The sequence below is a fragment of the Flavobacterium arsenatis genome, assembly GCF_031456785.1.
Taxonomy (GTDB): Bacteria; Bacteroidota; Bacteroidia; order Flavobacteriales; family Flavobacteriaceae; genus Flavobacterium; species Flavobacterium arsenatis.
In genome coordinates this window covers 173,015-230,685 of sequence record NZ_JAVDVI010000006.1, presented here as the reverse complement: position 1 = coordinate 230,685, position 57,671 = coordinate 173,015, and the positions used below count along the sequence as shown (strand labels likewise).

Below are 57,671 nucleotides of genomic sequence, written 5' to 3'. Positions count from 1 at the left end.
TAATGCGACAATGACAAACAAAGAATTTGATATGCTTTTGGCTTATAGAATGTATTGTAAAATTGTTTGCTTTATTGCGAAAAATATAGAAGAAATAGAATTTAACAAATCGAATAAAATGGCACTTTTCTTTGAACGAAAATAAAACATCGCCTAACAGCCGTTTCTCGCAATTGCGAATTTTGTGGTAAGTTCACGTTTGCGTTTCGCAAGAATTTTTATCTTTAACAGAAAATAATTCGTTCCGAAGTTCGCAACTGACGAGAAGTGGCGGAACGTTAGCGGTAATTATAACGAACGACAACAATCAGAATGGATTTAAACATACATATCGACATTTTCTCAGTAATTGACAGACATCGTGATGAAATTCAACACTTGAATTCTTACGACCCAGTTACGACAATAATCAAGGATAAATTCCAGTTAGAAATTACGCAACATTTAGCGTCATTAAAAGCAGAAACCCGAACAGACACAAAGGAAGAAATTTTAAAATCGGCAACATCAAAAGGAACAACAATTGAAAATGCAACAGAAGTTCAAAAGGAGATTTATCTCGACATAGGACGAAAATATGCTTGCACACTGTTTATGTTTGATATGGTTAGCAAACCTATAAGCCCGACAGACATCAAACTTTTCTATGAAATACTTTTTTCGGAAACTGATTACAGAACAGAGGAAGTTCTAATTGTAAATCAAGACGGTGAAAAAATCCAATTCCCACCGCCTGGAAAAATAGAACAACTTCTTTCTGACCTAACAGATTGGTATGCAAAGGGGCAGTTTGACAAGAATATACATCCACTTGTTATAATAAGTTTGTATCATTTCAAATTTATTTCTACTCACCCATTTTTAGATGGCAATGGTAGAGTAGGAAGACTTTTAATGAACATACTTTTGATGAATTATGGTTATTTGCCAATACTCATAGAACCTAATGACAGAATAGAATATTATGAAGCGTTGCAAAGTGGAGATAAAGGAGAAATCAAACCATTAGTTGAATTTATATCCTCAAAACAATTAAGGACATTAGAGGATTTTAAAACAAGCCCTGAATATCTTTCTATTGTCGCAAAATTTGAATTAGAACAACAATTAAAACAAATAAAAGGGACTGAAAAGTGCTTTGTTCTAACAGAAGATAGCGGAACTGATAATTTACTAAAACTTGTCTTTGAAGCATCTGGATTTAATCTTGCTGAAACTTCTTTTATTTCGTACGAAGGTTGTTCTAAAATTGGCTCTGTAACTCTATTTTCAATTTTCGTAAAACAAAAACTTCCACACATGGAAATAGTTGTTCATAGAGACCGTGATTATTTGCCCGACAGTGAAATTGAAAAACAAAGAGAAACCTTTAATAAAATTGGAATACACTTTTTCGTTTCTAGAGGCACTGACATTGAAAGTCATTTAGCGAACGCTAAACATATCAATCTTTGCCATCCAAAACTATCAGAACAAGAAGCGGAAGAAATTATAAAAACGGGAATTGAAGAAGTCAAACCAAAGTCATTTGAACTATTAAGAAAACAAGAATTTGGAGAAAAACATAAAGACAAAGCGACACATTTAGATATTGCATTGAAAGAAATATTTGAAAAATCAGTTTTCAAATTTACACACGGTAAGACACTTTATAAATCTATCAAAAGGCAAATTCAAGAAAAGACAAAAGAAAATGCGAAAATTGAGGTAGTAACTAAGGAGCTATTCATTAAACAACTGAACGAAATTGCAGAGAAATTATGGGCAAAATAACTACCGCTAATCGAGTAGACTGCCCTGCCAGAAACTGACAGGGAGAGCCTCTCACACCACCGAGCATACGGGTCACTTACTCGGCGTTTCGCAAAGAGATGGGTTGGGTTGAATGTAGTTTTCCGTTAGTGAAATATATCCCTTTTGTTTCAGGCGTTTCAAGGTAATGGTCGTACCTAAAATGGGACTTTGGGTAATCGCCCAACACCCTTGAGTGCGAATAAAAGCATAGGCGTGGTCGTGGCCAAAACCCGATCACGCGGACATTCACAACACTTAGCGTGGATTTAAGGTGCAAATCCCTGCTATCGGGTTTATGATTAATCCACACTATATCAGCAGTAAACTTCGTTAATAAAAGATGAAACCTCTATATTTCCTTTTATTGATTCTGTACTGGTCTGTTACAGCACAGAAAATTGAAACCATTGATTTTGTAGGTGGCTGGATTGTTTCGGCGGAAGAAAATAGCTTTTCGTCAAAAGATAAGATAGTATTAATAAAAGCAGATGATCGGGATAAACAATATGAACTTAAAGAACATTTAAAAAGTCAAAATCCAGAAACGTCTGAAGTTCTTTTTTTACCCAACCGATTTTATTTTAATCCTAACATTATTAGCTGTGGATGCAGGAATCAAAATCAATTAACATGGAAATGGACAATCAATATAAAACTACAGACAATTAATATTGATGTTATGGGGAAAAAGAAGAATAGATTCAAAATTTTAAGCTTTGAGAAAAGTTTATTGATTAATGAAATTAGTGTAAAAAAATTAACTTTAGTGAAAGTATGACAGTAAATCTGCAAAGTATCGGAAGCCTTTGCTGGCGCGAGCTTCTAGCTCGTGCAAACAAAAATTATAAAACCCAAACCCATTCTATAATACTAAACCCCCATTCGACGTATGAAACAAAAAATCTTGACCCTATTCCTTTTGTTCTTATCGTGTTCCACGTATGCACAAATGACCGCAATCCCCAATATTCCTGCTATTGGTCTTGAGGATGCTGGCTTCAACAAAGATTCTATTAATGCTCTTACTGATACCATTTCCAAATTCAAGCAAAGAGATTATCTAGGACTGATTGTGATTAAAGACAATAAAATTGTATTGGAAAATTACTACAATACGTTTTGGCGTAATCACATACACGATATTCGGTCTGCTGGAAAGAGTATTACGGCTTTGCTTTTGGGTGTAGCTATCAAAGACGGATTGGTGAAAAATGTAGAGCAGGACGTTTACTCTTTTTTTCCTAAGGAAAAATACCCTTCTCTTCACGAAGATTATAAAAAGGTCAAACTCATCCATCTCCTGAATATGGTTTCGGGTTTAGATGCCGATTCGGACAACCCTAAAACACCGGGTAACGCAGGAAAATGGATAGCAAAGGATGAATGGGTCAGCTATTTGTTAAGCATCCCGCTATCAACCGAACCTGGAAAAAAATGGGTCTATGCAGACATCAATGCTGTTTTGATTGGGGCTATCATAGAAGAAAAATCGGGTATGAGCCTAAGAGATTATGCCAAGCAAAAAGTTTTTGACCCTTTGGGAATCAAAGAATTTTACTGGTACACCAATGCCGCTAATCAAACTGGTGCTGCTGGCAATCTTTATATTTCTACGCTTGACTTTGCAAAATTGGGTTTATTGGTTGCAAATAAAGGAAAATGGGGAAATAAACAGTTAGCCGATTATGCTTATATGAATAGGTTATTGAGCGAAAACTCATCTGCAATAGGGGATTATAATCCTTTGGCTGACGGATATGGCATGCTTTGGTACAGGTCAAAAAGAATGTTTGGTGGCAGCGAAATAAACTATCTATGGGCATCAGGAAATGGTGGCAATCATTTGGTGGTTGTTCCGGAAGAAAATATGGTCATTGCTATGACTTCTGGCGGATATGGAAATTGGTATCCCCATACAAGGGCATATTTTATACTTGGCAAAATAGTTCAAGCGTTGAAAAAAAATTGATTAAAGTGGCAGATAACAAGGTATTGCCAAAACGTTACTGGCAAGCTGTAAAAAACACATAGAAACCAATATGAAAAAACTACTTTTAATTTTCTTTTTACTTATAATTGTTCAAACTTTTGGGCAAAATCAAAAGATTGATTCTACAGAAGTTTCAACTTACAACGATTATGCAAATGCTTATTCAGTAGAAAAACCATCTTGGCTAAGTGTTATGGAATCGGGAAATACAAATGTTTGGGGTGGAGTTATGCCTGCTGTTCACGAAATAAAAAATGCAATTATGATTACTGCATTTGAGAAAGGTAAATTCAAGGATTTTGAAGATTTTGAAAGAATATATATTACAGGAAACAAGTTTGGACAAGAAACGCTCTTTAGTAAAAATCACATTTTTTATGGAAGAAACGAAAAAGACTTAAAGAATATAGAGCATGGAGTTTCTAGTAAACTGTATCTCTTTTTTAAAAATAAAATTTATCATTGCCAGTTTGTACTACTTGAAACTTCAAAGTCTTTTTTATTTATAAACTTCACTTCTACTCCAGAAACGTACGAAGAGAATATAGCTAAATTCAATGAGTTTTTGAAAGGGTTAAAAGTGGAATAAAGAGCCAGCCACTAAAAGCCCTGCTCTGAGGGGATTCTTAGGAAGGAATAGATAAAAACAGGAATTTTAGGGCTTGTTAAAAATACATCACAACATTCATATAAATCACTAATGATAAAAAGCTTAATCAAATATCGCATTTTACTAATAATCCTTGTGCTTATATGGTGTTTGATATTTGTTGATTCTCCCTATTATGGAAATAATTATGGAAATCCACCGGTTCATATATATTTCTTTGTCACCTTCATAAATCTTTTAATTTATTTAATTCCGACCGATAAATTAATTCTAGCAGAAAAGATTTTTTATGCTTTTTTAGTTTCAATCCTGACGCTTTTGGGTGGAGGATTATTCGTAGAAGCAATTTTGGGCAAAATTTATGGTTATGATCCATTTCATGATGAATTGCTATCACCGCCACTATTAGCTAATTTACTTTTTTATTTTGTTACTAATTTTAGCGGGATTTTAATATTTGTTTTATGGCTCAAATACAAGAAGCCTATTTATCAATGAAGTAATCCTTTTAGCATAATTTCATTATCTTTAAATCAAAGAATTGAAACCAACTTCACTACCATGAAAAAAATAGTCCTATCAATAATACTCGCAACCCTCCTATTCTCCTGCGAAAACAAACCCAAGACAAATGTATTACCGGAAGATGCAATAGTCATCAATCCGTCAGACAGCCTCCAAAAAGATTTTAGCAGTAGGTTGCGACTGAACGAAACCCTGACACTCGGAACCATTTATGCCGATACGGTAGAGTTTGTAGGTTTCAACGACCAAGGCGATGATTTCATCTTTAGTGTGGCCAAAAACAAGGACACCATCGGACTGATTTACAACACGGGAGAAGTCACTTTCGTGAGAGGCGACAAAATAGCCATTGAATGGAAAATGGACAGCCTTCGCCCTGCCGGAGACCCAGACTATCTGGATCATACAGAATTTTTGATTGGTAGTAAATTATTGAAACCGTTACAACTCACCAATAAGAAAATCAAATTCCTGTGGCGGAAAAATCTTTATAATGAAGAATTGAAGATGGAAGTGAACAGTATCGTACTCAACGAAAACTACATCAAAACTATTTCTGAACCCGAAAAAGCCGCTTTGGCCTATGTGGCAACCTTTATCGGAAATGAATGCGAATGGGACGGACAACCAACAGAAAGCAGAAGCAATTTGAGGTGCAAGATTCTCGAAGCTTTGGGTTTGGGCTACCAATGCTCGAATCCGCATCTGGACTTGTTGCGTTTTTGGTTCCGAAACGACAAGGACATATTAAAAGAGCTGGAAAATTGCCCAACGATTCCAGACGGTGCCACGATTCAGAATACGTTTGATGAAATTAATCTGGAAGTGGAGGGGAATCAGATTATTGTTTCTTTTAAGGTTCAAGGTATAAACATGCGGGAAAGCATCTCCAACCATTGGACTGAAAAACATGTTTATGAGTTTAAAGGAAATGAACTGCTGTTGCTTAAAAAGGATGTTTCGGCGGTGAAAAAGGAAAGTAGGTAATGATGAGAAATTATTTAATACTCCTATTGCTTTTGGGCTATTCCAGTAATGCTCAGGAAATTTCTTTGGTATTGGAAAGGAAACAAAATTTGATACAGTCAATTGCAAATCCAATCACCATATTTGACAAGAACTGTCGAAATTATGTGGTTACGACTGATAATGGAAAGATTGAACAAAACAATGCTGATTGTAAATTTGTTATTTTTCCAGACAGCATTGGAGTTGCAGAAATTAGAATCTACAACAAATCTGGAAAATTGATTGCCAAAGAAAACTATCGCGTTAAAGCACCTGAATTTTTCTTGAATATTAATGGTTTTGAAAAAATCATTAATGATGTTAATCGCTTTAGCAAATCGGCTCGATTAGAGTTGTTTTCTGATGATTTAGAATGTATAAATTTTTCGTGGGATGCAAGTTTTGAACTCGTTATCGTTGAAGAAAACAAAAAGACCAGAATACCTGCACATTCCCGAAATGGAAGTTTAGACAAATTGAAAGAACATTTTACTTCTTTGAAATCGGGAGATATTCTCTTTTTTCATACTATAAAGATTACTATCGATAATAAGGAATTTAAAGTGTCTGATATAGTCTTAGAAATTGAATGACAAAAGAATTAGTACAACTTATAAACCAAAAACCATGAAAACAATTGCACTCTACCTATTCTTGTTCTTTAAGCTAACATGTTTCCAAAATGCTCCTCAAAACCAAGACCCAATCCCGAAACACGATACTTTTAAAGTCGTTTCGAAAGCTGTGGCAGAAACAAGAACCATCAACGTTTGGACACCTGAAGAATATACAAAAACTAGCGAATCTCTTCCTGTTCTGTATATGCTGGACGGTGGAATAAAAGAGGATTTTCCGCATATTGCCAATACGCTTTCCGAACTTATAAAATCGAAAAAAATCAAACCGATCATTTTGGTTGGAATTGAAAATACCAAGAGAAGAAGAGATCTGACGGGACCAACAGAAGTGGCGAAAGACAAAGAAATTGCACCGATTGTGGGAGGTTCTGAAAAATTTAGGGCATTTGTGAACGATGAACTCTTTGCCGAAATCAACAAGCGTTACAGGACTAATCCTGAAAAAGGAATTATTGGTGAATCCTTAGCCGGACTTTTCGTAGTGGAAACGTTTCTGACACATCCTGAAATGTTCGATTTCTATATTGCCTTCGATCCTTCCCTTTGGTGGAACAACCAATATTTGGTGAAAACCGCAAAACAACAGCTGGCAAAATTTCCAACAGAAGAAAAGAGATTATGGTTTGCAGGTTCAGATGCCGAAGATATTCATATCAGTACCAGAATTCTTTCGAAAACACTAGAATCGGAAAATAGTAAAAACCTAAAATGGCACTATTCTGATGAGCCAAAGGAACAACACACTACTGTTTTTAGAGCAACAAAAGTAAAAGCGTTGGAATGGTCGCTGAATAGGTAAATGATGTTCCAAAAAAAAAAATCCCCTTCAATTGAAAGGGATTTTCCTATCTAACAACCAATTTATAATTACTCTGCAGTAACCATTTTCGTAATAAAAGTATTTTCACTGTCCTTAAATTTCAACGTATAAGTTCCCGATGCTGGAGGGATAAAACTATAAACCGCATCCCTCTGCTCTATTGCTTCCGTACAAATACAGCCTTCAAATTTGGCTATAAGTTTAATGGTAATCGTATTTCCATCAACCGTTTCTTCAAAAGAGCCGAAACCGCCACAACCATTACCAACAAAAAAATTAACTTTATACAGAAAGCCTGCCGCATCTGCGGTTTCTATTGACGCTACAGTATCAACATAGGCTTCTGAATACGAAAGGCAATTAGCAGCATTATCATCACTTGCACAAGAGCCTAAAAAAGTAAAAGCAATCAAGGCTAAAAATATATTTTTCATATTGTTTGTTTTAGTTTTTATATAAGACTTAAAATTACGAATAAGGTTGCGTGGAAAGATTCTAATAATGTCTTATTGGAAAACACTTCCCTCCAATCCGCCCTATTGTTGTTGGCTGTCGTGATAACCTTGATTGTGGTGATTGCTGTTAGCATTTTTCATTAGAAAATAAATTACGTGATTTATATTGCTAGACCTAACAGGTTTTGAAAACCTGTTAGGTCTTCAATTGATCACAAAGCCTGATATAGAAGTAATTATTTTTACAATCCTGTTTGAAAAGTTTCCAAAACGCAAATAGATTCCTCCCTAACCCTGATTGGAGTGGATCCCGATTTTTCATCGGGATGGAACGGAAAGCAGGAACACGTCCCGAAGCTTCGGGGATATAAGAGTTCCCCGAAACCCTGGTTATGGTTTGGATAAAGAAGCAATTCGCGTCTTAAAATCCTTAAAGATAAAATGGGAACCGGGAATGATTGGTGGAAAACCCGTGAGAACGGCCTACAATCTTCCAATAAATGTTCAATTGAGATAGTAATTATATTGAAATCTAAAACCGCAAAGGGATTAAAGCTTTTTGCGGTTTATTTTTTTAGTGTCAGATCTTTTTCCTTATCCAGTTTTGATCTTTTTTTTGATTTTACAGAAAATCATAAGGTGATTTGAAAAAGATGGTTTAAGTTTGGGAAATTATTAGATAGCTATTAATGTTGATTTAATAATTTTAAAGCCCTCTCATTTCTCAAGAATCAAAAAAACACTAATTAAAAATTCTCATATAAATGGATCTTTCAAATATAAAAGACATTGCTAGTATAATTACTCCATTAACAAAAATTGTTTTTGAAACCTTTTTGTTGCCCAAATTTCAAGAATTTCAAAAAAAAATGTCCCGTGAGGGAAAAGTAATTGACCAATATTTTGAAAACAAATTTATTGACTATCTTGATGAGTTGTATGAAAAATGTGCAATATTGAATACTGTCGCTTTTAAAAAACGTCAGGTTTGGCTTCATGATGTTTACATTCCTTTAAAATTAAGATGTGAAGAGACAAAAGAAGAACTAAAAATTGATGTTTTTTCAGATGACCTTTTCAAAAATTCAAATAAGATTTTGATTACAGACACAGCTGGTATGGGTAAATCAACTTTGTCTAAAAAACTATTACTTTCATGTATTGAAATGAACAAAGGAGTACCTATACTAATAGAATTAAGGCGTTTATCAAAAAACAAGGGGATAATCGAAGAAATTCTCGAACAATTAAATCCAATAAACGAAACTCTAGACAAACAGTTTATATTAGATTTAGTTAAACGAGGTGATTTCATTTTCTTTTTAGATGGATTTGATGAAATTCAGCTTAATGAAAGAGCTAAAGTTACATCCGAAATCCAACAATTTACAACCAAAGCAAATAAAAACAGATTTGTATTAACTTCTCGTCCTGAAAATGCATTGACATCTTTTGGTGATTTTTTAAAGTTTCAGATAAGGCCTTTAAACTCTTTAGAGGCATTTGACCTCCTTCGAAAATATGATCAAAGTGGGGAATTATCTGAACTTCTAATAAAAAAGTTAAAAGAGTCTTCTGTTTTTCCTAACATAAAAGAATATCTTACAACACCACTTCTCGTTTCTTTACTATATACAGCTTTTGAACATAAACAAACTATACCATTTAAAAAGCATATCTTTTATAGACAAGTTTTTGATGCATTATATGACTCCCACGACTTGTCAAAAGGAGATTCTTTTGAAAGAGATAAACACAGTGGATTAGGAATAGATGATTTTTTACGAATTTTACGAATTTTTGGCTATTTATGTCTTGTTAATGGAAATCAAATAGAATTTACACGTGACCAACTAGAAGACATTATTTCGAAAGCGATAAAATATTGTGGTGACATCAAAGTAAAACCATCAGACTTTATAAAGGATTTAATAATTACAGTTCCCATATTTTCTTTGGATGGGGTTTATTACAAATGGTCGCATAAATCATTACAAGAGTATTTTGCCTCACAATTTATTTATTTAGACGCCAAAGACAAACAAAATGAAATTCTTTTAAAAATCTGCTTTCATGAAAGTAATGAACTTTACCTAAATATAATTGACTTATATGAATCTATAGATCCTCGCGGATTTAAGAATATTGTCCTTTACAAGTTACTACAAGATTTTACTAAACATATGAAAGTTTCTTATAAAAATTTTCCAGATTCAAAATCTAAATTAGAAAGACAACAACTAGCTTTTATTTATGATTTATATTTAATAAATTTCCCTTTTGAACCTCGCACGAGAGAAAATAGCCCCTCGGAAATATTTGAGTTATTAAGAAACCTAAAAGGAAAAAAAAGAATGTCGATTGGCATGAATGTAGTTCCTGATGAAAATCAAATAAGTTGTATAAAGGTACCTAGAATCATTAATCCACAATTAATTTTACTCAACTTTTTAGATGATAAAGATTATAGTTTTGTGACAAGAATAAAAATGAAACCGTCTAGACATAAAATTGATTTAAAACTTAAGTCGAGACATCCCTATTCCGTTACCGACAGGAAAAACTCATATTTAAACACCTTGGATAATTTTGAAAAAACCAACGATATCATAAAACATTTTCTTGCAAGACATGAGGTACCTGTAATAAATCAAAAAAAAGCTTCAATTGCTTTATCAGAAATACAAGAATCAATTAAAAGCTCAAGTGATGAAAATTTTTTACTAACATTCTAAAATTTTAAGAATGAATACTAATAAAAATGTTTATCCTAACTTTTCTTAACATTCAAAAAATCCACTCCACTACTACTCCAGTATTATCTCGCTTTATTCTTACAAGAGTTTGGTAAACAAAAATTGTTTGGAGTGGATCCCGATTTTTCATCGGGATGGAACGGAAAGCAGGAATAAGGATTTCCAAAACACCCAAACGATTCGTTCCTGAAAAACATTAAGAAAACTTTAAACCTCCCACCCCCAAATCTAAAATCAGAAATCTGCAATCTAAAATCATTATTCCTTATCTTTGTGCCTTGAAAATTTTGATTATGGAAACTGTTTTAGAATCGAATGTATTGCCAACGGGAAAGCCAAAATGGCTGAAAGTGAAATTACCAATCGGACAAAAATATACCGAGCTTCGTGGTTTGGTTGACAAATATAAGCTCAACACCATCTGTACTTCAGGAAGTTGCCCAAATATGGGCGAATGCTGGGGTGAAGGAACGGCTACGTTTATGATTTTGGGTAATGTTTGTACGCGTTCGTGTGGTTTTTGTGGTGTAAAAACTGGAAGACCAGAAACAGTAGATTGGGACGAACCGGAAAAAGTGGCGCGTTCCATCAAGATCATGAACATCAAACATGCTGTGGTAACAAGTGTAGATCGTGACGATTTAAAAGACATGGGTTCCATCATTTGGTTGGAAACCGTTCGTGCCATCAGGAGGATGAATCCTAACACAACTTTGGAAACCTTAATCCCCGATTTTCAAGGAAATACAAGAAATTTAGATAGAATTGTAGAAGCCAATCCTGAGGTGGTTTCACACAATATGGAAACCGTTCGTCGTTTGACGCGTGAGGTAAGAATCCAAGCAAAATACGACAAAAGCCTAGAGGTTTTGCGTTATTTGAAAGAAAAAGGAGTAAACAGAACCAAATCAGGAATTATGCTTGGTTTAGGCGAAACCGAAGAGGAAGTAATCCAGACTTTGCACGATTTGCGTGATGCAAACGTAGATGTAGTAACGATTGGCCAATACTTGCAACCAAGCAAAAAACACCTTCCGGTGAAGGAATACATCACACCAGATCAGTTTGCGAAATACGAAAAAATTGGTTTGGAATTAGGATTCCGTCACGTTGAAAGTGGTGCTTTGGTAAGGTCTTCTTATAAAGCTCAGAAACATATACTTTAATTAATTTTAGATTGCAGATTTTAGTCCCGATTCTTCGGGATAGATTTTAAAAACTGTTGCCAAAATAAATGACAAAAACAAGAATCGCCATCAATGGTTTTGGAAGAATCGGACGAAATTTGTTCCGCCTTTTGCTCAACCATCCTTCCATAGAAATCGTTGCCATCAACGACATTGCCGATAACAGAACGATGTCGCATTTGATAAAATACGACAGCATCCATGGGGTTTTGCCTTATGAATGTTCGTTTGACGAAAATAACATCATTGTTGATGGAAAACCTTATTTATTTTTCCACGAAAAAAGCATTTCCAACCTCAACTGGGAATTGGCAAACGTAGATATCGTAGTAGAATCTACCGGAAAATATAAAACCTTCGATGAAATAAACGCCCATATTTTGGCGGGAGCCAAAAAGGTAATCTTGTCGGCTCCTGCAGAAGTCGACGGCATCAAGACCATTGTTATCGGTGTCAACGAAAACACTTTGGACGGTTCGGAAACCATTGTTTCCAACGCCAGTTGCACCACCAACAATGCCGCTCCGATGATCAAGGTCATCAGCGAACTTTGCGGTATCGAACAGGCCTATATCACAACGGTCCACTCCTACACTACCGACCAAAGCCTGCACGACCAGCCTCATAAAGATTTACGAAGAGCCCGAGGAGCAAGCCAATCCATCGTTCCAACAACAACCGGAGCCGCAAAAGCTTTGACCAAGATTTTCCCTGAATTTGAAGGCAAGATTGGAGGAAGTGGCATACGCGTTCCCGTTCCAGACGGTTCCTTGACCGATATAACTTGCTACGTAAAAAGAGAAGTGACCATCGAAGAAATCAATGCGAGATTTAAGCAAGTTGCCGAAAATGAACTAAAAGGCATTTTGGCCTACACCGAAGACCCAATTGTTTCAGTAGATATTATTGGTAACCAAAACTCCTGTCTTTTTGATGCCCAATTGACTTCCGTTATCGACAAGATGGTGAAAGTTGTGGGTTGGTATGACAACGAAATTGGATATTCGTCCAGAATAATCGATTTAATTCAACTGATTAAAAAGTAGGAGCGAATCGCTTGGCTTGTGTTTGGAAACCATATTCCTGCTTTCCACAATATCTTTTGTTCTGAACCCCAGAACAAAAGGATATTTGCTCCAATCAGGGCTATAAGAAAATCCATTTTAACTCTTTATACTTTTCAAAAACCATTCAATAATTAAGTAAATCTCTTAACTATAATATGGTTTTATTTACAATCTAAAACTGAACACTATTTCTCAATCTCACGAAGATTCTCCATTTTTTTATTGGCCAAGAAGCCTGCAATATCTTCAAAGTGTTCCTTCACCCTTTTGTTTCCGAATTCGAAGACTTTTGTTGCAAGTCCGTCTAAGAAATCACGATCGTGTGAAACAAGGATCAAAGTTCCGTCGAAATCGCGAAGAGCATCTTTAATAATGTCTTTTGTTTTCATATCCAAGTGGTTCGAAGGCTCATCCAAAATCAGCAAGTTTACTGGTTCCAGCAACAATTTAATCATCGCCAGACGTGTTTTTTCTCCACCCGAAAGCACCTTCACTTTTTTTGTCGTGTCGTCTCCATGAAACATAAAAGCGCCTAAAATATTTTTTATCTGTGTACGGATTTCTCCAACTGCAATATTATCGATGGTTTCAAAAATCGTAGCATTCTCGTCCAACAATGAAGCTTGATTTTGAGCAAAATAACCAATTTGAGCATTATGACCGATTTCTACAGAACCGCTATCGATTCCGATTTCCTTCATAATGGCCTTGATCATCGTTGATTTTCCTTCTCCATTCTTACCAACGAAAGCTACTTTTTCGCCTCTTTCAATCACAATATTCGCATCCTTGAACACCACATGATCGCCATAGGATTTCGATAAATCCTTCACCACAACCGGATATTGACCTGAACGAACCGCTGGCGGAAATTTTAGTCGCAAGGCAGAAGTATCTACCTCATCAACTTGAACAATCACCAGTTTTTCCAACATTTTCACTCTCGATTGAACGGCATCAGTTTTAGAAAAAGTTCCCTTGAAACGGTCGATAAACGTTTGGTTGTCGGCAATCATTTTTTGCTGTTCGTCATACGCTTTTTGCTGATGGATTCTTCTGTCTTTTCGAAGCTCTAGATAATGAGAATACTTGGCTTTGTAGTCATAGATTCTTCCCATTGTTACCTCGATAGTTCTGTTGGTAATATTATCAACAAACGCCCTATCGTGTGAAATTACTACAACCGCTTTGGCAGAATTGATCAAGAAGTCTTCCAGCCATTGGATACTTTCAATATCCATGTGGTTGGTTGGCTCATCCAGCAAAATCAAATCGGGTTTTTGCAGAAGGATCTTCGCCAATTCGATTCGCATTCTCCAACCACCCGAAAATTCAGAGGTCTGGCGTGTAAAATCTTCTCTTTCAAAACCTAAACCAACAAGAATTTTCTCGACTTCGGCTTCGTAATTTACTTCCTCAATGGCATAATATTTCTCGCTTAAATCCGAAACTCTTTCAATCAATTTCATATAAGCATCCGATTCATAATCAGTTCGAACGGTTAGTTGCTCGTTTATTTCATCAATCTCGGCTTTCATTTTGAATATTTCGCCAAATGCCTTTGATGCTTCTTCCATAACCGTCGAACCGTCTTTGGTTAGCAAATGCTGAGGCAAATAGGCAATTACAGCTTCTTTTGGAGCCGAAATACTTCCAGTTGATGGTTTGCTTTGTCCGGCAATTATCTTTAGAAGCGTAGATTTTCCCGCTCCATTTTTACCCATAAGGGCAATTTTATCATTTTCATTTATGGCAAAAGAAACATCGCTGAAAAGTGTTGTACCACCAAATTGTACTGAAATATCGTTAACTGTAATCATTTTGAAAAGTTAGAAGTTAGAAGCTGGAAGTCGGAAGACTCAAACTGCTGATTTTTTGAAGGTGCAAAGATAGAATAATAAGGGAATTGGGCAATTGTCTAGCAGGAAAATAGGCTTGTGTGGGATTGTTTTTCGTTTAAACACAGCTGACGGCATCTTTATTTAGGGAGATTGGAATACTAATACTAAAAACCTCTAGGAAATCTCCCAGAGGCTTTATAATGTTTCCTGCATCTTCAGATTATATCTTCCTGAATAATAGATTCTTTACTCTATCTGAAGACTGCTTGAATCCGGCAATAATACCGTTTGTGTCTCTCACAAATTCTACAACACCAAACTGATTGTCGAAGAAACCTTCCTTGAACGGTGTAAATTCAAAATCCCTCAAACGATAATGTTGTGCGAATAGTTTGCCTTCTTTAAGTACAAGTGCATACTGTGTGGAAAGCTCTTCGCTATAATAATTTCCTGTAAAATCTTTCAAGTTAACTGTTGATGCATCAAAGGCTTTTACACGAGGAGCATTCATTACATTTCCACCTTGTTTAAACGTAATGGAGTTGATTCTTCCTTCGGCATCCGGAACAAATGTCATGGTTGCATCAACATTATCAATTTTAAATTCGGCAGTAGTCAATGCCCTCAATGCAAATTGTGGTTGCAGTGTAGGTTGCACAAACAGTTTTCCTTCTGTATGGCTGACGTTTAGGATAAACCCTTGATTGAGTTCGTAATTACCCACATAACTTTCCAATACTTGCTTATCAATTGCGATTTCACTTCCCGATTCTTCCATGGTTTTTGGTTGGACTTCTTCTTTCTTTTCTTCCTTGATTTTGTCAGCCAAATAGATGTCCACAATTTTATGGGCGATACTTCCAGAATTAAATTCAGCCGTATTGCTCAATACCACAACGGCAAAGTGCTCATCAGGAAAACGGGTAAGGAAACTTCTAAAACCTGCATCGGCACCTCCATGCTGTATTTCATTAAGTCCTTTGTATTGACCTATAAATTGCCCCATGGCTCCTCCAGGCCTGTGTCCATTGCTCAAAGCAGTAGGAGTATTCATAGTTTCGATTATAGTTGAATCTCCCACTTTTAATGCTTCAAAATTCATCGCCCAAAGGCTTAAATCTTCGGCAGTTGTAAAAAGGCTTGTAGCCCCAACGGTTTCATAATTCAGTATCAGCTTTTTGTAGCCACCTTCATCTGTTGAATAGGAATAAGCCCTGTTCTTTACAATCTTTTCATGATTGTCATAAAATAACGTATGCGACATTTTCAAAGGCTTAAATATGTTTTCTTCTGTAAATTGTGCAAAGGTTTTCCCTGAAACTCTTGCTACAACTTCTGCCAATAATGTAAAACCAGTGTTACAATACACAAGTTCATCTCCCGGATTGAAATTCAGCTCTTTTTGTTTGCTGACCATTTTCAGGATTTGTTCGGTCGTAATAAGATCGTCCGCTTGCCATCCTGCCATGCTTACCAAACTCCATTGATCCCTTAATCCGCTGGTATGTGTCGCCAAATGCCTCAATGTGATGGTTTTCCCGAAATCAGGTACTTCGGGTATGTATTTCCGAATATCATCATCTAGTGAAAGCTTGCCTTCCTTCTGCAAGAGCAAAATAGAAAAAACAGTAAACTGTTTGGATATCGATGCAACGTGGAATACCGTAGTAGGATCGTTCTTGATGTCATATTCCAGATTCGACATTCCGTAACCTTTCTTGTAAATAATAGATCCGTTTTTTATAACTGCTACTGACGCTCCGGGAGTAGATGGTGTGTCCCAGATGGCGAAAAGCTCGTCTACCCTGTCGTTTGATTTGGTAGCTTTTGGTTTAATTTGTAGGATTTGCAAATCATAGCTTCCTATTGATTGCTTATCGTCTACAGGATAAATTTCCAACACATATTCGCCTTTGATGGTAGAAGTGATGATAACATTCTCTGCACCTTCTTTTCCGTTTGGACTATCGAAGTCGTCCAGTTTCATACCATTTGGATCATAAGTGGTAATGAATACGTCGATTCCTTTTTGCATCAGCTGGAAAGTCGCAAACTGATTTTTGTCTAAATGTACCTTGTAGCGGTGTTTTTCTCCATTTCCCATGGATGAAGTGATAGTCTTGTTTTTTACCAATTGTCCTTTTTGAGTTTGGGACTGAAGCAAGGTGATTTGAAAAATGGCCAATAGGCAAGCCATAGTAAACTTGAAATGTTTCATCGTTTTTTGATTTTTGATTATGATTTGATGATTGTAACGTCTGATTAACGTAATAACGAAATTAGTAAAAATTTTATTGTTGTGCGGAATCCTATAAGATTTAGCTGCAATCGCATAAACTTTTTGTGGGAATACCGTCTAAATTTGGATACAATTTACAGTACTAAACTACTGCAAATCAATATTCTAATTTTAAAGTTATGTTTCCAAACCTACTCCTCAACTTTTTTATAAAATCGCCTGAAGTTGCTGTTACTCATTTAGTGGCACAACTGAACGATAAACTTTCTCCAGCAGAGAAAGCTATTGTTTATACCCGTTCACTTTCGGCTTTTCTGGAGGAAAAAAGTTATGGAGAAGTTACCGGTGGCGGTACTGCAAAGGAAGAACCGGGAGAGATTGTTTTTTGCGATCTCCAGATTGAGCTTGAAAGTGAAAACATTGACTATACTGTTATCCATTCCATCATCGAACATCTTGAAAATTGTGGTGCACCAAAAGGCTCCAAATTGTTAGTTGATGCCACACAGGAAGAAATTCCGTTTGGAAAGATGGAAGGCATGGCGGTTTATCTGGATGCTGAAAACTTGCAAGAGCACAATTGTACTTCGGAGGATCTTGATTTTATTCAGAAGGAAATCTATCGACTTACCGGTGCGAGAGAAAATGCCGATCGCTATTGGGAAGACGAAACCACGACAGCCCTATACTTTTATGGTACTTCGTATGAAGAAATGAAGGCATCGGCTGAAGCTTTTATCAGTGGTTATCCTTTGTGTCAGCAGGCTAGGATTGTTCGGATTGCTTGATTTCTTTTTTAAAAAAACCTATTCAACCTTCTTGGTCCCATATAAAACACCAGCTTCCCTCCTGCCACGATTTCGTTATGCCGTAGAATAAAGTCCTTGATGGGTTTTCCGTTGAGGAGTACTTTCTGGACATAGACATTTTTATCGCTTTGGTTCTTTGCTTCGATGGTAAAGGTTTTTCCGTTTTCGAGTTGTAACACGGCCGATTTTAGGGCTGGGCTTCCGAGGGCATAATCAACCGAACCCGGGGCGACGGGATAGAAACCAAGTGACGAGAAAATGTACCAGGCACTCATTTGACCACAATCGTCGTTGCCTCCCAAGCCATCTGGTGCGTTTTTGTATTGCATCTTTAAAATCATCCTTACCCTTTCCTGTGTTTTCCAAGGCTGTCCGGCGGTATTGTAGAGGTAGGCCACGTGATGGGCTGGCTCGTTTCCATGAACGTATCCGCCAATGATTCCTTCCCTAGTAATATCTTCGGTATCGGAAAAAAAGGCGTCGGGCAATTGCATGGTGAACAATTTGTCGAGCCTTTCGGCGAATTTCTCCTTGCCCCCCATCTTCTGCATCAGCAGCTCTGGGGTGTGGGGTACGAAGAAACTGTAGTTCCAGGAATTCCCTTCGATGAATCCCTGACCGTGTGTGCTCATTACATCTGGGTTTGGCTTGAAGGTGCCGTCGGCTAGTTTCGCCCGCATGAACCCTGTTTCGGCATCGAAATTATTTTGCCAATTGCCTGAACGTTTGGTGTATTCTTCATAAACATCCTGTTTGTTCAGATGTTTCGCCAATTGGGCAATGCACCAGTCGTCGTAGGCATATTCTAACGTATTGGAGATGGAGGTTCCGCTCTTTTCGGCAGGAATGAATCCGTTATCAATATAGTAGCCAATTCCTTCATAGTCGCGGTGGTTGGAGGTGGAGATGCAGGCTTGGAGGGCTTCTTCGGGATTGCCTTTGTAGACGCCTTTGATTATTGCATCGACAATTACGGAAACGCTGTGGTAGCCACTCATGCACCAGTTGTCATTGGCATAATGCGACCAAATGGGCAACATTTTCAAAGCACTTTGGTCGTAATGAGCCATCATGGATTGCACCATATCGCTGTTGCGAGAAGGTTGCATGAGGTTGAAAAAGGGATGCAAGGCCCGGTAGGTATCCCAAAGCGAAAAGGTGGTGTAGTTGGTAAAACCATCGGCCTTATGAACGTCCTGACCCAAACCTTTGTATTCGCCGTTGACATCATTGTAGATGGTTGGTGTGATAAAAGTATGGTACATCGAGGTATAAAAATTGACCTTATCGTCTTCGGAAGCGTTGATCACAATCTTGTTCAGTTCCTTGTTCCATTCGGCTTGTGCTTCGTTCTTTACTTTTTCGAAATCCCAATGCGGTATTTCGGTTTGCATGTTTTCCAAGGCATTTTTCTGGCTTACGGGTGAAAGGGCGAATTTTATCTGGACCTTTTCCTGTTCATCGGTATCAAAATCAAAATACATCCTGATGTTCTTGCCTGCTATTTCTGGGAAGTTTTCCGTTTGGTTGAATTTACGCCAAAAGCCTCGGTAGGATTGCTTGTCGTCATAATTCTGCTGACCGTATTTTTTGAAGGGTTTTGAAAATGACATGGCGAAATAGACAGTCCGTGTTCTGGCCCAACCGTTGGTTTGACGGTAGCCTGTTAGCAAAGTGTCGTTGACTACTCGAACATACGTCCAGACATTCTTTTCGGGATACTGGTAGATGCCCGACATCAAGTCGAAAATGATGTGTGATTCGGGCGATTTAGGAAACGTATATTGATGCATTCCGACCCTTTGGGAAGTGGTTAGCTCTGCTAAGATGTTGTGGTCGTCGAGTTTGACTTTATAATATCCGGCTTCTGCCAATTCATTGTCGTGTGAGAAAGCCGAGCGGTAGCCATTCAAAGGATTGTCTGCCGTTCCGGGATTTAGTTGCAACTTTCCCTGTGTTGGCATGATAAGAAAATCACCAAGATCGGAATGGCCTGTTCCGCTGAAATGGGTGTGACTGAAACCGGTGATGGTCTTGTCCTCATAGCGATAGCCTGCACAATAGTTATAGACCTTGCCGTTGTATTTTCCGTTGAGTTCGTAGGAGATGGTATCGGTTTCGGGACTTAATTGTACGGCTCCGAAGGGAACTGTGGCTCCGGGATAGGTGTGTCCCATTTTCTCGGTTCCGATAATCGGACGTACGTATTTAAAGAGGTCTTTCTGTGCAAGGGATGCTAAAGGCAAAAGCAATAAAAGATGATACCAACTTTTCTTCATGGGGTTTGATTGAAGGTTATAGATGTTTTAGGATTCAAAAGTAGGGAAAAAGTGGGGAAGTTTTCAGTTGGAAGATGGAAGATGGAAGATGGAAGTTTGCCGTGAAGCCTTGGATTGGAATTAAAAAAATGATTTATTCTTGTATACTGTTTCCGGATGCGAAGCTGCCCCAGATTGTAATGGAAAGCCCGGAATTCAAAAAAGCTATTTTTTCCTGACCCAAAAGAGCGACCAACGGAAGCTCCTTTTGGGGCTTGGAAAAAAAGCTTTTTGAATGAGGACTTGTAATGGAAAGCTGGAAATTGGCCCAAAAATTAACGCTGAATTTTATAGGCTGCAATTCCTTTCCCGTTGATGTAAATTGTTAGATAACCGTTGGAATTATCAGGCAGGAAGACATCAAATTCTGTCAAATTCCCAGTATGTTTTACTTGTGGCAATTCGACTTTTTTCAAACGACTGAAGGCATAGGTTATCTGGTCTTCGGGGTTTAGATTTTGGATTTTAAACGAGATGGTGTTGTATTTTTTTCCAGTGAAAATTCCTGATTTTGGTGACAAAATGGTATAATTATCTCTAATATATTCGCCAAAATACAAAGGATAGGAAGCAAATTCCTGCTCGGTAAATTCGCCCAAAAGCCACTTTTTATCGTCTGGAAAATGGTTGAGAATGAAAATTTCTGGCGGCGTGAAAAAATAGGCATCGTTGAATTTGGGGATAAATGTGCGTTTTACAGGATCGACAACTCCTGATCCCCAAGTTGGCTCTACAAAATGCCATTTCCCGTTGATTTTTACAGCGTTCCAAGCGTGATCACTGGCTCCGGGAAGCTTGCCGATTTGCGTGACATTTGTCTTTGCTGTTCCAGTGATGGTAACGCTTTCGAGTCCAGTGAGTTCCGAAAGATAATCGAAAAGAGCCGTGTATCCTTGGCAAACAGCCTTTTTAGATTTTATTGCATTGTTGGCAAAATCGAGTTTGAATTGTCGTTGCTTGGCGATTTTTTCTTCTTGATTTCGAAACGAATAAGCTACCGGACGGTCGCTTCTTTGGGAATAATAGGCTTTTACATCGTATTTGATGTTGGTGGCAATCCAATAGAAAATGGCACGTGCTTTTTCATCTTCCTTGGTGAAATCCTTATTGATTTTTTCGGCCAGATCTTCGGCTTTGGAAAATTTTGGGTAAGTGCTCACGATTTGATCTACTTGGGAATAATCTTGAGCCGATAGGTTTGTTGTTATAAGAAAGACAGCCATTAATGCCGTCTTGTGTAGGTTTAGAATGAGGTTTTTCATACCCAAAATTAAGCAACTATCCTGCCATAGAAAACTGAAGAACAAATATTTAATAAAAAATTAGGCTTTTTAGTTTATTGATAGTGACAGAAAATTCCAGTGTCAGACGGTGTCCAAAGTGCGGCTTTTTGATTGGAAGCTTTGAGTGCATTATTTGCCCAAGTATTGCAGGTGTAAAACAAATGATACTTTCGATTGGCTTCATAAAAACTGTCGTTCTGACCGTAAGTTGTAGCGTTAATCAAGATTGGATTTCCATTTGCATCATGCTGAAAACTGTGTTCAATGTAGTCGATTAATTTTTCGTATTCGGCTTTGCTGATGTTGATTTTTACACAACTTTCACTTTCCCTTATCTGCTTATAGAAAGTGGCGTGCATGGCGGAAGTTCCGAGATAGAAGGCGGCGTTGAAGGCGGTGCTGAACTTCAAATCGGCCCATTCGGGTGTGTTGAGATAGAATCCCTTGTCGCCCCAGCCAAATCCTATATATTGCGTTGTGGAATCTTGGGATTTAATATGCGAAAATTGTACTTTCTCGCTCCAATCCTTGAATTCGGTTTTTATGGGCACGACAATATCGGTATGAACACCGTTGGTTTTGATGTAGATTGTTACGTCTTCGTTTTTGTCTTCGTCTTCTGAATTTACTGTGATTCGCGACAAAACAAAAGCAAATAATATATATACAATTACAAAACCAACGATTCCTAATAGTGTTTTACCGAGTATTTTGAATGCTTTTTTCACACCAACAAATCTATTTTAATAATTATCATCTTCTGGTTGAATCACTTCATATTTCTTCATTTCTTGTCTGCTTAACTTGTTTGTAATTTTAAATGTCTCGTTGTCCAAAATTTGGATCATAATTGGATAGTTCGCTTTTGAATTTACATTCTTTAATTTTCCTTCAATAAAATCATAAATATTGAAAAGCCAATAATTATGATTCTTATGGTTTTGGATTTTCATTGTGATGATTTCAAAATTACCGTCTCCATCAAAATCTCTTTCAAATCTATTAGTACCCATTTTATCATTATAGGCGATTTTAATAAATTTTCCATTTTCTTCTTGGAAAAAATAAATCACCCTTACATTCAAAGAAGCAAAACCATTCCCCATATAGTACGAAATGATTTTAATATCATTAAGTCCGTCTCCATTTACATCTGCAATTCTCAATGAATCTAAACCTATCGGTGTAAAAGGAATATCTTCTTGATAGATTGTTCCAGAGATATTAATTTCTGAATTCCTCGAAATTCCTGCGAAATATTTTATTTCTACTGACAAAGGTTTTGAATTATTGTAAAAATTAGGAACATCTATTTTATGAACAAACTTGTCTTCTAGCTCTGTAAAGTCCCATTGATAATCTTTAAATTTTATTTTAGGGTAATTTTCAAAATCATATTGAGCTTTAACAGAAACGATATTTACCAGAAAAAATATGAAACCTAATATAATTTTCATCAAATTTTAATTTGGGTTGAAGTTTTCAATAATCTCCTTCAATTCCTTATCCAATTCTGTGTTAGAAATTTTATTATTTTCTACATCAAAATTATCGTTGAAACTTGGCAAAGAAAACACAGCTTTAATATCTGCTCCGTAGCGAGGTAAATTACTTTTGGCAATTTCTAAAACACCCTTTCCTCCTCTTCCTCCTGGCGAAGTGGCCATTAAAAGCGTTGGTTTCTTTTGAAAAACATCTTTTTCAATTCGGGAACACCAATCGAAAATATTCTTGAAGGCAGTTGAATAATTTCCGTTGTTTTCTGCCAAGGAAATCAATAGTATATCGGCGGATTTTAGTTTTGCTAGGAAAGCGATTGCTTCTTTGGCTTGACCGATTTCCTTTTCGACATCTACACTGAAAAGTGGTGCCTGATAATCCCTTAAATCTAAAATTTCTACTTCTGCATCTTTGAAAAGGCTTGAAGCGTAGGTGGCTAATTTTTTATTGATTGATTTGGAGCTGTTGCTTCCAGCGAATGCGATGATTTTCATAGTTGTGCTTTTTTTTAAGATTTAAATATAAACAAAAAAGGAGCCAAAAATGCTCCTTTAATAGTTTATTCCAATATTTTTATTTTTATTAAACGGTTGAAAATATCATAAATCAAAAGAAATCTCTGTCAACAACATTATTGTATTGGATTTAATATTTCCTCTAAATTCTTCTACATTAATACCTTCTACCAAATTTGCAAGTCCTAAATTATTTCTTAACTCAATCGAAAGATTAAGTTCTGAACTTAACTTAAAAACCTTACCAACTCCTAAAGAAAAACCATAATCTGGTCCACTGATGCTACCTTCCAATGGAAAATTGTAGTTTCCGTTAGATTGAACTTCATAGCTGTAGCCTGTTGTGGTATTAGTAATTTTAGTAGTTTTCTTGTCTTTACCTCTTGGTCCAAAAAACACCCCTGCATTTGAAAAAAAAGATTTGCTTTTACCAAAATTATATTTTAACAGCAATGGAATTGTAAAATACTGATACTTATTTACGGTATTAATCTTAAGATTTTCATTTACCAAAAATCCATTATCATCATAATATTCAAAGCTTGCTTGCGAGGTGTAATCAATTCTTTTTTTTCTGATGTTATGCCTGTCACAAAAGAAAAATTCTGATTAAACTTGTATTGATAAGAAAGCCCTATAACAGATCCATAATTAGGTTCTGCAGCATCAACAGCATCTGATCCCCTCAAACTATAGTGATTTATACCACCAAGCACACCTACTCGATGTTTGCTTTGAGCAAAATTCAAATTGATTAAAAATAATGCAAAAGCAAATGTTAATAAAATCCTTTTCAATTTATTACACATTAAACCTAAAATGCATCACATCGCCATCCTTAACAATATATTCTTTTCCTTCTACTTTGAATTTTCCTGCTTCTTTGGCTTTTGCCTCTGAACCGTATTGCACATAATCGTCATAAGAAATCACTTCTGCACGGATAAATCCTTTTTCGAAATCGGTATGAATCACTCCAGCGGCTTGGGGAGCGGTTGCACCAATATTGATGGTCCAAGCTCTAACTTCCTTCACTCCAGCTGTAAAATACGTTTGTTGTTTCAATAATTTATAAGCTGCACGAATTAAAACCGAAGCTCCTGGCTCGGTCAATCCCATATCTTCAAGGAAAATCTGACGTTCTTCGTAGCTTTCTAATTCTGTAATATCAGCTTCGGCTCCAACAGAAAGAATGATCACTTCAGCATCCTCATCTTTTACCAATTCACGAACCTGATCCACATAAGCGTTTCCGTTTACGGCTGAATTTTCATCAACATTGCAAACATATAAAACGGGTTTTGCGGTAATCAATTGGAAGGATTCCATCAAAACTTCTTCGTCATTGTTTTGTGGTGTGATTGTTCTGGCAGATTTCGCCTGCAATAAAGCTTCACGGATTCTGTTCAGCAATCCTTGTTCTACTTGGGCTTCTTTATTTCCGGTTTTAGCGGCACGGTTCACTTTTTCAAGACGCTTGTCCACTGTTTCAAGATCTTTCAATTGCAATTCGATGTCAATCGTTTCCTTGTCGCGGATTGGGTTTACGTTTCCATCAACGTGAACGATATTGTCATTGTCAAAACAACGCAAAACGTGAATGATTGCATTACATTCTCTGATATTTCCAAGAAATTGATTCCCTAAACCTTCACCTTTACTAGCTCCTTTTACCAATCCTGCAATATCTACGATATCTACAGTCGCCATCTGAACGCGTTCTGGCTTCACCAATTCTTCCAACTTATTGATTCTTGGATCCGGAACGTTCACCACTCCGATATTAGGTTCAATTGTACAAAATGGAAAATTCGCACTCTGTGCTTTTGCATTAGACAAACAATTGAATAATGTTGACTTTCCTACATTTGGCAATCCTACAATTCCTGCTTTCATTTTATTTCTTATTTTAAAAGTGTGCAAATATAAACTTTATATCGCAATTTGGCTTCAATAATTCAGATGTGTATCTTATAATATTTTGATATAATAAGATAACTAGATTTCAAAGGAATAGCACTAAATTTGTAATTATAATACTAAAAACAAAAATTATGAAAACAATATTTTTAATGGCTGGAGTTCTTTTATTTTCAATAAATACCCAGGCCCAAAACAAGAACGTTACGGATGTTACTAAAACAACGGTTACAACAGTAAAAGATTCTGACGGTGAAAAACAAGTTGTAAAGCAACAAGAAGTACAGACTACTCAAAACATAGAGCTTCAAAATGCCGAATCTAAAGCCTTGAACAAGGATATGAAACAAACTCCGGTAGAAGTTGTTTCAAAAACAACTGTAACGAATCCGGACGGAACTACAAGAACTGTAGATGTTGATCGATCTGCCTATTATGATTATAATGGAAAAAACTATCAATTAAAATTGGATCCAGCAGGATATGCTATTATCTCCCCAGAAAATAAACAAGTTGGGGTTTTGAGAGCAACTTCTACAAATAGTTATATTTATAGAGGAAAAAATTCAACATCAATTGGATATTTTGACACAAGCGGTAACTTGGTAGTTGAAACGTACGACGATAAATCAGATAAGGTTACTATAGAAACCTATAAGCGTTCTCAACAATAACTGAAATACAAAATCAAAAAAAATCCTGAATTAATAGTTCAGGATTTTTTTATTTATAATTTTCCGATCGCTTCAATAATGCTTTTTTCTTCATCAGTTGGAACCAAACCTGAATCATTCCAATATTCTGTGAGAATTGTGTTCTTCCTGTTAAAGAGGTTCTTGTCCTTGAAAACATCACTTTCATCAAATAAGAAATTTTTAGTGCTGAACTGGGTTGTAACAAAATAATTCCGAACTTCAACATCAGTCACCTTTTTTTTATCTATCCTTTCAAATGCAATTTCCTCTTTGGAAGTCAACAAATAATAATGATTTCCATCAATTCTGTATATAGTTTTAAACAATGACTTGTAAATATTTTTTGCTCCTCTGCTGTTTTTTTCTTTGATTTTAGAGAGGGTTGCCTGAGAAACAAATGAACTTACCTCAACAATCATCTTCTTGTTAGGATCATAAATTATAGTGTAGTCATCCAATAATCCTTTTGCATTTTCGGTCGGACTCGCTGTTAATAGATAATAATCCTTGTTAGCGGAATATATCTTGATCGCAAAATCATACTCTTTAAGTGCTTTTGATTCCAAAAGAGGCTCTAGGTATTTGAAATTATAGTAATTCTCCATGATGTTATTGAAGTTATACCCCAAAAGATTTTCGGTAATTTCCTGCTCCACCAATCCATAAGATCTATTTTGCTCTACCAATATATTCGACTTAAAATTATTGGCTTTACTAAAAATTTGAAAGTTCATCAACCCATCTGTATAATACGAATAATTGCCATTTAGCTTAAAAAATTCACGCGAATATACCTTCAACCTAGCTGGAACATTTAGCTTGGCAATAGAATTTTTGATCAAATCTTTAAGGATTTTTTGTGGATGTTTCCGACTTACTACGATTTCATCCAAATCATTCAAATTGCTTTTAAGGTAAATCGTATATTGCTTTTCCGTTAGGATTGAGGACTTTAAAGTAATTTTGTCATAGGCAGTATGAGTAACTGTAATATTGGTAGTCCCTTTCAAGTCGAAAGTTACCACACCATTAGAATTGCTAAGTAGAGATTGTTTGGTCCTAACGATATAAACCGTAGCATCTACAATAGGAAGATTAGTATCGGCATCTTTTAAAATGAGCTCCCTTTCGACCGTTTGCGACCAAATTATTGAAGAAAAAAGCAAAAAAAACAGCAGGGTAATTTTGTTCATTATGGATTTGTTTTAACAAATTTAACAAAATTACTTTATGCTGATGGCTTTTTTTGAAAGAAAATTCTATTTTATTTTACAAAACCAAGTTGAAAATGAAACGATTAGAGAAGAAGCCCTGATTTTATTCGTTGTGCAAGAATGCTTGCCTGTTTAAAAGCGTTTCGTCACTTTCAACATGGTTATCATCTGGAACACAACAATCCACTGGACAAACAGCAGCACATTGAGGTTCATCATGAAAACCTTTGCATTCGGTGCATTTGCCAGGAACAATATAATAGATATCGTCAGAAATAGGAGTTTGTGCTTCGTCAGAATCTACTTCGGTTCCGTCTGGAAGGATGATTTTTCCTCTCAACTTGGTTCCGTCCTTGTAGCGCCAATCGTCAGCTCCTTCGTAAATCGCTGTGTTTGGACATTCCGGTTCGCAAGCACCGCAATTGATGCACTCGTCTGTTATTATGATTGCCATAGCTAATTTTAGATTTTAGATTTTAGATTTAGGAGTTAAGTCACTAATTGTAGAAATTCGGAGTTTAGATTGGTTTTGCCATCTAAAATCAGAATTCTAAAATCTAAAATCTTATTTTTGTTGCAAAATTACATCCAAAACAATTCATAAGCAAATCAATATGACTTTAGAACATAAAAAAAATATTTTCGTCGAACTTGGAAAATTCCTAGGTCAATTTTCTGAAAATGATAGCCAAAGAGGCGAAAACGTTTTGCATAACGATTTGTTTTTTGATAAATTCCTGGATTTGATCCATCTTTCGCAATCGCATAACGGATGGTACACACCTGAACAGGTATTTTTTGCTGTAAATTCTTGGGCCGAAGCCCTAACAAAAGAAAACCTCGACCAATGGCTCTCTGAATATGATTTATCCAATATAGCACCTAAAACGGTAGGTTTGATTTTGGCCGGAAATATTCCGCTGGTTGGATTCCACGATTTCTTGTCGGTGTTGATTTCCGGACACAATGTTTTGGTAAAAACCTCATCAAACGATCAACTGTTATTGCCTTTCCTTGCAAAATATTTAATTTCGGTCGAGCCGAAGTTGGAATCGAAAATCACTTTCGTAGAAGGAAAACTCGAAAATTTTGATGCAGTGATTGCAACCGGAAGCAACAATACAGCCCGTTATTTCGAATATTATTTCAAGGAAAAACCTTCCATCATTCGCAAAAGCAGAAACTCTGTTGCGATTTTAGACGGAACTGAAAGCAAAGAAGATATGATTGCCTTGGGAGAAGACATCTTCCGTTATTTTGGTTTGGGATGCCGAAATGTTTCCAAATTGTTTGTTCCAAAAGGCTATAACTTTGATGCCTTTTTTGGCGGTGTTTTTCCGTATCAGGACATCATAAAATACGAAAGATACGCCAACAATTATGATTACAACAAAGCCGTTTTCCTGATGAGCAATTTCAAATTGCTCGACAATGAATTCTTGACCATCAAGGAAGACACGAGCTATGCCTCTCCTATTTCAAGCGTTTTCTATGAGTTCTATGAAGACTTGGAAAGCCTAAAAAATCGACTGGAAGCTGATAACGAGCAAATTCAGTGCATTGTTTCAAAAGGAATTGTTGAAAATAGCATTCCGTTTGGAAAAACGCAAAGGCCTGAACTTTGGGATTATGCCGATAATGTGGATACAATTGCATTTTTGAAGAGCATCTAAAACAATCGCATTTAAACTTTCATCTAGTACAACAATGGGCAGAAACAACGAAAAGAACATCAAGAAACACAACGACAAGTTGCACAAAGCCCAGGCAAAAGCAAAAGAGGCTGAAGTTTTACGCAAGGAAAAACTGGCTTCGATCATGAAGAAGTTTAACGAAACGAAAGAATAAAATGCCTGTAACGAATTGCTATTGTGGTAGCGGAAAAGTGTTTGCCACTTGTTGTGAACCATATCTTAATAGTGCTGAAAAAGCACCAACTGCCGAAGCTTTGATCGATCTAGATACAGTGCCTATTGTGTTCAAGCCACAGATTATTTGGTGGCTACCACCCACTCTTCTACAAGGAAATTCCATAAAAAGGAGGACATCATGGCATGGTCTAGAAGCAACCAATGGTTAAAGCTTGAAGTATTGAATGCAACAGAAACTGTGGTAGAATTCAAGGCTTATTTTTTGGATGAAAGACTAAAAGCAAACGTACACCACGAGAAATCTACTTTTGTGAAGGAAGATGGGGAATGGTTTTATGTGGATGGGGTGTTTTATTGATTGTTCTTTATTATTGTTTATTGCTATTGCTTATTGTTTATAGCATTAACTCCGACAGAGTTTTGAACTCTGTCGGAGTTATAAAACGTTAAGTTAAATGATTTCCATCATAGCCCTGACTGGAGGGAAAATCCTTTTTTCAATTGCCTTGGGTTTTAACCCAAGGCAATTGAAAAAAGATTTGGAAGGAAGGCAGGAACAAGGATTCCCAAAATGCCCGAGCGATTCGCTTCTAATGATTGCTACTATCTTCTTGAAACCTTATCTTTCTTCAATCGATCCAACATAAAAAGCAACCCGAGGAATGCCATTCCTGCTGAGGAATATAAAATTAAGGGTACTCGGGTGATGATGTCGTGGTAGAACCAGCCTGCCAATAAAGCTCCGAGACCGATTCCAGCTTCGAGGGCGATGTACATCGTGGCCATGGCTTTTCCTCGGTGGTCGGGATGGCTCATGTCTACGGTCCAAGCGTTTAGGGCTGGCGAGAGTACGCCAGTTGCAATTCCGTAGGCAACGGAACCGCAAAGAAATCCTGCGAAAGTGTCGGCGAAACCTAGGATGAAGAGTGCTATGACGAGGAGGAACAATCCTATGGTGATGACGCGGGTTCGACCGTATTTGTCGGAGGCTCTTCCTGCAAGGAAACGCATCAGGAGTGACGAAATGGTAAAGACGATGAAGAAAAGGCCTTTGTTGGATATTCCGAGGTGCTGTGTCCAATCGGGGATCAGAGTCAGGATGGTTCCGTAGGCAATATAGGACATGAAGGTGATGAAGGCGGCCGGAAGGACTTCGACAGCAATGATATCCTTTCGGGAGATTTTGAGCAGTGACAGGCTGAAACGTTGTTTTTCCTTTAGGGTTTCCTTCATGTTCATTAAAATCAGGATCGAAAGCAGGGCAAAAGCCGAGGAAATATAGAAAAGGATGTCTATTGAATAATATAAAGTTACCGTACTCCCGATGGCTGGGCCGATGGCCATTCCGATACTGAAACAGAGTCCGTGGAAACCGAGTGCTTCGCCCCAACGCTCTTGCGGAATAATATCGGCCACATAGGCAGCGGTTGCAGTTGGCTTGAAGCCTGTTGAAAATCCGTGGAGTAATCTTAAAAATAAAAATCCGGCGACACTTCCTAGAACGGGATAGAGGAATCCGCATAGAAAACACACGAATGAGCCAAAGGCCATTACGGGAACCCGCCCTAAAGTATCGGTCAACCTTCCGCTGAAAGGTCTTGAGATTCCTGCCGTTAGCGTGAAAAGTGCGATGATAAAACCTTTGTATTCGGCTCCTCCCATACTGCTCAAATAGGACGGCAGTTCGGGAATGAGCATGTTGAAACTGGCGGAAAACAGCAATGAACTCAAACAAACAAGTGCAAACTGCAGGTTGTAAATGGGATGTGGCGGTTTTGTCATCTTAAATTTGGGGAACGAAAATGAAGGGACATTTTTCGGCTGCAAAAATAAGCGATAGACTTGAATTAATTTGTTTTTTTTTGCAGTTTAATGATTTTGATAAGGATAAAAAAGACGCGATTTTCACGGATTTTCATTAATTGATTTGTAAATATTTATGACTATAAAAATTTTATTTAGGTTTAATAGGAACAAATAAAAACAGACACGAATTTCACTAATTTACACGAATCATTTGATAGCGATTAGCGGAAATTCGTGAAATTCGTGTCTTAAAAACTTTAATCTATTGGTGTAACACCTCAGTTAAAAGAACTCCTGAATGCCAAAGGCGAAACATTGGTCTTGCTTTTGAATAATTTACTAAACGATTGTGGATGTTCAAAACCGAGGCTGAAGGCAATTTCTCCAACCGATAAAGAAGTTGTAGTGAGTATTTCCTTTGCCTTTTCGATCAATTTGCCGTGGATGTGCTGTTGTGCATTTTGCCCCGTGAGGTTTCGAAGCATATCACTCAAATAATTCGAAGATATATTCAATTGTTCTGCGAGATATTGAACTGTTGGAAGTCCGAACTGCTGTACTTTATCTCCATTGAAATAATCAGTAAGAATTTCTTCGAGTTGTATCAATAGATCGCTGTTGATTGTTTTTCGGGTAATGAATTGGCGGTTGTAAAACCTATTGCAGTAATTAAGCAACAGCTCGGTATGCGAAACAATCACGTCCTGACTGAAGGAATCAATTACCGAACGGTATTCCTTTTCGATATCCTTCATAATTCTGGTGATCATGGCTTCTTCTTTTTCGGAGAGATGCAAAGCTTCGTTGGTTGCATAGGAAAAGTAGCCGAAATTCTTGATGTTTTTTCCTAGTGTATAATTACGTATAAAATCAGGATGCAGAATCAGCCAGTAGCCGTTCAGGGCCAAATCCTCATCTACCACAGTAGAAATTACTTGTCCTGGCGAAAAGAAAGTCATTGTTCCTTCGTCAAAATCATAGTAGCTCTGACCGTATTTCATGGTTCCCTTAAAATTCTTTTTGATGCAGATGGAATAAAAATTATACACAACACTCTTATAATTATCATCAAAATGACATCTAATATCTTCCATATTAATGACACTTACCAACGGATGTTCTGGTTTTGGAAGTTCCAAGACACGATGCAGATCGGAGATGGACTCGAAAACGTAGGGTGAGCTATTTGTTTTTTTCATGACGATCTATTTTAGAAGGGAAAAGCCATCTGTAAAGATAGCCTTTCCTTTTTAATTTGCTATTGGTCGATTCCCTGCATGTTGGCAGCGTCGTATCGGTCGCCGGTTGATGTTCCCAATGGCACAATGCTATCCAATCTTTCCAATTCTTCGGAACTCAATTGAATGTTTGCTCCAGCGATATTTTCCTCAACATATTTCACACGCTTTGTTCCCGGAATTGGCAGATACCCTTTTGAAGCCACCCACGAAATGGCGAGTTGGGAAGTTGTGACGTTTTTAGCATCGGCCAATTGATTGATTTCTTTCAATAATTCGATGTTCTTGTAGAAATTATCGCCTTGAAAACGTGGAATATTCTTCCTGAAATCATCATCGGCAAAATCATCTGGAGATTGGATTTCTCCGTTGAAAAATCCTCTTGATAAAGGCGAATAAGCAACAAATCCGATTCCGAGTTCTTCCAATGTTTTCAAGATTCCGGCTTCTTCGACTGTTCTTTCAAATAATGAATATTCGGTTTGAACGGCTGTCAGCGGATGAATCGCATGGGCTTTTTTTATGGTAGAAGATGAAACTTCGGATAGGCCGATGTAGCCTACTTTTCCTTCCTTTACCAAATCGGCCATGGCCTGAACGGTTTCTTCAATTGGCGTGTTGGGGTCTAAACGATGCAAATAATAAAGGTCGATGAAATCGGTTCCCAAGTTTTTTAGCGAACGTTCTACGGCTTTTTTCACGTAGTCTTTCTTTCCGTTGAAATTCCAAGTCAGTTGTTCGCTATCGTCAATTTCATAGCCGAATTTTGTAGCAATAACATAGTCGTTCCGGTTTCCTTTTATGGCTTTGGCAATTAACCTTTCGTTTTGTAAAGGTCCATACAAATCGGCCGTGTCAAGAAAATTTCCGCCCAATTCAAGCGAACGATGAATCGTGGCAATGGCTTGTTTTTCATCGGCTTGACCGTAAACATCCATTCCTGCAATCTGGGTCATGCCCATGCAACCTAGTCCGATGTTAGGAACAACCAGTCCTTGGCTTCCTAAATGTATTCTTTTGATACTCATAACAATTGATTTGTGATTTACTATGGCAAAGTTCTAGGATTACTAGTTTCAAAAAGTAGCCTAAATGAGAATTGTTGTAGTCAAAATGAGGAAAATAGTATTTCACTCGGAAAGGCAAGTTTGTGAACACCTATTCTCCACATCAAAAAAATACTACCTTTAAAACCTAATAAATCTCCTATTCCATTTTTATGTATCGTATTAAAAATCTTCAAACAGCTCTATTGTTGGCAGTTTCAACTTTTTCGTTTTCGCAGGAAGCAAAATGGACGAACTTGTTGGATAAAAATCTTTCGCAATGGGAAATGTACCTCAGCTATCGGCATAAGCCTGATTATAAAGGAGAAATTCCTGTTGATGAAAAGGGAAAGAAGATAGAACCCATTGGCTACAATAAAAACGAAGCTAATGTTTTTTCGATGATCGAAGAAAACAAGGAACCTGTTTTGAGGGTTAGTGGTGAAATTTACGGCTGTGTTTTTACGAAGCAGGAATATGAAAACTACCATTTGAAACTGCAAGTGAAATGGGGCGAGAAAAAATGGATGCCCAGAACCGATAAGTTGCGTGATACAGGAATTTTGTATCATTCTGTTGGCGAATGCGGCATAGATTATTGGAGGGCTTGGATGCTATCGCAGGAATTGCAAATCATGGAAGGCCATATTGGCGATTATTGGAACATTGCCAATTCAGCCATAGATGTGAGGGCTTTTATTCCGGAAGGAATTATGAATCCGGTTGCAAATGAAAATCAACCCTTCTTACCAATTGCCGCAGGAACCGGAATTGATGGTTTTTGTTTGAGGAGTGAAAACCACGAAAGCAAAGCAGGAGAATGGACAACCGTGGAGCTGATTTGTTTTGGCGATAAAAGCCTGCACATCGTGAACGGAAAAGTGGTGATGGTTTTGCAAAATTCCCGCTATATAGAAAACGGAACATCACATCCTCTTTCTAAAGGAAAAATTCAGTTGCAGAGCGAAGGTGCCGAGGCTTTTTTTAAGCATGTAAAGATTAGAAAACTCAGCGAATTGCCACAAGAATATAAAAAATATTTCGGAAAAATTTAAAAGCTTGTCCTTATGATAGACTGATCGTGATGGTCTTATTTTCAAAATCAATTGCAAATAAATTTGGATCTTTGTATCCTGGAACGCTTTTCTTGATATCGAGTCCTTTTGAATACAAACTCAAAGACTGGGTGCCAAACTTCAAATGCACATTATATTCGGTAAATCCATATTTATCTACAAATGCTTTCAATAACACTTCTCTATTTTCTATTACGTATTCTCGACTGTAATTATATCCAGATCCAAATATAGTCACCTCCTTGCACCAATGTTTTGTCCTTTCCTTTGGGCGAAGTTGTTCATAAAATTTACAAATTCTATACTCTAAAAACTCCAAAAACTCTTGGTCGATTTCTTTTTTAATTTTAGTCATTGTTTTAAAACCTTAATTCGGGGACGATATAGTTATAAAATTATATTTTTTTACTAGGGGAAAACGAAATTATAAAAAATAAATCAAACATCTGACAGAAAATAAATATAAAAAATAGCAATTGAATAAAATTCAAACGTTTACTGTTTTTACTGATTTATTATCAAGAGTAAATCTATTTTTTAGGAAATCTGTCCTTTAATGAAACAAAAAAAGCGATCTCTCTCCATTGAAAAAAAAATTACCTATCTAAAGCCCTAATTACTGGTTTAATTTAATACTTTCTTCCAAAATCTTATAGCATGTCCATTAGGAATTAGCAGTACATTTACGCAAACAAAAATCTCATGTATAAATTTGCTATCCTACTCTTATTGGTTGTAATCCTATCCAGTTGTGGCACTACAAAAGCAAACCGTATAGACGATTATGTTTTCAAGAAGAAAACGGAAAAGGCCGAATACATTAAATCCTATAACAATGCATTAAAACTTTGGAAAGTTCCCTTTAAGGAAGAGGACATACAAACAACTTCCGGAACCGCACACATAATTATTGCTGGTCCAAAAGATGCTGAACCATTAGTGTTGCTTCACGGAATGGATGCCAGCTCCACAATGTGGTATCCAAACATCGAAGCATTCTCAAAAAACCATCGTGTTTATGCCATCGATTTTTTGATGGAACCTGGAAAGTCAGTTGCTTCAAATGATCGTTTGAATACCGAGGAAGTTGCCAGTTGGTACAACCAAATTTTCCAGTATTATAAATTAAAGAAGTTTAAGGTGGTTGGTGCATCCCGTGGTGGTTGGATTGCAACATTATTGGCCACTCAAGAAAACAGCGGTATTTCAAAACTGGTTTTGTTAAGTCCGGCTCAAACCTTTGAATCCATCGACAAGAAAGGGGAAGCGATGCCGGCCTTGATGTTGAAATTGTTTCCCAATGAGAAAAAATTAAAACGAACCTTGGATGCTTTTGCCTTTTATCCACAGAAGATTGACACAATCTATAAAAAACAATTCTATCTGGCCAACAAATATGCAAAAAGCAATACGAGCATGTTGCAGATGCAACCTTTTTCGAAAGAGGATTTGCAGAAAATCAACATTCCTGTTTTGGTTTTGATTGGCGATCATGATGTAATCAACTCTGAAGACAGCTTGGAAAAAGCAACCGAATTGATCCCGAAAAGCAAAACCGAAAAAATAAAAGATGCCGGACATTTCCTGACTATTGATCAAGCGAAATTGGTCAATAAAATGGTGGTTGATTTTCTGGATTAGATCAATATAGCCTCCAGAAGTTTTTTAAACCAGTGTCAATAAATAACCAATCAACGAACCGCCCAAAACTACAAAAGCACTGTTCAATTTCCTGTATCCAAATGCGATTGCTATACTTAAAAGGGCAATCAAAACTGTTCGCCAATCTGTAATAGTATCCTTCCCCATTTCATAGCAAATCGCGATTATAATCGCTATTGATGCAACGTTTACAGCATCCAGAAAAGCCGAAAAAAGTGTAGAGTTTCGCATTTTCTTTACCAAAGGGTTGAGCAATGCCACAAACACAAATGAAGGTAAGAATATGGCAATTGTCGAAACGATTGCACCAGAAAGTCCATTGATTTGATAACCAATAAAAGTTACAGAAGAGAAAACAGGTCCGGGTGTGAATTGTCCAACAGCAATGGCATCAATCAATTGTTGTCTTGACAGAAGCCCTGTCGAAACCAATTCGGTGTCCAGAAAAGCAAACAAAACATAACCGCTTCCGTAGAGTATTGCACCAATTTTTAGAAAAATCCAAAACAGGTTGGCATTGGTTGCTGCAAGAAATGCCGCGTTCGGGATTTGCAATAGCGTTAAAGGCAGAAAACTGTTCATCCTATTTTGCTTATTGTTTTTTGCATAAGCCAAAAGCAAGGCAGCAATTCCGGCTCCAAACATCAAATAGATTTCGTAGATGTTAAGCAAGGAACCTATCAAAACCAAAAGTCCGATAATGATTAGTGCAGCTGATTTCAAAGATTTTTTCGCCAGAGGAAAAATGGCACTTAAAATTATAGCTATTATAGCCGGTTTTATTCCGTAAATAAAAGGTTGCACTTCGGGAAGTTGTCCATACTGTTTGTAGAGATAGGCAAAAACTCCTGTAATAAAAACGGCGGGTAGAATAAAACAAAGCCCTGCAACAATCAAACCTTTCCAGCCCCCTTTTTCGTGTCCGATGTGGATGGCCATTTCCGTGCTGTTTGGTCCCGGAATCAGGTTTGTAGCACCAATCAAATCCAAAAAATGTTGGTCGGTGAGCCAGTTTCTTTTCCTCACCACTTCGTCCTGCATCATTGCAATATGTGCGGCAGGACCACCAAAACCGATAATTCCAAGTTTAAGGAAAACTTTGGCAATTTCTTTTAGGTTTGCTTTATGCTCCATTTTTAGAAAACGTTTTGTCCATCGACCAATATCCACCGCCTTTAATCAATAAAAAAACACTCCCCAAAAGCATTGCCCAGTCGGTTCTGCTTCCGTGCATCATTTCCCAAAAACCTTTTTCGGCTAGAACTTCTGATTTGGTTGTTGTAATGGCTACAAGCATAATGATGATGAGTGGGATACTTGCAAGCCTTGTTAAAAGCCCTAGGAGGATTAATGTGCCGCAAGCAATTTCGAAAGCACCAACAAAACTTCCCAAAAATTCAGGCGAAGGCAACCCTATTTTTTCAAATCTTCCTGCTCCAAGTGTGTCAGTAAATAGAAATTTCTGAATTCCTTCGGAAAGAAATACAGCTCCAACCATAAGTCTAATTAAAATTGTCGTTTTGGAATTGTCTGTATTTACTATACGATTCTTCATTTTTTTTGTTTGATTTTTATACCGAGACGATCATAAAGTGTTGCAAAACGGTTTTTCTTTGACCGACTATTATGGATCCGAGCGAATTGAATTCTATTTGCTAATATAGAATTTCTTCGTGAAAATTAAACATCAAATTACCGAAAAGTCCGCGATTGCGGTTACCGGAAGTTATGGATAGTAATTATTTTGTCCATCTTAAATAAGTAGTAAATTCACCATTCGCACAATAAATAACTAACGAGTCATTTTTTGCTTTTTTAATCAAGCCCATTTGTTCTGAATCGGGGAAATAAATTTTAATTTTGTTAGTATTTATTTCATATGGCATGTGTCCATTTCCATCATAGTCTACGACATAAAAATAGCTTTCAGTCAATTCAAAATCAGCATGCGGACCACTTAAGTCTTCTGCCCAAATTCCAAGAATATCTTTCATCGGAAAAGCAGGATTAGTAATTGTACTGTTGTGTATTTCAACTAAATTTTGTTTTTCAGTATTGACCTCTTGCTTTTTCATTTCTTGCTTTTTACAAGAATTAAAAAAAATAAGAAGTAGTAGAAAAATTAATCTTCTTTTTATCACGTTTCTTTGAATTATTGACCATAAAGCTTTGGGGGTGTAGCTGTCAGTCACAGTTTAGAGCAAATTGAGATCTCTCTTTCGAAGATAAACTTCTTTCGTGAATAACATGTCTATTTATTGAAAACTCCGCAATTGTGTTTACAAGCTGTTTTAGGACGCTATTGACCGATTACAACTCCTACTATTTGCGAAACCTCTATCATCCCAATATATCTCGAATCCTCTGAATTATGCCTATTTTCACCAATGACAAATACTTTATTTTTAGGAATTATGAGGGGGCCAAAATTGTCTTCATTCCAGTCCTTTCCGTACAACTTTTTAATAGTTTTATCTGTAATTCCAGATTTTCTAATTTGTCTTTGAGCCTTCCAATCATATTTCTCAGCTATAATATCTTCAATCATTACAGTTACAGAATCCTTCCCTGATGGAAATGCATAAAACTGATCGCTTATATTTTCTTTCTTTTTAATATCGAGATAATCTGATTTTGAGATTTTATAGAAATGTATTAAATTATTTCCTTTATCAATATTTATATTATTGACGGAGACAATTCCATCTACAATTTTTAAAGTATCATTTTCTTTAGCAACAAGCTTATGAATACGCAACTCATCACCATTTATTTCACTGTTATAACTATATGCAACAAAATCATTATGTTTTGGAATTTTAGATTTTGAAAGTGTTATTCGAGAATTTAATCGCAAAGTAGGTTCATTTGCAATTGTTGAGTTTTTAAATGCTTTTGTATCATTTTGACAATTGATGTTTGTTAATAAAAGGAAAAATGATACAATAATAATTATTGGTTTTAATCTCATAATCGGTCTGTTGATTTATAATGTCCCACAACGTTTCGGGGCCTTGCGTTCGGGCGGGAAATTGAAGCACAAAAGCTGGTTTATTACTAAATTTCAATTGAAAAACTGCTGTTGAATTTTGCACTTCAGCCTGCCTGACGCAAAACCCTTGTTAGCTGATGTTTATTTTTTCTATTTGTATTTTTTTGTTGTCAATTATAAATGTAAAATATTTTTCGGTGTTTTCGGTTAAGTCTACATTTCCATAATGTAATTGTCTGTGATGATTTGCACAAACTGTCATTAAGTTTGTTATACTTAAAACTCCTGTTTTTGCTGTCGAAACTGGTTCTATGTGATGAGTTTCTATGTAAGTGTCTCCGTTCTGTTTGATGAATGAATTTGTTGGATTTCCTAATGCTTCGCAAACGGAACACTTATAGTTATTTAATTTCTTTACTTTGTTTGAAATTGCTCCACGTTCAATGTAATTTGAAATACGTTGTTTGATTTCGGGTTGTTGTCCTTTCATCTTTTTTTCAAGTTTCTCAATGTCTTTTAGCGTGTCAGCTGTTGTGTCGCCTATGATGCCAATAAAATCTTGAAGGTCAAATTCTTCTTTTGTAAGCTTTTCAAGTAAAGGAAATTTCTCAACAAAATTTTTCAGTTTATTATTGCTTGGATTTAAGGATAATGCAAGTTTTATTAAGTTGTAAACATTGTCAGAGTTAAGGTAATTAAATCCTTGTTGTGATATTTTTTTTCCATCTGGTAAGAAGTTTTGGACTGAAACAATGTCGTTGTTAATTACGATTGGATTTTGAAAGTAAATAATGTCTTCTGGAAATGCCTTTATATTTCCACTGTCATAGGTTTTATAAAGTTCGTGTTTTGAATTGCGAGTAAACCACTCTCTAAAAACAGGAAAACCGTAAAAACCAATGATTGTTTTTCGATTAGAATTTTTGTAGTCGCTACTTGTAAAAAATACTACTTGAACATTTCTTGAATTATTTACGTCAGGAGGTCTGTTAAACATTGGCGTATAACCAATGTAATAGCCGTCATCTTCTGCTGGAAATTTGTCGTGTCCGAAATTTAGGCTTTCGTGCATATGAGCATTGTCTTTTACATAGTCATATTTTGACGTTTTCAAGTCCTCGTTGGACGGATGGTCTGCCCAATTATTACTGTTCCAAGAAATCGAAGAAAGTATTCCGTAATTTAAGATTGTCTTTTGTTCTGTGTCCATTAAGCGTTGTCGGTTTTAAATATCAGCTAACGTGTCGCCGGTAAGCGAATTCGCGATGCCAGCGGACTGAGTTTTCTCTGCCAAGATAAAACATTCTTCGTGAAAAACAAACGTTCAATTTACCGAAAACCAGCGTAATTCGCTTACCGGCTGTTGTGCGATGTTATTCTTCATTAAGATTAATTATTTCAAAATCATCTGACATTGAAATAACACTGACACAATCATTTTGACCTAAAATTAAATATTCTTTTCTGTATTCATTTTCGTGATAACCTTCGACAAAACCATTCCTAGTTTTTTCTAAATCAAACCAACCGCCTTTTTCTATTATCCAAACCCATCCTGGAACTCGAATATTATTATTCCAGAATTCTAATAAGTCACCTTCATCAAGAACTCTAAAACCATTTAAATTTTTAAAAATAAAATAAACAGGTTTTTCTAAATCGGGAAAATGTAAAGTAATTTTCAGAGTCCATAAATCGTAGATAACACTTGAAATTTCAGGAATGCTATTAGTGATAATAGAAAAATCTACTTGTTTAATAATCGGAGTTTCTATTTTTGAATTATCCATGTTTCTGAATAGTTTTTATAATATCACACAACTTATTTATACCTGAAACAAACATTCGCATATCACCCAAAAAATGGCTGTATAGGCGAATGTTTATTCCTTTTTATTTTCAAATATAAAAATTAAATTCTTACAAAACATCAAACGGAGTTTACAAAAAAAAGACCCATCTTTCGAAAGGTCTTTTTGGGATTTTATAATTTGCTTTTGGTAATTTGCCTCCGGCCTACATATTCCTTCTATACTGTCCACCAACTTCAAACAACGAAGAAGTAATCTCTCCTAACGAACAAATCTTAGTAGCCTCCATCAATTGTGCAAAGATATTTTTATTGTTGATGGCAACATCTTGGATAATCGAAAGCTGTTGTTCGGTTTCATCTGCATAAAATTTATGAAGATTGTCGAGCATCGTGATTTGGAATTGCTTCTCCTCTTCTGTTGCACGAATCACTTCCGCAGGGATAACCGTTGGCGAACCTTTAGAACTCAAGAATGTATTTACACCGATAATCGGGAATTCGCCTGTGTGTTTCAGCATTTCATAATACATGCTTTCCTCTTGAATTTTCGAACGTTGGTACATCGTTTCCATCGCACCAAGCACTCCTCCTCTTTCGGTAATTCTGTCGAATTCTAACAAAACGGCTTCTTCCACCAAATCCGTCAGTTCTTCAATGATGAACGAACCTTGAATTGGGTTTTCATTTTTCGCCAAACCTAGTTCCTTATTGATAATCAACTGAATGGCCATTGCACGACGAACCGATTCTTCCGTTGGAGTCGTAATTGCTTCATCATAAGCATTAGTATGCAACGAGTTACAATTATCATAAATTGCATACAAAGCCTGCAAAGTCGTACGGATATCATTAAAATCAATCTCTTGAGCGTGTAACGAACGACCTGAAGTTTGAATATGATATTTCAACATCTGGGCTCTTTCGTTAGCTCCGTATTTATTTTTCAAGGCTTTCGACCAGATTTTTCTGGCTACACGACCAATCACAGCATATTCAGGATCGATTCCGTTTGAAAAGAAGAACGATAAGTTTGGCCCGAAATCATTGATGTCCATTCCACGGCTCAGATAATATTCCACATAAGTGAAACCATTTGCCAAGGTAAAGGCCAATTGCGTGATTGGATTGGCTCCAGCTTCGGCAATATGATAACCTGAAATCGAAACCGAATAGAAGTTTCTAATGTTGTTCGTAATAAAATATTCCTGAACGTCACCCATCAATCTCAGGGCAAATTCTGTTGAGAAAATACAAGTGTTCTGAGCCTGATCTTCTTTTAAAATATCAGCCTGAACCGTTCCACGAACTTGCGAAAGTGTTCTCACTTTGATTTGTTCGTAAACGTCTTTTGGTAACACCAAATCTCCCGTAACACCCAAAAGCATCAAACCTAAACCGTTATTACTTTCTGGAAGATCTCCGTTGTAACGAGGTCGTTCTAGGCCTTTTTTCTTGTAAATCTCTTCGATAATAGCTTCCACTTCATCTTCAAGATTATTTTCCTTGATGTAAATTTCGCACTGCTGATCGATTGCCGCATTCATAAAGAACCCAAGCAACATTGGAGCTGGACCGTTAATGGTCATACTCACAGAAGTCAGCGGATGTGCCAAATTGAAACCAGAATATAATTTTTTCGCATCATCCAAACAGCAAATCGAAACTCCGGCATTACCGATTTTTCCATAGATATCCGGACGTAAATGCGGATCATTTCCATATAAAGTCACACTGTCAAAAGCGGTTGACAAACGTTTTGCAGGCAAACCAGCACTAACATAATGGAAACGCTTGTTGGTTCTTTCGGGTCCACCTTCACCAGCAAACATCCTTGATGGATCTTCGCCTTCACGCTTAAACGGATACAATCCAGACGTAAACGGAAATTCTCCAGGAACATTTTCCTGCAAATTCCATTTCAAGATATCACCCCAAGCTTCATATTTCGGCAAAGCAACCTTAGGAATTTGCGAATGCGATAACGATTCAGTGTGGGTTGCAATCTTGATTTCCTTGTCACGTACTTTAAACGTATAGACAGGATTTTTGTATTTGTTTACTTTTTCGTCCCAGGTCAGGATAATTTCCCAATTGTAAGGATCCAAATCCATCTTCACTTTATCGAATTGGTTCAAAAGTAAATTCAGGAAGATTCTGTTTTCGTCTTCTTCAGTTACACTTTTATAAACCGACTCATCGTTGATTCCTGTTTTAGTAATCTCAGGTTTTTTACCCGAAACTGATTCGATGGTTTTGAAGATTCCGTATAATTTTTGAGCTACTTGCTGTTGTGTTAAAGCAGTTGCATCGTATTTTCTGTTGTTTTCGGCAATTTCAGAAAGATAACGTGTTCTGTGAGGCGGAATCACGAAGATTTTCTCGCTCATTTCACGCGTGATTTGAAAGGTAGAAACCAAATCAGATTCGGTTTTTTCTACAATCTTATCCATAATTGCCTTGTAAAGCGTGTTCATTCCCGGATCGTTGAACTGCGAAGCAATTGTCCCGAAAACTGGCAAATCATCTGGATTTGCATCCCAAAGATTGTGGTTTCTTTGAAATTGTTTCTTCACATCTCGCAAGGCATCCAATGAACCTCTCTTGTCGAATTTATTAATCGCAACCAAATCAGCAAAATCAAGCATATCGATTTTTTCCAACTGTGTTGCGGCACCAAATTCCGGCGTCATTACATATAAAGAAACATCAGAATGGTCCATGATTTCGGTATCCGATTGACCGATTCCTGAAGTTTCTAGGATGATGATATCGTATTTTGCTGCTTTTAAAACCTGAATGGCTTCGGCAACATATTTTGACAAGGCCAAATTCGACTGACGTGTTGCCAACGATCTCATGTAAACACGAGGATTGTTGATGGCGTTCATTCGGATTCTGTCTCCCAATAAAGCACCACCTGTTTTTCTTTTCGATGGATCGACAGAAATCAATCCGATTGTTTTTTCTGGAAAATCTATTAAAAATCTTCGAACCAATTCATCAACCAAAGAAGATTTTCCTGCTCCACCTGTTCCTGTAATTCCAAGAACTGGAATCTTGCTGGTTTCGTTTTGCTTGTGAATCGTATCAAAAGTTTCCTTGGCAATTTCTGGAAAATTTTCTGCAGAAGAAATCAAACGTGCAATTGCCGTTGGATTTTTGTCTTCCAAATGATTGATTTCACCATTTAATTTATCACCAATTGGGTAATCTGATTTCTGAACCAAATCATTGATCATTCCTTGCAAACCTAATTCACGTCCATCATCTGGAGCATAAATTCTTGTAATTCCGTAATCTTGTAATTCCTTGATTTCGTCCGGAAGAATTACACCTCCGCCTCCGCCAAAAATCTTGATATGCCCGGCTCCTTTTTCATGAAGCAAGTCATACATATATTTGAAATATTCATTGTGGCCTCCTTGATAGGAAGTCATTGCGATTGCATTTGCATCTTCTTGGATGGCCGTATTCACCACTTCTTCCACACTTCTGTCGTGACCCAAATGGATTACTTCCACACCCGTTGACTGGATGATTCTTCGCATTATGTTGATGGCAGCATCGTGTCCGTCAAAAAGAGCTGCAGCAGTTACAATTCTTACTTTATTTTTAGGAATATAAGGTTTTGCTTGTTCCATATTAAAATATCTGTCGATTTTAGGGTCGCAATTTACGATTTTCTTAAAAATTTGAAAGTATAAATTTAGGAATTGTGATGGTTTTGGGAGGCGATGATAACGATTGCGTAAAATATCTTAATGAATTCACAAGAACTATCTTTATCAACATGCTATTTCGCTACTTTTGTGGCGATTTTTATTACATCGATGAAACTTACAAAATATTACCTCGCTGCAATTTCGGCATTCGTTATCTGGGGATTTTTTAGCTTGGCTCTAAAGCCTTTACACGATTATCCTTCCTTGGATATTTTGTTCTACAGGGTTTTCCTTTGTGTGGTTTTGATGCTGGTCATCAGTTTCGGTTTTAGACGAAAAATCATTAAAGAAACCGTTGTTTATTTTAAAAGTCTGACTTTAAAACAAAAACGAAATCTTATACTTCTCACGCTTGGAGGTTCGATACTTTTAACCGCGAATTGGTTTATTTTTATTTATGTGATGAACCACATCAGTGTTAAAGCCGCTTCATTTGCCTATCTCGTCTGTCCGATTCTCACAACCGTTTTTGCTTTTTTGATCTTGAAAGATGAACTCACAAAACTACAATGGACTGCTGTTGGTTTGAGTATTTTCAGTTGCATATTATTGGGTTATGGGCATTTAGAGGATGTTTTTTACAGCCTGATTGTCGCCACGACTTATGCCTTGTATCTGGTAATTCAAAAAAGAAACACCACCATCGATAAGTTTTTGTTGCTTACCATTCAGCTTATTTTTACAGCCCTAGTCTTGTTGCCTTTTTACCCAGCTTACAGAGGCGAAGTCCCAACGGAAATTTCGTTTTACCTTTATATTTTGATCATTGCAGTGGTTTTTACCATTGTTCCGTTGTTCCTTAATCTGTATGCCTTGAAGGGAATCAATTCTTCTACGGTGGGAATTCTCCTTTACATCAATCCGATCATCACGTTTCTTTTGGCGATATTTTATTACAAAGAAGAAATTACGGTTTTTCAAATAATCGCCTATTCCATATTGCTGTTTTCAATTTTTATTTTCAATTCGCATTTGTTTACCAAAGTCAGAAAAATAAAATTCAAAAAAAACGCCCCTGTAAAAGGAGCGTTCTAAGATTTAAAAGATTTTTATCGCAACATATTTGGATCAATCTGAACACCTAAACCTTGGGCAATCCCCATTCCAAGTCTAGGATCAGCCCTAAACCAATGGCACAATTGACGGTTGATGATCTCCTCTTTTTTCGGTCCATCAATTCCCGACATTGCACCAACGATATTGTTAACGAGATTCTGTTGCTGTTCTGGAACCAACAAACGATAGAGATTTCCTGGCTGTGTATAATGATCGTTTTCACCTTCGGCATTTCGATCAAACCAACCCGCAACATTGCTGTCTAAATTTAAACTTGGTTCTTTATAAGCTTCATCCACCACAATGTTATCAAAACTATTTGGGAAGTAATTTGGAGCACTTCCTCCGTTTCCATCCACTCTCATTTGTCCGTCGCGTTGGTAATTATTGGTTGCAAATGGACATCTGTTCACTGGAATTTGCTCATAATTAGCACCAAGACGATAACGCTGTGCATCTGGATAAGACAGAATTCTACCCTGCAACATCTTATCAGGAGAGAAACCAATTCCGTCCACCACATGGGCTGGAGCAAAGGCCGCCTGTTCTACATCTTGAAAATAATTATCTGGATTTTTGTTCAATTCAATCACACCAACATCAATCAGAGGATAATCGCCATGAGGCCAAACCTTCGTCAAATCAAACGGATTGATGTGATAGGTTTTCGATTCGGCTTCGGTCATCACTTGGATTTTCATGTCCCATTTTGGAAAATTACCCTTATCAATGTTTTCCACCAAATCCCTTTGGGCAAAATCCATGTCTTTAGATTTCATTTCGGCCGCTTCAGCATCGGTAAAATTCCTGATACCTTGTTGCGTGATGAAGTGGAATTTCACATAAAAACGTTCATTTTCTTTGTTGATGAATGAAAATGTATGACTGCTAAAACCGTGCATGTGTCGGTAGCCATAAGGTGTTCCCCTATCTGACATCAGAATCAAAACCTGATGCAAACTCTCTGGATTCAACGACCAAAAATCCCACATCATTGTTGGCGATTTCATATTTGTATAGGGATCTCGCTTTTGCGTATGGATGAAATCGCCAAATTTTTTCGGGTCTTTCACAAAGAAAACGGGTGTGTTGTTTCCTACCAAATCCCAATTCCCGTCTTCGGTATAGAATTTCAAGGCAAAACCTCTTGGATCTCTTTCCGTATCGGCCGACCCTCTTTCGCCACCAACGGTTGAAAAACGCAACAGCATTTTGGTTTCTTTACCTACATGGGAAAATATTTTTGCCTTGGTATATTTCGTGATGTCATTGGTTACCGTGAAAGTTCCGAATGCAGCCGAACCTTTGGCATGCACCACTCTTTCAGGAATTCTTTCTCTGTTAAAGTGTGCCATCTTTTCGTGAAGGATAAAATCCTCCAACAATAATGGTCCCCTGGAACCTACAGATTGACTGTTTTCGTTTTCAGCATAAGGTTTTCCAGAAGCGGTTGTAAGTTTGTTGTGATTTGACATAGTTATGTTTTTAAAAGTTATTGTTTTCCAAATTTACGAAAATAAAACAATAATCAAAATCGATTGTTTTTATATTTTCATAGCTTTAAACTATTTAAAAACGGTATGCTATTTGTTTAACTTTGAAAAAATTAAAAATTTATACCATGAAAAAAATAGTTTTAGTATTGCTTTTAGCTCCCTTTTTCAGTTTCGGACAATTAAAAGGATTGCTCGATAAGGCAAAAGACAAGGTTTCAACTGCAACCGGAAAAGACAGTGGTGTTGATATTGGAGCCGGATTAAAAGAAGCCTTAAACAAAGGAATAACCGAACAAGTTTCGAAACTTACTGCCACCGATGGATTCTATAAAAACGAAGCGGTTAAGATTTTAATGCCCGAAGAACTTCAAAAAGTGGATAAGACCTTGCGTAAAATGGGAATGTCGAGTTTGGCTGATGAAGGCATCAAATCCTTGAACCGTGCCGCTGAAGTTGCCGTTAAGGAAGCCACCCCCATATTTGTTTCGGCTGTAAAAAATATGAGTATTACAGATGCCAAGAACATCTTATTAGGAAAAGAAAACGCGGCGACAACTTATTTGGAAAATTCCACCTCTAAAGCCTTATATTCAAAATTCAATCCTGTCGTAAAGGAATCCATCGGAAAAGTTGGTGCCGATGTAGTTTGGGCAACAATCATTGAAAAATACAACAGTGTTCCGCTTGTTTCGAAAGTGAATCCTGACATCAACGATTATGTAACGAACAAGGCAATGGAAGGCGTTTTCACGATGATTGCCGTTGAGGAAAAAGATATTCGAACAAATTTAAATTCCAGAACGTCTGATTTGCTGAAAAAAGTGTTTGCTTTGCAGGATAAAAAATAAATTGAATTGCTATTTTAGTTGTACTAGTTTTTTTAAAAGGCTGTACTTTCAAAATACATTTCATCTTTATTTAAATCTAAAATTTTGTTCTATAAAAATCAAGTTTTATTATAACCTGGTCCACCGTTTCTTTTGAGTTTTGTACTGTAATATTCACATCTGTCACAACGTCTGCTTGATTGCCATAAAAGCGTTAGTTCATGAACACCTTGTGTTCTTCCAAGCTTTGAAATATTCCAATCATAAGAATAGCCAAATGTAAATTCACTTAACTTAAACAAAGCTACTGGATTTAAGGAAGATACAAAATGACTGTTTGTACTTTTACCTTCTGGATTTGTGGCTGCAATTACGCCAAAGCCAAATGGTCCAAAATCCATAACAGCTCCCAAATCTAATCGATTATATTGTCCTTGTCGCATATAATTTGCCGTTACAAGCAAGGTAGATTCTTCGGGAATTAAATTGGTAGGCGAATTTAGAAATTGAAAATAATAACCGCCATGAACAGTAAGAAAAAGGTCTAATGGCATGTTTCCATTTTCTCTGAAAGAAATATCAGGCCTGTTTAAATGTTTGACAGCGACACCAAACCAAGCAAATTCCTGATCAATTGTAAAACCAGCAGACATGTCGAAGAAGTTAATTTTATTACCATATTCTCCAACTCTTGGATCAATTGTGATTGGGGCAACTGCACCTGTATTTATATTAATTTGATCTTCTAATAGCAAATTTCTAAATTGAAAGTCCTTTCGGCCAAAACCAGTTTCTAATCCTAATCGCAAACGCCAATCATAATTAATATCAACTCGATAAGAGATTGCCGTATTTAACTTAAAATAATTATAATTGGTAAACACTTCGTTGTGATTTTGAACAGTCATACCCAAACCAATTTCATCGCTAACGATGGTATTGGCATAGCCATATTGCGTATCTATTTTTCTATTTCCATCGGGCCATTGTCTTCGGTGTACAAAACCAGCATTCCAAGTATTTGCAATACCTGTAAAAGCGGGGTTTAAAGTTTCGGGAACCAAATAAAACTGTGTAAATATGGGATCTTGTGCTTTTGAATGAATGGTGAAAAGCACTAAAATTGTGAATATTATTTTAGATTTCATTTTGATGGCAATTATTTAATTAATACGAAAGTTTGATTCTCATAAACTATAGTTCCATAAAAGGTTTCTGCGACAACTTTGCTGTAATAGTTTCCATTTTCTGCATTAAATCCTTTAATTTTAGCATCCCACCCCTTGATGACATCTCCTTTTTCTGAATAAATGAGTGATCCCCAACTGTCATAAATATGCATAACAACATTTTTAAGATTTTTAGTTACAGGACGAAAGGCATCATTTAAACTGTCACTATTAGGTGTAAACGCTGTTGGCAATACTAAAACATAACCTTTTTCTACAGCAAGTGTTACGACAAATTTGTAAACACAACCAAAAGGATACGTTACGGTAAGAGTAACTACGTAATCTTTAGGTATAGAATACGTGTGTGTTGGATTCAACTCTGTAGAAGTGAGGCCGTCGCCAAAATCCCAATAAACAGATTCATAATCGCCTGTAATGCTGCTGTTAAAGTGTATAGTATCTTCAATTGAATATATACCGAACGATGTGAAACCTATTGATACGGCTTGAAATGCTATTTCGCCAATTTCTGTATTATCGACATTTACAGTATAAGTTTGTATACATCCGATACTATCTTCAACAGTTAAAATTACAGTTCCATTTGTATCTGTGGTCATGATTTCGCTGTTTAAGCCACTAATGCTTCCACTAGACCACTGGTACTGGTAAGGAGGTACTCCACCGGAAGCTTGGGCTATAAAATTTGTTGTGACTTCACGCAAATCGCAATCGGAATCTGTTGTTGTAGTCACATTGATTTTTAAAGGTTCAGGTCGAATTAAGCTATATTGAGATGAAATGGTACATCCGTTAAAATCGGTAACGACAACCGAGTAATTTCCGGCTACGAGATTATTCAAATCTTCTGTACTAGAACCATTTGACCAAGAATACGTAAATGGAGGTGTTCCCCCAGAAATAATTAAATCAATCGCTCCACTACTTCCATTGGTACAATCGATTGGGTTGATTAAATTTGCAGAAGCTACTAAAAGTTGTGGCTCAACAATAGTAAAGGTTCGAATAATGTAACAAGGCGTTCCGTCTGAAATAGTTGCCGTATAAGTTCCTGCAACCAAGTTATTCCTAGTCAATCCTGATGTACTTCCATCACTCCAGATTAAGGCAACAGGAGCTATTCCTCCTGTTAAATTTAATTGAATACTTCCGTTATTTGCACCAAAACATGTTATGTTTTTTACAATTGGATTTACAGTAAAAATTGGGGCTTCAGGAATATTTATCGTTTCCATTTTCACACAACCTAAATTATCTGTGATGGTAATAGTATAATTACCAGCAGATAGATTGTTCTGATTTAAAACCGTTGATAAATTACTCCATGCAAATTGATACGGTGCGTTTCCGCCCGAAATTGTTGCATTGAAAGAAGCATCATTGGCTCCATAACAAGTGATTGCTGTTGTTGTGTATGTTAAAACTATAGGAGTCGATTGAGTCAATACAACCTCCATAGTTTTTTGACATCCATTATCATCGGTAACAATAAGATTATAGGTTCCTGCAGAAAGCCCTATTAAATTCTGATTTGTGCTTATAAATCCATTCGATCCTGTCCAAGAGAATATATAATTACTTGCTATTGTTCCACCAACAACTTCAACGTTTATGATTCCTGTTGAGGCACCAAAACAATTTATGTTTGTTTGATTAAGCAATGAGACAACTAACAATGGTGGTTCCGTAATTGTAAATGAAAGTGTTTTTGGTCCACAATTATTCTCATCGGTAACACTAACATTATAATCACCTGGACTTAAACTCACCAAATCTTGCGTAGTTGCAAAAGGTAAATTATCTTTAGTCCAAGTATAAAAATAGGCTCCTGTTCCGCCAGAAACCTCAATATTAATCATCCCATCATTGCTTTCAAAACAACTGCTGCTACTTTGATTGGCAATTGAAATTACTATATCATCCGGTTGAGTTATGGTATACGAATCATTGAAAGGACAATTTCCAGCATCTTCAATTAAAATATTGTAAATGCCTGGTTCTAAATTGGAAATTGTTGCAGTATTTGAAGCAAATCCATTTGGTCCTGTCCAAGTAATTGAATAAGGCGGGATTCCTCCTGTAATATTTGTTGCAATCGAAGCATTATTAGCACCAAAACAATCGTTGTTATTCACAATTACGTTTGGATTAATGGCTGGATTAACGGTGATTGTTACCGTAAAATCATTACCCACACAAATACCTGTTTTTGGTGTAACAGTATATACAATGGTAGCAGGATTTATAGTGCTATTTAGTAAAGTTTGACTAATTTCTTGTTGTGGTACTGATTGTGATGAAAACCCAGAAAGTGATCCGGGAGGATTTACCACAGGAGTTGTCCAAGTATAGGTTGTTCCTGTTGGTACTAAATTTCCATTTCCGTTTATCGGTGTTACTAAAAAGGTAGTATTACTGCAAATTGTTTCAACATCTGAAGCGATAATTGGGAATGGGTTAACTGTTATCAAAGCAGTGTTCGAAACTATCACTTCACATCCACCCGACAAATCCGAAAAGGTGATGATGCAATAATAGTAAACGTTTCCAACAGTATTTGTTAGAGGTAAATAATTAGCTGTTGTTGCTCCATTAATTAAAGTTCCTCCTGTTGTAGAATTAATTATGTTTGAATACCATTGATAAGTTGGTGTTCCTGTTCCTGTTGTATAGGTTACTGTTAAATTTAATGGTGTTTGGCTCACACACCATGAATTTGAAAGTGGTTGCAAATTAATAGCCGGAGAAGTATTTATAATTACTGCTGCTGTATCTGAAGTTGCATCACAACCTGAACCGATGGCTTGTGTAATTGTGCAATAATAATAAATTGTTCCAACCACTGCAGTTGAAGGAATAAAAGTAGCATTTGTAGCTCCTGGAATTAAGGTTCCTCCCAAATTACTGTTAACTAATGAACTGTACCATTGATAATTATATGAATTTCCAATCCCACCTGTTGCCGCTACTGATAGTGAATTTGGAACAGCATTTTGACAAAGCGTTTGCGTACTTAGAGGTTGTAAACTAATCACAGGATCTGCCACCACGACAACTGTTGCGGTAGAACTGGAAATTGAACCACAACCACTTCCTGCAAATGTGATGTTTACATAATAATAAAAAGTACCGAGTCCAGTAAAAACGGATGGTGTAAATGTAGCTGAAGTAGCACCTGCTATTGCGTTTCCACCACTGTTTGAGTCTATAGCATTCAAAAACCATTGATAAGTTGGTGTTCCTGTTCCACCCGAAAATGAAACGGTTAAAGGAGTTGAAATAGTTGTTCCAACACACAAACTTTGTGTTGATAAAGGATTTTGATCAATTATCGCAGCAGTTGTTACCTCTACTTCAGCAGTATTTGTTGAAATAGTAGCACAACTTCCTGAAATCAAAGGAAAATTAATCAAACAATAATAATATAATGTTCCAACAGTACCGCCTGAAGGTGTAAAAGTGGCATTGGTTTCACCTACAATCGCGGTTCCGTTTGTGGTGTTATTTGCGGTATTTGAATACCATTGATAGCTTGGACTTCCCGTTCCATTCGTAACTGTAAAAGATAACGCAACTGGATTTCCGCCTAAACAAACCGTGCTGGACAGAGGCTGATTCGCTACTGAAGGCGATTGGTTGACAACTACTTTTGAAATACTACTCGTTATCCCGCAACCCAAAGTAGATTGTGACACAATACAATAATAATAACGTGTCCCGACTGAAATTGTTGGCGGTGTAAACGTTGTACTATTTTCACCCAAAATTATTGTCCCAGATGTATTATTTAACGTATTGGAATACCATTGATAAATAAATGTTCCGTTTCCTCCTATTGCTTCAACTTCTAAATCTTCTGGAGTTGCCCCTTGACACAAGGTTTGATCAGCAATGGGCTGGGTTGTTAATGTTGGATCTGCAGATACATTGATCAAAGCGATTTCGCTTGTAATAGAGCCACAATTATTTCCTGAAAAAGTAATAGTTGCGTAGTAATAATGATTTCCTAAAGTAGAAAAAACTCCAGGTGTATAAGTTGCTGAAGTAGCTCCAGAAATCAAAGTTCCTCCCGTGGTTGCATTTGTACTATTGGAATACCATTGATAAGATGCAGTTCCTGTTCCGTTGCTAAAACTTACTGTTAACGGATTTGTAATTGTAACGCCTACACACAAATTTTGAGAAGCCAAAGGTTGAGTAGAAATTGTAGGAACAGGTACCACTTGAACAGAAGCAATATTAGATATCAAACTTGAACAACCACCTGAAGATAATGAAATAATACAATAATAAAAAACAGTTCCTGTGGTTGATGTTTGAGGAACAAATACTGAAGAATTTGCTCCTGGAATCGGCGTTCCGTTAGTTGTAGTGTTAAAAGAATTGCTATACCATTGATAAGTTGGCATTCCTGTTGATGTACTTATAACTACGGTTAATGGAGTTGCCGTACCGTTTAAGCAAACAACACTTGAAGCAGGTTGTGAAGTAATTGTTGGGGCAGGAATCACATTTATAACATAACTCACCGCCGTACCAGTACAATTTCCTATTTTAGGTGTAACAACATAAGTTACCGTTCCTGGATTTGCATTTGTAGTAGTGATGGTTTGTGCAGAAATTACAGCCGTAGTTCCTGAAGGCATAAATCCAGAAACTCCAGTTGTTGCAGTTGCAGTCCAAGAAAATGTTGTTCCAGAAGGATTAGCACTAAAAGTAACTGGAGTGGTTGGTGTTCCTGAACAAATAGTTTGGGTTAGATCTGTATTTGTGATTGTAGGTGAAGGATTAATGGTAAAAGTTTGCGTTGCAGTATTTGAAGCACCACATTCATTGTTTACGAGCAAAGAAACCGTATACGTTCCCGGTGTTGTATAATTAATACTTCCTGGATTTAGAGTGCTTGCCGTTGAAGGACTTCCCCCCACAAAACTCCAAGTGTAAGTTATAGAACTTGATGTTGGACCACAATTAGTAACATTTGCCACTGGTGAAATAGTTGTACTTCCGCATGCTCCTGCAATAGTTGCAATAGAAACATCTGGCGGTTTTCTAACATTAACGGTCTGAACTACAGAAGTTACACTTCCGCAAGAATTGGTTGTTTTTAATGAAATAGTATAAATTCCCGCTTCAGTAAAACTGAATGAAGGTGTGGCGGAAGTGGCAGAAGTTCCGTTGGTGTAAACAAAACCAGAAGTAGTTCCGCAATTTCCAGGCGTATAATTTACAATCCAATTGTATGTTGGTGTATCACATAGATTGGTTAAATTTGTGGTGTTGGTTGTAGTTACCGCTAATGGGCTACAGCCTGAAATTGTATTTAAAGTAAAATTTGGAACAAGTTGCGGTTGAACGCAGATGGTTTTGGTTATTATATCAATTCCGCATTTGTTTCCTGTTTTTAAAGTTATTGTGTATGTGCCTGCGATAGAAAAAATGGGACAAATTACTTCACTTCCACTACTCCATAAATTAATATTAGTATTACCAAAATCATCCCCTAATGTTCCACTTCCTAAAGAATATCCTAAATTGGGAAAAATACTCCAAACCTTTTTTGCAACAGAACAACTTGATGAAGTTGCCGTTTGACCTCCTGTAGTTGTGCTTGTCAAACAAACTGAATTTCCAATGCAAATGGGATTTATGGGCGAGGAAAAACTGGAAATTGGAGGAGTTGAAACTCGGATTGGTACTACCGATGCTGATGATTGGTCACATGGATTAGAAGCTTGAATACTTGCGAAAAATGAATTTTGATAAGTAGTTGATCCTGCAAAACTTGAAGTTCCACATGAAGTAGTTAAAAAGGTATGAGTAACTGATGAAGGTGGAGGATGATTAAATGTTACATTTGACGAACCGTCATTAAAAGATACTACATAAATAGTTCCTGGAGGATTGTTATCAGTTCCGGTAATAGGAAAAGTTAATGGAGAACTTATACAAATATCTGTATTTCCTGGATTCTCTAAACCAACAGCTGGATTGTTACCAACAAATACTTTATATGTCTTTGTTATATTACATCCATTCTGAGCAGTAACTGTATAAACCAAATTCCATAACCCTACTTGATAAGTATGTGTTAAAGAACTCCAAGTGGTTCCTGTAAAATTTGGAGATCCATCTCCCCAACTAATTGTATAACTTGTATTAGTCGAAATAGTAGTAGAAGCATTATTAAACAAAAATTCCGAAGGCTGGCTATCACAAATTTTAAAAACTGGAAAACCTCCAAAAACACCAGAATCAGCGGATGAATTTATTGTCGCATTTGCTTGCGGAAGTATCGTAAAAACTGTATTTCCAACAATATTTTGCGTGACAACGGGATCTGAACTATCCGAAACACTCACCAAAGTATAATTAAAACTTCCTGCTGTTGTAGTAACCACCGGAACAGTTATTGAATTTCCACTTATTGTGGTTACGGTCAGGTCAGATCCTCCATTAATTTTATATTTAAAAGTATAAGGTGCTACTCCATCGCTCCCGGTAAAAGTAACAAGTACATTTGTAGTATTTTGGCAAGCAGTTGTGCCTCCGCTAATGGTTGCTGATGGTACAAACGTGGGTGTAAGATTTGAACTAAAACCAAAATTGAATACACTCAATAAGACAATAACAAAGTAATTTAATTTCATTTAGAATATTTAATTTTAGTTTAGCAAGTAGTATCATATTGATATACATGATTTGTAAGAAGATGCAAAAATAAGTTAAATTTTAACATAAAATTTAGTTTTATTTACAACAGCATCTTATTAAGTTTTACAAACCAAAACAAATCCTATTTTGATTGGTTAAACTTAATTGGGTTCAAAATTAAACAGCCTCCAACGATTTATTTTACGGTTTTCCACATTCTCAAAAAATATTTTTTTTTTACATATCCATCAATCTAAAGTTACACCTAATTAAGCCCTATAAATATTAATTAGAACTACCAACTCTATAAAAAAACTATTTTCGAACAAATTTAAATTCCAGAACGTCTGATTTGCTGAAAAAAGTGTTTGCTTTGCAGGATAAAAAATAAATTGAATTGCTATGAAAAAAATTATTTTGGTTGCCCTAGTTTTTACCCTTTCGGGATGTGCTGAATTACAGCAAATTGCCAATCAATATCCAGAGTTGGGAACACTTGGAAATGCTGATATTGCAGCAGGTTTGAAGGAAGCCTTGAACAACGGAATTACAAAGCAGGTTTCCAAACTGACGGCTACTGACGGTTTTTATAAGAACCAAGCAGTGAAAATTCTATTACCTGCAGAATTGCAAAAAGTAGATAAAGGCTTGAGGGATATTGGCTTGAGCAGTCTTGCCGATGAAGGCTTGAAAGTGCTGAACCGTGCTGCAGAAGATGCCGTAAAAGAAGCAACCCCAATCTTTGTTGGAGCGGTGAAAAACATGACATTTACTGATGCGAAAAACATCCTGATGGGAAGCAATAATTCGGCAACGATGTATTTGCAAAGCTCTACGACAACTTCTTTATACTCAAAATTTAATCCAGTTGTGAAAAATTCTTTGGGAAAAGTGGGTGCCGATAAAGTTTGGGCAAACATCATCACAAAATACAATGCAATACCATTAACAGCCGATGTAAATCCAGATTTGAATGATTATGTTACAAACAAGGCTTTGGAAGGTGTTTTTAAAATGGTTGCCGTTGAAGAAAAAGAAATCCGCACAAATTTGAATGCAAGAACTTCTGATTTATTGAAAAGAGTTTTTGCCATGCAGGACAAAAAATAGGAAAAATTATATAGTTAGTTTTTTAGAAATCAACCATATAGAAATAACATAGACTTAACATTCGATTGAAAAAAAATGTCGGATATTTGCAAAGTAATAAAATACAAAATTTGGTTTGGTTAGTTAGAGTTTAGAAATCCGGTGCGAAAGTGCCGGATTTTTTGCATTGTAATCTTAACATATTTAGCTGAAATAGTATAAAAGTTAACATATCTTAATGATAATTTAAAGATAAGATCATTTAAATTTGCGTTCATAAAATTACCCCCTAAAATTAAGCCTTATGAGTGGATTATTGATAGAGAAAAATGAAATTGAAAAAATTCAGAATGAATTTAAAATTTTAGCAGAAAAAACTATAGCAGTTACTTCAACCCAAAAAACAAATACCGTTAAAAAAGAAGAATTGGTTTTAGAAGAGTGCGAACTATAAGCGTTCATGCATTTTTTTGAAGTATTCAAAAGCTTTCGACAGACGGCTTCCATACCACGAAAACATCTCTCCATCTACAAAAACCGTTTTGGCGTGATGCGTGAACCTTCCAATTTCAAAAGCATCCTCTTCCTTGAACGGATAGGGTTCTGAAGATAGAAATACAATCTCCGGATCGCCTTGAATCTTCATTTTCTGGATAATTATTTCCGGATAACGTCCTGGGAATTTTTCAGTATTGTCGTATATATTGATAAAGTTGTTCAGCTTGAGCATTTCGTTGATAAAATTATTCGAACCGGCCACCATGTGTGGGTTCTTCCAGATGAAATAGGCCACTTTTTGAGTAGGCTTTTCTTTCATAAAGTGCTTAAAATCATTGTATGAATATTGGATTTTGTCGTTCCATTTTTGAGCTTCGGTTCGGCAATTAAAGAGTTGACCAAAATCGGTAATCATCTGAAAAACATCTTCAATCGTAATGATATTGGT

54 protein-coding genes (2 of these 54 running past the window's edge) are annotated in these 57,671 nt (G+C 36.5%); 26 read left to right on the top strand and 28 right to left on the bottom strand.

Annotated features, from left to right (window positions below):
* The 9 genes from J2X31_RS08815 to J2X31_RS08770 all read left to right on the top strand — a co-directional run.
* Positions 1–145: the final stretch of a HEPN domain-containing protein gene (locus J2X31_RS08815; protein ID WP_310026090.1), read on the top strand. It extends 1,199 nt beyond the left edge of the window; only the last 145 of its 1,344 coding nucleotides appear in the window; the start codon falls outside the window, past its left edge; it ends in the stop codon at positions 143–145.
* Positions 146–312: 167 nt separating this feature from the next.
* Positions 313–1,773: a Fic family protein gene (locus J2X31_RS08810; RefSeq protein WP_310026087.1), complete on the top strand. Its 1,461-nt coding sequence runs from the start codon at positions 313–315 to the stop codon at positions 1,771–1,773.
* A gap of 361 nt (positions 1,774–2,134) precedes the next feature.
* Complete coding sequence (locus tag J2X31_RS08800; RefSeq protein WP_310026084.1) at positions 2,135–2,572, top strand: hypothetical protein; 438 nt, start codon at positions 2,135–2,137, stop codon at positions 2,570–2,572.
* Between the two features lie 111 nt (positions 2,573–2,683).
* Entirely contained in the window at positions 2,684–3,763 is a 1,080-nt protein-coding gene (locus tag J2X31_RS08795; RefSeq protein WP_310026083.1) for a serine hydrolase domain-containing protein, read from the top strand.
* A 70-nt stretch (positions 3,764–3,833) separates the two neighbouring features.
* On the top strand, positions 3,834–4,373 hold the full coding sequence (locus J2X31_RS08790) for a hypothetical protein (RefSeq protein WP_310026082.1): 540 nt from the start codon (positions 3,834–3,836) through the stop codon (positions 4,371–4,373).
* Positions 4,374–4,484: 111 nt separating this feature from the next.
* Positions 4,485–4,892 (top strand): hypothetical protein, encoded by a 408-nt coding sequence (locus tag J2X31_RS08785; RefSeq protein WP_310026080.1) that lies wholly within the window; start codon positions 4,485–4,487, stop codon positions 4,890–4,892.
* 63 nt (positions 4,893–4,955) lie between these two features.
* The gene (locus J2X31_RS08780) at positions 4,956–5,906 is read left to right on the top strand and encodes a hypothetical protein (protein ID WP_310026077.1); all 951 of its coding nucleotides are present in this window, start codon (positions 4,956–4,958) and stop codon (positions 5,904–5,906) included.
* Entirely contained in the window at positions 5,906–6,520 is a 615-nt protein-coding gene (locus J2X31_RS08775) for a GldM family protein (protein ID WP_310026076.1), read from the top strand. Before J2X31_RS08780 ends, J2X31_RS08775 begins: the two co-directional genes overlap by 1 nt.
* A gap of 34 nt (positions 6,521–6,554) precedes the next feature.
* Entirely contained in the window at positions 6,555–7,364 is an 810-nt protein-coding gene (locus J2X31_RS08770) for an alpha/beta hydrolase (RefSeq protein WP_310026074.1), read from the top strand.
* A gap of 68 nt (positions 7,365–7,432) precedes the next feature.
* Here J2X31_RS08770 and J2X31_RS08765 read toward each other — a convergent pair whose 3' ends face one another.
* Positions 7,433–7,819, bottom strand: a complete 387-nt coding sequence (locus J2X31_RS08765) for a hypothetical protein (RefSeq protein WP_310026072.1) — start codon at positions 7,817–7,819, stop codon at positions 7,433–7,435.
* A 319-nt stretch (positions 7,820–8,138) separates the two neighbouring features.
* Between J2X31_RS08765 and J2X31_RS08760 the strand changes: the two genes are divergently transcribed.
* The 4 genes from J2X31_RS08760 (at position 8,139) to gap (ending at position 12,829) form a co-directional block, all read left to right on the top strand.
* Positions 8,139–8,357 carry an energy transducer TonB gene (locus tag J2X31_RS08760; protein WP_310026071.1) on the top strand — a complete coding sequence of 73 codons (219 nt, stop codon included), beginning with the start codon at positions 8,139–8,141 and terminating at the stop codon, positions 8,355–8,357.
* 247 nt (positions 8,358–8,604) lie between these two features.
* Positions 8,605–10,575: an NACHT domain-containing protein gene (locus tag J2X31_RS08755; RefSeq protein WP_310026070.1), complete on the top strand. Its 1,971-nt coding sequence runs from the start codon at positions 8,605–8,607 to the stop codon at positions 10,573–10,575.
* A gap of 314 nt (positions 10,576–10,889) precedes the next feature.
* Complete coding sequence (lipA, locus tag J2X31_RS08750) at positions 10,890–11,762, top strand: lipoyl synthase (RefSeq protein ID WP_026704223.1); 873 nt, start codon at positions 10,890–10,892, stop codon at positions 11,760–11,762.
* A gap of 68 nt (positions 11,763–11,830) precedes the next feature.
* Positions 11,831–12,829 carry a type I glyceraldehyde-3-phosphate dehydrogenase gene (gap, locus tag J2X31_RS08745; protein ID WP_310026068.1) on the top strand — a complete coding sequence of 333 codons (999 nt, stop codon included), beginning with the start codon at positions 11,831–11,833 and terminating at the stop codon, positions 12,827–12,829.
* A gap of 206 nt (positions 12,830–13,035) precedes the next feature.
* On the opposite strand, the gene J2X31_RS08740 is transcribed toward gap, so the two are convergent.
* Positions 13,036–14,670, bottom strand: coding sequence for an ABC-F family ATP-binding cassette domain-containing protein (locus tag J2X31_RS08740; protein ID WP_310026067.1), 1,635 nt, complete (start codon positions 14,668–14,670; stop codon positions 13,036–13,038).
* A 241-nt stretch (positions 14,671–14,911) separates the two neighbouring features.
* Entirely contained in the window at positions 14,912–16,909 is a 1,998-nt protein-coding gene (locus tag J2X31_RS08735; RefSeq protein WP_310026066.1) for a serine hydrolase, read from the bottom strand.
* A 200-nt stretch (positions 16,910–17,109) separates the two neighbouring features.
* On the opposite strand from J2X31_RS08735, the gene J2X31_RS08730 reads away from it, so the two are divergent.
* Complete coding sequence (locus J2X31_RS08730) at positions 17,110–17,718, top strand: hypothetical protein (RefSeq protein ID WP_310026065.1); 609 nt, start codon at positions 17,110–17,112, stop codon at positions 17,716–17,718.
* 8 nt (positions 17,719–17,726) lie between these two features.
* On the opposite strand, the gene J2X31_RS08725 is transcribed toward J2X31_RS08730, so the two are convergent.
* From J2X31_RS08725 to ychF, 8 genes are all read right to left on the bottom strand, one after another.
* On the bottom strand, positions 17,727–20,018 hold the full coding sequence (locus tag J2X31_RS08725; RefSeq protein ID WP_310026064.1) for a GH92 family glycosyl hydrolase: 2,292 nt from the start codon (positions 20,016–20,018) through the stop codon (positions 17,727–17,729).
* A 314-nt stretch (positions 20,019–20,332) separates the two neighbouring features.
* On the bottom strand, positions 20,333–21,319 hold the full coding sequence (locus tag J2X31_RS08720; RefSeq protein ID WP_310026063.1) for a transglutaminase domain-containing protein: 987 nt from the start codon (positions 21,317–21,319) through the stop codon (positions 20,333–20,335).
* Positions 21,320–21,393: 74 nt separating this feature from the next.
* Positions 21,394–22,068 carry a TIGR02117 family protein gene (locus J2X31_RS08715; RefSeq protein WP_310026062.1) on the bottom strand — a complete coding sequence of 225 codons (675 nt, stop codon included), beginning with the start codon at positions 22,066–22,068 and terminating at the stop codon, positions 21,394–21,396.
* 15 nt (positions 22,069–22,083) lie between these two features.
* The gene (locus J2X31_RS08710) at positions 22,084–22,797 is read right to left on the bottom strand and encodes a hypothetical protein (RefSeq protein ID WP_310026060.1); all 714 of its coding nucleotides are present in this window, start codon (positions 22,795–22,797) and stop codon (positions 22,084–22,086) included.
* 6 nt (positions 22,798–22,803) lie between these two features.
* The gene (locus tag J2X31_RS08705) at positions 22,804–23,334 is read right to left on the bottom strand and encodes an NADPH-dependent FMN reductase (protein WP_310026058.1); all 531 of its coding nucleotides are present in this window, start codon (positions 23,332–23,334) and stop codon (positions 22,804–22,806) included.
* A gap of 105 nt (positions 23,335–23,439) precedes the next feature.
* A complete protein-coding gene (locus tag J2X31_RS08700; RefSeq protein ID WP_310026055.1) occupies positions 23,440–23,868 on the bottom strand; it encodes an outer membrane beta-barrel protein in 429 nt (142 codons plus the stop codon).
* The gene (locus tag J2X31_RS08695) at positions 23,862–24,152 is read right to left on the bottom strand and encodes a hypothetical protein (RefSeq protein WP_310026053.1); all 291 of its coding nucleotides are present in this window, start codon (positions 24,150–24,152) and stop codon (positions 23,862–23,864) included. The genes J2X31_RS08700 and J2X31_RS08695 overlap by 7 nt, the downstream gene beginning before the upstream one ends.
* A gap of 4 nt (positions 24,153–24,156) precedes the next feature.
* Positions 24,157–25,251 (bottom strand): redox-regulated ATPase YchF, encoded by a 1,095-nt coding sequence (ychF, locus tag J2X31_RS08690; protein WP_310026052.1) that lies wholly within the window; start codon positions 25,249–25,251, stop codon positions 24,157–24,159.
* Positions 25,252–25,409: 158 nt separating this feature from the next.
* Between ychF and J2X31_RS08685 the strand changes: the two genes are divergently transcribed.
* A complete protein-coding gene (locus J2X31_RS08685) occupies positions 25,410–25,949 on the top strand; it encodes a hypothetical protein (protein ID WP_310026051.1) in 540 nt (179 codons plus the stop codon).
* 53 nt (positions 25,950–26,002) lie between these two features.
* Here J2X31_RS08685 and J2X31_RS08680 read toward each other — a convergent pair whose 3' ends face one another.
* Together J2X31_RS08680 and J2X31_RS08675 are read right to left on the bottom strand one after the other, a co-directional pair.
* Entirely contained in the window at positions 26,003–27,163 is a 1,161-nt protein-coding gene (locus J2X31_RS08680) for a peptidase associated/transthyretin-like domain-containing protein (protein ID WP_310026050.1), read from the bottom strand.
* A gap of 124 nt (positions 27,164–27,287) precedes the next feature.
* Positions 27,288–27,638: a 4Fe-4S dicluster domain-containing protein gene (locus J2X31_RS08675; RefSeq protein ID WP_310026048.1), complete on the bottom strand. Its 351-nt coding sequence runs from the start codon at positions 27,636–27,638 to the stop codon at positions 27,288–27,290.
* Positions 27,639–27,798: 160 nt separating this feature from the next.
* Between J2X31_RS08675 and J2X31_RS08670 the strand changes: the two genes are divergently transcribed.
* From J2X31_RS08670 to J2X31_RS08655, 5 genes are all read left to right on the top strand, one after another.
* Complete coding sequence (locus J2X31_RS08670; RefSeq protein ID WP_310026046.1) at positions 27,799–28,857, top strand: acyl-CoA reductase; 1,059 nt, start codon at positions 27,799–27,801, stop codon at positions 28,855–28,857.
* Positions 28,858–28,891: 34 nt separating this feature from the next.
* Complete coding sequence (locus J2X31_RS08665; protein WP_310026044.1) at positions 28,892–29,032, top strand: hypothetical protein; 141 nt, start codon at positions 28,892–28,894, stop codon at positions 29,030–29,032.
* A gap of 1 nt (position 29,033) precedes the next feature.
* Positions 29,034–29,264: an SEC-C metal-binding domain-containing protein gene (locus J2X31_RS18240; RefSeq protein ID WP_374725218.1), complete on the top strand. Its 231-nt coding sequence runs from the start codon at positions 29,034–29,036 to the stop codon at positions 29,262–29,264.
* Positions 29,183–29,413, top strand: coding sequence for a YchJ family protein (locus J2X31_RS08660; RefSeq protein ID WP_310026042.1), 231 nt, complete (start codon positions 29,183–29,185; stop codon positions 29,411–29,413). The genes J2X31_RS18240 and J2X31_RS08660 overlap by 82 nt, the downstream gene beginning before the upstream one ends.
* A gap of 97 nt (positions 29,414–29,510) precedes the next feature.
* Positions 29,511–29,702, top strand: a complete 192-nt coding sequence (locus J2X31_RS08655; protein WP_310026041.1) for a hypothetical protein — start codon at positions 29,511–29,513, stop codon at positions 29,700–29,702.
* Here the strand turns inward: J2X31_RS08655 and J2X31_RS08650 are convergent.
* The 3 genes from J2X31_RS08650 to J2X31_RS08640 form a co-directional block, all read right to left on the bottom strand.
* Positions 29,659–30,837 carry an MFS transporter gene (locus tag J2X31_RS08650; protein ID WP_310026040.1) on the bottom strand — a complete coding sequence of 393 codons (1,179 nt, stop codon included), beginning with the start codon at positions 30,835–30,837 and terminating at the stop codon, positions 29,659–29,661. The two genes, J2X31_RS08655 and J2X31_RS08650, sit on opposite strands and share 44 nt — an antisense overlap.
* 302 nt (positions 30,838–31,139) lie before the next feature.
* Positions 31,140–32,060, bottom strand: a complete 921-nt coding sequence (locus J2X31_RS08645; protein WP_310026039.1) for a helix-turn-helix domain-containing protein — start codon at positions 32,058–32,060, stop codon at positions 31,140–31,142.
* 59 nt (positions 32,061–32,119) lie between these two features.
* Positions 32,120–33,127 carry an aldo/keto reductase gene (locus J2X31_RS08640; protein ID WP_310026038.1) on the bottom strand — a complete coding sequence of 336 codons (1,008 nt, stop codon included), beginning with the start codon at positions 33,125–33,127 and terminating at the stop codon, positions 32,120–32,122.
* Positions 33,128–33,318: 191 nt separating this feature from the next.
* Between J2X31_RS08640 and J2X31_RS08635 the strand changes: the two genes are divergently transcribed.
* Positions 33,319–34,200, top strand: a complete 882-nt coding sequence (locus J2X31_RS08635) for a 3-keto-disaccharide hydrolase (protein ID WP_310026037.1) — start codon at positions 33,319–33,321, stop codon at positions 34,198–34,200.
* A gap of 10 nt (positions 34,201–34,210) precedes the next feature.
* Here J2X31_RS08635 and J2X31_RS08630 read toward each other — a convergent pair whose 3' ends face one another.
* On the bottom strand, positions 34,211–34,576 hold the full coding sequence (locus J2X31_RS08630; RefSeq protein WP_310026035.1) for a hypothetical protein: 366 nt from the start codon (positions 34,574–34,576) through the stop codon (positions 34,211–34,213).
* Positions 34,577–34,923: 347 nt separating this feature from the next.
* Here J2X31_RS08630 and J2X31_RS08625 point away from each other — a divergent pair, with 347 nt between their 5' ends.
* Positions 34,924–35,862 carry an alpha/beta fold hydrolase gene (locus J2X31_RS08625; protein WP_310026033.1) on the top strand — a complete coding sequence of 313 codons (939 nt, stop codon included), beginning with the start codon at positions 34,924–34,926 and terminating at the stop codon, positions 35,860–35,862.
* A gap of 24 nt (positions 35,863–35,886) precedes the next feature.
* Here the strand turns inward: J2X31_RS08625 and chrA are convergent, their stop codons facing one another.
* The 7 genes from chrA to J2X31_RS08590 form a co-directional block, all read right to left on the bottom strand.
* Positions 35,887–37,017 (bottom strand): chromate efflux transporter, encoded by a 1,131-nt coding sequence (gene chrA / locus J2X31_RS08620; RefSeq protein WP_310026032.1) that lies wholly within the window; start codon positions 37,015–37,017, stop codon positions 35,887–35,889.
* Positions 37,007–37,438, bottom strand: coding sequence for a DoxX family protein (locus J2X31_RS08615; RefSeq protein WP_310026030.1), 432 nt, complete (start codon positions 37,436–37,438; stop codon positions 37,007–37,009). Before J2X31_RS08615 ends, chrA begins: the two co-directional genes overlap by 11 nt.
* Positions 37,439–37,622: 184 nt before the next feature.
* Positions 37,623–37,958, bottom strand: a complete 336-nt coding sequence (locus tag J2X31_RS08610) for a hypothetical protein (protein ID WP_310026028.1) — start codon at positions 37,956–37,958, stop codon at positions 37,623–37,625.
* 224 nt (positions 37,959–38,182) lie between these two features.
* Complete coding sequence (gene lepB / locus J2X31_RS08605) at positions 38,183–38,854, bottom strand: signal peptidase I (RefSeq protein ID WP_310026026.1); 672 nt, start codon at positions 38,852–38,854, stop codon at positions 38,183–38,185.
* Between the two features lie 151 nt (positions 38,855–39,005).
* Positions 39,006–40,085, bottom strand: a complete 1,080-nt coding sequence (locus J2X31_RS08600) for an HNH endonuclease (protein WP_310026025.1) — start codon at positions 40,083–40,085, stop codon at positions 39,006–39,008.
* 163 nt (positions 40,086–40,248) lie between these two features.
* Positions 40,249–40,665 carry a hypothetical protein gene (locus J2X31_RS08595; RefSeq protein WP_310026023.1) on the bottom strand — a complete coding sequence of 139 codons (417 nt, stop codon included), beginning with the start codon at positions 40,663–40,665 and terminating at the stop codon, positions 40,249–40,251.
* Positions 40,666–40,891: 226 nt separating this feature from the next.
* On the bottom strand, positions 40,892–44,329 hold the full coding sequence (locus tag J2X31_RS08590; RefSeq protein ID WP_310026021.1) for a methylmalonyl-CoA mutase family protein: 3,438 nt from the start codon (positions 44,327–44,329) through the stop codon (positions 40,892–40,894).
* Between the two features lie 120 nt (positions 44,330–44,449).
* On the opposite strand from J2X31_RS08590, the gene J2X31_RS08585 reads away from it, so the two are divergent.
* A complete protein-coding gene (locus J2X31_RS08585; RefSeq protein WP_310026019.1) occupies positions 44,450–45,445 on the top strand; it encodes an EamA family transporter in 996 nt (331 codons plus the stop codon).
* Between the two features lie 14 nt (positions 45,446–45,459).
* Here J2X31_RS08585 and J2X31_RS08580 read toward each other — a convergent pair whose 3' ends face one another.
* Positions 45,460–46,941: a catalase gene (locus J2X31_RS08580; RefSeq protein WP_310026017.1), complete on the bottom strand. Its 1,482-nt coding sequence runs from the start codon at positions 46,939–46,941 to the stop codon at positions 45,460–45,462.
* Positions 46,942–47,087: 146 nt separating this feature from the next.
* On the opposite strand from J2X31_RS08580, the gene J2X31_RS08575 reads away from it, so the two are divergent.
* Positions 47,088–47,810 carry a DUF4197 domain-containing protein gene (locus J2X31_RS08575; protein ID WP_310026015.1) on the top strand — a complete coding sequence of 241 codons (723 nt, stop codon included), beginning with the start codon at positions 47,088–47,090 and terminating at the stop codon, positions 47,808–47,810.
* Positions 47,811–47,908: 98 nt separating this feature from the next.
* Here the strand turns inward: J2X31_RS08575 and J2X31_RS08570 are convergent, their stop codons facing one another.
* The gene (locus J2X31_RS08570) at positions 47,909–48,937 is read right to left on the bottom strand and encodes a PorP/SprF family type IX secretion system membrane protein (RefSeq protein ID WP_310026013.1); all 1,029 of its coding nucleotides are present in this window, start codon (positions 48,935–48,937) and stop codon (positions 47,909–47,911) included.
* 11 nt (positions 48,938–48,948) lie between these two features.
* A complete protein-coding gene (locus tag J2X31_RS08565; protein WP_310026011.1) occupies positions 48,949–55,632 on the bottom strand; it encodes a DUF8696 domain-containing protein in 6,684 nt (2,227 codons plus the stop codon).
* 406 nt (positions 55,633–56,038) lie between these two features.
* Between J2X31_RS08565 and J2X31_RS08560 the strand changes: the two genes are divergently transcribed.
* Together J2X31_RS08560 and J2X31_RS08555 are read left to right on the top strand one after the other, a co-directional pair.
* Entirely contained in the window at positions 56,039–56,746 is a 708-nt protein-coding gene (locus J2X31_RS08560) for a DUF4197 domain-containing protein (RefSeq protein WP_310026010.1), read from the top strand.
* Between the two features lie 283 nt (positions 56,747–57,029).
* Positions 57,030–57,179 (top strand): hypothetical protein, encoded by a 150-nt coding sequence (locus tag J2X31_RS08555; protein ID WP_310026008.1) that lies wholly within the window; start codon positions 57,030–57,032, stop codon positions 57,177–57,179.
* Here J2X31_RS08555 and J2X31_RS08550 read toward each other — a convergent pair.
* Positions 57,174–57,671 carry the 3' portion of an ABC transporter substrate-binding protein gene (locus J2X31_RS08550; protein ID WP_310026005.1) on the bottom strand. It continues 309 nt past the right edge of the window, so 498 of the gene's 807 nt are visible here — the last part of the coding sequence; its start codon lies beyond the right edge, outside the window — the gene reads right to left on this strand; its stop codon occupies positions 57,174–57,176. The two genes, J2X31_RS08555 and J2X31_RS08550, sit on opposite strands and share 6 nt — an antisense overlap.

Coding starts and splice junctions, on each gene's coding strand:
- J2X31_RS08635 (WP_310026037.1), top strand. CDS start 33,319: ATGTATCGTATTAAAAATCTTCAAACAGCTCTATTGTTGGCAGTTTCA.
- J2X31_RS08580 (WP_310026017.1), bottom strand. CDS start 46,941: ATGTCAAATCACAACAAACTTACAACCGCTTCTGGAAAACCTTATGCT.
- J2X31_RS08765 (WP_310026072.1), bottom strand. CDS start 7,819: ATGAAAAATATATTTTTAGCCTTGATTGCTTTTACTTTTTTAGGCTCT.
- chrA (WP_310026032.1), bottom strand. CDS start 37,017: ATGGAGCATAAAGCAAACCTAAAAGAAATTGCCAAAGTTTTCCTTAAA.
- J2X31_RS08775 (WP_310026076.1), top strand. CDS start 5,906: ATGATGAGAAATTATTTAATACTCCTATTGCTTTTGGGCTATTCCAGT.
- J2X31_RS08650 (WP_310026040.1), bottom strand. CDS start 30,837: ATGACAAAACCGCCACATCCCATTTACAACCTGCAGTTTGCACTTGTT.
- J2X31_RS08795 (WP_310026083.1), top strand. CDS start 2,684: ATGAAACAAAAAATCTTGACCCTATTCCTTTTGTTCTTATCGTGTTCC.
- J2X31_RS08725 (WP_310026064.1), bottom strand. CDS start 20,018: ATGAAGAAAAGTTGGTATCATCTTTTATTGCTTTTGCCTTTAGCATCC.
- J2X31_RS08645 (WP_310026039.1), bottom strand. CDS start 32,060: ATGAAAAAAACAAATAGCTCACCCTACGTTTTCGAGTCCATCTCCGAT.
- J2X31_RS08565 (WP_310026011.1), bottom strand. CDS start 55,632: ATGAAATTAAATTACTTTGTTATTGTCTTATTGAGTGTATTCAATTTT.
- J2X31_RS08560 (WP_310026010.1), top strand. CDS start 56,039: ATGAAAAAAATTATTTTGGTTGCCCTAGTTTTTACCCTTTCGGGATGT.
- J2X31_RS08640 (WP_310026038.1), bottom strand. CDS start 33,127: ATGAGTATCAAAAGAATACATTTAGGAAGCCAAGGACTGGTTGTTCCT.
- J2X31_RS08730 (WP_310026065.1), top strand. CDS start 17,110: ATGTTTCCAAACCTACTCCTCAACTTTTTTATAAAATCGCCTGAAGTT.
- gap (WP_310026068.1), top strand. CDS start 11,831: ATGACAAAAACAAGAATCGCCATCAATGGTTTTGGAAGAATCGGACGA.
- J2X31_RS08670 (WP_310026046.1), top strand. CDS start 27,799: ATGACTTTAGAACATAAAAAAAATATTTTCGTCGAACTTGGAAAATTC.
- lepB (WP_310026026.1), bottom strand. CDS start 38,854: ATGAGATTAAAACCAATAATTATTATTGTATCATTTTTCCTTTTATTA.
- J2X31_RS18240 (WP_374725218.1), top strand. CDS start 29,034: ATGCCTGTAACGAATTGCTATTGTGGTAGCGGAAAAGTGTTTGCCACT.
- J2X31_RS08755 (WP_310026070.1), top strand. CDS start 8,605: ATGGATCTTTCAAATATAAAAGACATTGCTAGTATAATTACTCCATTA.
- J2X31_RS08720 (WP_310026063.1), bottom strand. CDS start 21,319: ATGAAAAACCTCATTCTAAACCTACACAAGACGGCATTAATGGCTGTC.
- J2X31_RS08785 (WP_310026080.1), top strand. CDS start 4,485: ATGATAAAAAGCTTAATCAAATATCGCATTTTACTAATAATCCTTGTG.
- J2X31_RS08680 (WP_310026050.1), bottom strand. CDS start 27,163: ATGAACAAAATTACCCTGCTGTTTTTTTTGCTTTTTTCTTCAATAATT.
- J2X31_RS08735 (WP_310026066.1), bottom strand. CDS start 16,909: ATGAAACATTTCAAGTTTACTATGGCTTGCCTATTGGCCATTTTTCAA.
- J2X31_RS08655 (WP_310026041.1), top strand. CDS start 29,511: ATGATTTCCATCATAGCCCTGACTGGAGGGAAAATCCTTTTTTCAATT.
- J2X31_RS08705 (WP_310026058.1), bottom strand. CDS start 23,334: ATGAAAATCATCGCATTCGCTGGAAGCAACAGCTCCAAATCAATCAAT.
- J2X31_RS08615 (WP_310026030.1), bottom strand. CDS start 37,438: ATGAAGAATCGTATAGTAAATACAGACAATTCCAAAACGACAATTTTA.
- J2X31_RS08710 (WP_310026060.1), bottom strand. CDS start 22,797: ATGAAAATTATATTAGGTTTCATATTTTTTCTGGTAAATATCGTTTCT.
- lipA (WP_026704223.1), top strand. CDS start 10,890: ATGGAAACTGTTTTAGAATCGAATGTATTGCCAACGGGAAAGCCAAAA.
- J2X31_RS08800 (WP_310026084.1), top strand. CDS start 2,135: ATGAAACCTCTATATTTCCTTTTATTGATTCTGTACTGGTCTGTTACA.
- J2X31_RS08590 (WP_310026021.1), bottom strand. CDS start 44,329: ATGGAACAAGCAAAACCTTATATTCCTAAAAATAAAGTAAGAATTGTA.
- J2X31_RS08555 (WP_310026008.1), top strand. CDS start 57,030: ATGAGTGGATTATTGATAGAGAAAAATGAAATTGAAAAAATTCAGAAT.
- ychF (WP_310026052.1), bottom strand. CDS start 25,251: ATGAAAGCAGGAATTGTAGGATTGCCAAATGTAGGAAAGTCAACATTA.
- J2X31_RS08770 (WP_310026074.1), top strand. CDS start 6,555: ATGAAAACAATTGCACTCTACCTATTCTTGTTCTTTAAGCTAACATGT.
- J2X31_RS08575 (WP_310026015.1), top strand. CDS start 47,088: ATGAAAAAAATAGTTTTAGTATTGCTTTTAGCTCCCTTTTTCAGTTTC.
- J2X31_RS08585 (WP_310026019.1), top strand. CDS start 44,450: ATGAATTCACAAGAACTATCTTTATCAACATGCTATTTCGCTACTTTT.
- J2X31_RS08790 (WP_310026082.1), top strand. CDS start 3,834: ATGAAAAAACTACTTTTAATTTTCTTTTTACTTATAATTGTTCAAACT.
- J2X31_RS08600 (WP_310026025.1), bottom strand. CDS start 40,085: ATGGACACAGAACAAAAGACAATCTTAAATTACGGAATACTTTCTTCG.
- J2X31_RS08780 (WP_310026077.1), top strand. CDS start 4,956: ATGAAAAAAATAGTCCTATCAATAATACTCGCAACCCTCCTATTCTCC.
- J2X31_RS08610 (WP_310026028.1), bottom strand. CDS start 37,958: ATGAAAAAGCAAGAGGTCAATACTGAAAAACAAAATTTAGTTGAAATA.
- J2X31_RS08810 (WP_310026087.1), top strand. CDS start 313: ATGGATTTAAACATACATATCGACATTTTCTCAGTAATTGACAGACAT.
- J2X31_RS08675 (WP_310026048.1), bottom strand. CDS start 27,638: ATGGCAATCATAATAACAGACGAGTGCATCAATTGCGGTGCTTGCGAA.
- J2X31_RS08665 (WP_310026044.1), top strand. CDS start 28,892: ATGGGCAGAAACAACGAAAAGAACATCAAGAAACACAACGACAAGTTG.
- J2X31_RS08630 (WP_310026035.1), bottom strand. CDS start 34,576: ATGACTAAAATTAAAAAAGAAATCGACCAAGAGTTTTTGGAGTTTTTA.
- J2X31_RS08625 (WP_310026033.1), top strand. CDS start 34,924: ATGTATAAATTTGCTATCCTACTCTTATTGGTTGTAATCCTATCCAGT.
- J2X31_RS08570 (WP_310026013.1), bottom strand. CDS start 48,937: ATGAAATCTAAAATAATATTCACAATTTTAGTGCTTTTCACCATTCAT.
- J2X31_RS08740 (WP_310026067.1), bottom strand. CDS start 14,670: ATGATTACAGTTAACGATATTTCAGTACAATTTGGTGGTACAACACTT.
- J2X31_RS08685 (WP_310026051.1), top strand. CDS start 25,410: ATGAAAACAATATTTTTAATGGCTGGAGTTCTTTTATTTTCAATAAAT.
- J2X31_RS08595 (WP_310026023.1), bottom strand. CDS start 40,665: ATGGATAATTCAAAAATAGAAACTCCGATTATTAAACAAGTAGATTTT.